Source organism: Pseudomonas sp. 29 (genome assembly GCF_002754355.1).
Lineage (GTDB): Bacteria > Pseudomonadota > Gammaproteobacteria > Pseudomonadales > Pseudomonadaceae > Aquipseudomonas > Aquipseudomonas neuropathica.
This window is the reverse complement of sequence record NZ_PEEY01000001.1, coordinates 53,502-111,172: the sequence shown is the minus strand read 5'-3', so window position 1 is coordinate 111,172 and position 57,671 is coordinate 53,502. Positions and strand designations below refer to the sequence as shown.

39 protein-coding genes and 2 riboswitches (2 of these 41 cut by a window edge) are annotated in these 57,671 nt (G+C 59.8%); of the genes, 22 read left to right on the top strand and 17 right to left on the bottom strand.

The genetic code is table 11. From position 1 onward, the window contains the following. Positions 1-807: the beginning of a nitrite/sulfite reductase gene (locus CLU80_RS00540; RefSeq protein WP_095126375.1), read on the bottom strand. It extends 852 nt beyond the left edge of the window; 807 of the gene's 1,659 nt are visible here — the first part of the coding sequence; its start codon is at positions 805-807; its stop codon lies off the left edge, out of view. Positions 808-1,332: 525 nt separating this feature from the next. Between CLU80_RS00540 and CLU80_RS00535 the strand changes: the two genes are divergently transcribed. Continuing rightward, positions 1,333-2,406 (top strand): ABC transporter substrate-binding protein, encoded by a 1,074-nt coding sequence (locus tag CLU80_RS00535; protein WP_099756455.1) that lies wholly within the window; start codon positions 1,333-1,335, stop codon positions 2,404-2,406. Positions 2,407-2,411: 5 nt separating this feature from the next. Here CLU80_RS00535 and CLU80_RS00530 read toward each other — a convergent pair whose 3' ends face one another. Next, positions 2,412-2,630 (bottom strand): DUF2970 domain-containing protein, encoded by a 219-nt coding sequence (locus CLU80_RS00530; RefSeq protein WP_016983294.1) that lies wholly within the window; start codon positions 2,628-2,630, stop codon positions 2,412-2,414. Between the two features lie 249 nt (positions 2,631-2,879). Here CLU80_RS00530 and CLU80_RS00525 point away from each other — a divergent pair, with 249 nt between their 5' ends. Both CLU80_RS00525 and CLU80_RS00520 read left to right on the top strand, forming a co-directional pair. Then, complete coding sequence (locus tag CLU80_RS00525) at positions 2,880-9,989, top strand: NEL-type E3 ubiquitin ligase domain-containing protein (RefSeq protein WP_286079686.1); 7,110 nt, start codon at positions 2,880-2,882, stop codon at positions 9,987-9,989. Positions 9,990-10,127: 138 nt separating this feature from the next. Continuing rightward, positions 10,128-17,474, top strand: coding sequence for an NEL-type E3 ubiquitin ligase domain-containing protein (locus CLU80_RS00520; RefSeq protein ID WP_099756454.1), 7,347 nt, complete (start codon positions 10,128-10,130; stop codon positions 17,472-17,474). Between the two features lie 45 nt (positions 17,475-17,519). Here the strand turns inward: CLU80_RS00520 and metH are convergent, their stop codons facing one another. After that, entirely contained in the window at positions 17,520-21,230 is a 3,711-nt protein-coding gene (gene metH, locus CLU80_RS00515) for a methionine synthase (RefSeq protein WP_099756453.1), read from the bottom strand. Between the two features lie 155 nt (positions 21,231-21,385). On the opposite strand from metH, the gene CLU80_RS00510 reads away from it, so the two are divergent. From CLU80_RS00510 to nfuA, 3 genes are all read left to right on the top strand, one after another. Then, positions 21,386-23,668 carry a fatty acid cis/trans isomerase gene (locus tag CLU80_RS00510; protein ID WP_099756452.1) on the top strand — a complete coding sequence of 761 codons (2,283 nt, stop codon included), beginning with the start codon at positions 21,386-21,388 and terminating at the stop codon, positions 23,666-23,668. Between the two features lie 184 nt (positions 23,669-23,852). After that, entirely contained in the window at positions 23,853-24,875 is a 1,023-nt protein-coding gene (locus CLU80_RS00505; protein WP_099756451.1) for an acyltransferase family protein, read from the top strand. 57 nt (positions 24,876-24,932) lie between these two features. Continuing rightward, a complete protein-coding gene (gene nfuA / locus CLU80_RS00500; protein WP_007912592.1) occupies positions 24,933-25,517 on the top strand; it encodes a Fe-S biogenesis protein NfuA in 585 nt (194 codons plus the stop codon). A gap of 144 nt (positions 25,518-25,661) precedes the next feature. Here the strand turns inward: nfuA and cobM are convergent, their stop codons facing one another. The 10 genes from cobM to CLU80_RS00450 form a co-directional block, all read right to left on the bottom strand. After that, on the bottom strand, positions 25,662-26,408 hold the full coding sequence (cobM, locus tag CLU80_RS00495; protein WP_099756450.1) for a precorrin-4 C(11)-methyltransferase: 747 nt from the start codon (positions 26,406-26,408) through the stop codon (positions 25,662-25,664). Between the two features lie 81 nt (positions 26,409-26,489). Beyond that, a complete protein-coding gene (locus CLU80_RS00490) occupies positions 26,490-26,903 on the bottom strand; it encodes a cobalamin biosynthesis protein (RefSeq protein WP_003225490.1) in 414 nt (137 codons plus the stop codon). Continuing rightward, a complete protein-coding gene (locus CLU80_RS00485) occupies positions 26,900-27,598 on the bottom strand; it encodes a CbtA family protein (RefSeq protein WP_093430887.1) in 699 nt (232 codons plus the stop codon). Before CLU80_RS00485 ends, CLU80_RS00490 begins: the two co-directional genes overlap by 4 nt. A gap of 11 nt (positions 27,599-27,609) precedes the next feature. Then, positions 27,610-27,807 carry a CbtB domain-containing protein gene (locus CLU80_RS00480; RefSeq protein WP_093430890.1) on the bottom strand — a complete coding sequence of 66 codons (198 nt, stop codon included), beginning with the start codon at positions 27,805-27,807 and terminating at the stop codon, positions 27,610-27,612. Between the two features lie 123 nt (positions 27,808-27,930). After that, positions 27,931-28,152, bottom strand: a riboswitch (cobalamin riboswitch). Between the two features lie 34 nt (positions 28,153-28,186). Next, positions 28,187-28,513, bottom strand: a complete 327-nt coding sequence (locus CLU80_RS00475; RefSeq protein ID WP_093430893.1) for a hypothetical protein — start codon at positions 28,511-28,513, stop codon at positions 28,187-28,189. Beyond that, positions 28,506-29,198 carry an AzlC family ABC transporter permease gene (locus tag CLU80_RS00470; protein WP_093430896.1) on the bottom strand — a complete coding sequence of 231 codons (693 nt, stop codon included), beginning with the start codon at positions 29,196-29,198 and terminating at the stop codon, positions 28,506-28,508. The genes CLU80_RS00475 and CLU80_RS00470 overlap by 8 nt, the downstream gene beginning before the upstream one ends. Further along, the gene (locus tag CLU80_RS00465) at positions 29,188-30,105 is read right to left on the bottom strand and encodes a sugar phosphate isomerase/epimerase family protein (protein WP_099756449.1); all 918 of its coding nucleotides are present in this window, start codon (positions 30,103-30,105) and stop codon (positions 29,188-29,190) included. The genes CLU80_RS00470 and CLU80_RS00465 overlap by 11 nt, the downstream gene beginning before the upstream one ends. Further along, positions 30,102-32,522 carry an ATP-grasp domain-containing protein gene (locus CLU80_RS00460; protein WP_099756448.1) on the bottom strand — a complete coding sequence of 807 codons (2,421 nt, stop codon included), beginning with the start codon at positions 32,520-32,522 and terminating at the stop codon, positions 30,102-30,104. The genes CLU80_RS00465 and CLU80_RS00460 overlap by 4 nt, the downstream gene beginning before the upstream one ends. Next, on the bottom strand, positions 32,522-33,799 hold the full coding sequence (locus tag CLU80_RS00455) for a hypothetical protein (protein ID WP_099756447.1): 1,278 nt from the start codon (positions 33,797-33,799) through the stop codon (positions 32,522-32,524). Before CLU80_RS00455 ends, CLU80_RS00460 begins: the two co-directional genes overlap by 1 nt. Then, complete coding sequence (locus CLU80_RS00450) at positions 33,799-34,551, bottom strand: 2OG-Fe dioxygenase family protein (protein ID WP_286079685.1); 753 nt, start codon at positions 34,549-34,551, stop codon at positions 33,799-33,801. Before CLU80_RS00450 ends, CLU80_RS00455 begins: the two co-directional genes overlap by 1 nt. A gap of 350 nt (positions 34,552-34,901) precedes the next feature. After that, positions 34,902-35,113, top strand: a riboswitch (cobalamin riboswitch). Positions 35,114-35,212: 99 nt separating this feature from the next. On the opposite strand from CLU80_RS00450, the gene cobW reads away from it, so the two are divergent. From cobW to CLU80_RS00415, 7 genes are all read left to right on the top strand, one after another. Beyond that, positions 35,213-36,286, top strand: a complete 1,074-nt coding sequence (gene cobW, locus CLU80_RS00445) for a cobalamin biosynthesis protein CobW (RefSeq protein WP_093430911.1) — start codon at positions 35,213-35,215, stop codon at positions 36,284-36,286. A gap of 3 nt (positions 36,287-36,289) precedes the next feature. Next, positions 36,290-40,138: a cobaltochelatase subunit CobN gene (cobN, locus tag CLU80_RS00440; RefSeq protein ID WP_099756445.1), complete on the top strand. Its 3,849-nt coding sequence runs from the start codon at positions 36,290-36,292 to the stop codon at positions 40,136-40,138. A gap of 337 nt (positions 40,139-40,475) precedes the next feature. After that, positions 40,476-41,477 carry a magnesium chelatase ATPase subunit I gene (locus CLU80_RS00435; protein ID WP_099756444.1) on the top strand — a complete coding sequence of 334 codons (1,002 nt, stop codon included), beginning with the start codon at positions 40,476-40,478 and terminating at the stop codon, positions 41,475-41,477. Then, positions 41,459-42,142 carry a vWA domain-containing protein gene (locus CLU80_RS00430; RefSeq protein ID WP_286079811.1) on the top strand — a complete coding sequence of 228 codons (684 nt, stop codon included), beginning with the start codon at positions 41,459-41,461 and terminating at the stop codon, positions 42,140-42,142. The genes CLU80_RS00435 and CLU80_RS00430 overlap by 19 nt, the downstream gene beginning before the upstream one ends. 175 nt (positions 42,143-42,317) lie before the next feature. Beyond that, positions 42,318-43,964, top strand: coding sequence for a phospholipase D-like domain-containing protein (locus CLU80_RS00425; protein ID WP_099756443.1), 1,647 nt, complete (start codon positions 42,318-42,320; stop codon positions 43,962-43,964). Positions 43,965-44,274: 310 nt separating this feature from the next. Continuing rightward, on the top strand, positions 44,275-45,834 hold the full coding sequence (locus tag CLU80_RS00420; protein ID WP_099756442.1) for a TerC family protein: 1,560 nt from the start codon (positions 44,275-44,277) through the stop codon (positions 45,832-45,834). Positions 45,835-46,129: 295 nt separating this feature from the next. After that, the gene (locus tag CLU80_RS00415) at positions 46,130-46,378 is read left to right on the top strand and encodes a type II toxin-antitoxin system Phd/YefM family antitoxin (RefSeq protein WP_099756441.1); all 249 of its coding nucleotides are present in this window, start codon (positions 46,130-46,132) and stop codon (positions 46,376-46,378) included. Positions 46,379-46,414: 36 nt separating this feature from the next. Here the strand turns inward: CLU80_RS00415 and CLU80_RS00410 are convergent, their stop codons facing one another. Both CLU80_RS00410 and CLU80_RS00405 read right to left on the bottom strand, forming a co-directional pair. Then, positions 46,415-46,846 (bottom strand): thioredoxin family protein, encoded by a 432-nt coding sequence (locus tag CLU80_RS00410; protein WP_099756440.1) that lies wholly within the window; start codon positions 46,844-46,846, stop codon positions 46,415-46,417. A gap of 83 nt (positions 46,847-46,929) precedes the next feature. Continuing rightward, positions 46,930-47,334, bottom strand: coding sequence for a hypothetical protein (locus CLU80_RS00405; protein WP_099756439.1), 405 nt, complete (start codon positions 47,332-47,334; stop codon positions 46,930-46,932). Between the two features lie 424 nt (positions 47,335-47,758). On the opposite strand from CLU80_RS00405, the gene CLU80_RS00400 reads away from it, so the two are divergent. The 8 genes from CLU80_RS00400 to kdgK all read left to right on the top strand — a co-directional run bounded on the left by CLU80_RS00400 (position 47,759) and on the right by kdgK (position 54,540). Further along, on the top strand, positions 47,759-48,607 hold the full coding sequence (locus tag CLU80_RS00400) for a transporter substrate-binding protein (RefSeq protein WP_099756438.1): 849 nt from the start codon (positions 47,759-47,761) through the stop codon (positions 48,605-48,607). A gap of 51 nt (positions 48,608-48,658) precedes the next feature. Next, a complete protein-coding gene (locus tag CLU80_RS00395; RefSeq protein ID WP_099756437.1) occupies positions 48,659-49,321 on the top strand; it encodes an amino acid ABC transporter permease in 663 nt (220 codons plus the stop codon). 9 nt (positions 49,322-49,330) lie between these two features. Beyond that, the gene (locus tag CLU80_RS00390) at positions 49,331-49,993 is read left to right on the top strand and encodes an amino acid ABC transporter permease (protein WP_099756436.1); all 663 of its coding nucleotides are present in this window, start codon (positions 49,331-49,333) and stop codon (positions 49,991-49,993) included. Then, positions 49,990-50,781: an amino acid ABC transporter ATP-binding protein gene (locus CLU80_RS00385; RefSeq protein WP_093430931.1), complete on the top strand. Its 792-nt coding sequence runs from the start codon at positions 49,990-49,992 to the stop codon at positions 50,779-50,781. The genes CLU80_RS00390 and CLU80_RS00385 overlap by 4 nt, the downstream gene beginning before the upstream one ends. 30 nt (positions 50,782-50,811) lie before the next feature. Continuing rightward, positions 50,812-51,201: a RidA family protein gene (locus CLU80_RS00380; RefSeq protein ID WP_007912330.1), complete on the top strand. Its 390-nt coding sequence runs from the start codon at positions 50,812-50,814 to the stop codon at positions 51,199-51,201. Positions 51,202-51,451: 250 nt separating this feature from the next. Then, the gene (locus CLU80_RS00375; protein WP_093430933.1) at positions 51,452-52,216 is read left to right on the top strand and encodes an IclR family transcriptional regulator; all 765 of its coding nucleotides are present in this window, start codon (positions 51,452-51,454) and stop codon (positions 52,214-52,216) included. 39 nt (positions 52,217-52,255) lie between these two features. Then, positions 52,256-53,470, top strand: a complete 1,215-nt coding sequence (locus CLU80_RS00370) for an amino acid deaminase (protein WP_099756435.1) — start codon at positions 52,256-52,258, stop codon at positions 53,468-53,470. Positions 53,471-53,601: 131 nt separating this feature from the next. After that, positions 53,602-54,540: a 2-dehydro-3-deoxygluconokinase gene (gene kdgK, locus CLU80_RS00365; RefSeq protein WP_099756434.1), complete on the top strand. Its 939-nt coding sequence runs from the start codon at positions 53,602-53,604 to the stop codon at positions 54,538-54,540. Between the two features lie 107 nt (positions 54,541-54,647). Here the strand turns inward: kdgK and CLU80_RS00360 are convergent, their stop codons facing one another. Both CLU80_RS00360 and CLU80_RS00355 read right to left on the bottom strand, forming a co-directional pair. After that, a complete protein-coding gene (locus tag CLU80_RS00360) occupies positions 54,648-54,923 on the bottom strand; it encodes a peptidylprolyl isomerase (protein ID WP_007912322.1) in 276 nt (91 codons plus the stop codon). Between the two features lie 51 nt (positions 54,924-54,974). Further along, positions 54,975-57,512, bottom strand: a complete 2,538-nt coding sequence (locus CLU80_RS00355) for a PAS domain-containing hybrid sensor histidine kinase/response regulator (protein ID WP_099756433.1) — start codon at positions 57,510-57,512, stop codon at positions 54,975-54,977. A gap of 113 nt (positions 57,513-57,625) precedes the next feature. Between CLU80_RS00355 and CLU80_RS00350 the strand changes: the two genes are divergently transcribed. After that, positions 57,626-57,671: the start of a PilT/PilU family type 4a pilus ATPase gene (locus CLU80_RS00350; RefSeq protein WP_099756432.1), read on the top strand. 1,064 nt of this gene lie beyond the right edge of the window; 46 of the gene's 1,110 nt are visible here — the first part of the coding sequence; the start codon lies at positions 57,626-57,628; the stop codon falls past the right edge of the window.

Here is a 57,671-nt window from a genome sequence, read left to right as displayed (position 1 = left end):
CGCATCGACTTTCTGTGCGAACACTTCCGGCGTGAGCGCTTTGACGAGAATCTTGATCCGCGCCTTGTATTTGTTGTCGCGACGGCCGTAGCGGTTGTACACGCGCAGGATCGCGTCGAGGTAGCTCAACAGGTCCTGCCACGGCAGGAATTCGTTGATGAACGCGCCGACCACCGGAGTACGACCGAGGCCGCCACCGACCAGCACACGGAAACCCAGCTCACCAGCGGCGTTGTGCACCGGCTCAAGGCCGATGTCGTGAACTTCAATGGCCGCACGGTCAGCGGTCGAACCGTTGACGGCGATCTTGAACTTACGCGGCAGGTAGGCGAATTCCGGGTGGAACGTGGTCCACTGACGAACGATCTCACACCATGGGCGCGGGTCGATCACTTCGTCGGCAGCGACACCGGCGAACTGGTCGGTGGTGACGTTGCGCAGGCAGTTGCCGCTGGTCTGGATCGCGTGCATCTGCACGGTGGCCAGTTCAGCCAGAATGTCCGGGATGTCTTCCACCGCCGGCCAGTTGAACTGCACGTTCTGCCGCGTACTGATGTGGGCGTAGCCCTTGTCGTAGTCGCGGGCAATCTTGGCCATCATGCGCGTCTGACGCGAAGTCAGCTGGCCGTAAGGCACCGCCACACGCAACATCGGCGCGAAGCGCTGGATGTACAGGCCATTTTGCAGGCGCAGGGGGCGGAATTCTTCTTCGCTCAGCTCACCTGCCAGATAGCGTCGGGTCTGATCACGGAACTGCTTGACGCGGTCCTCGATGATCCGCTGATCGTACTCGTCGTATACGTACATATAAGTCCTGTTCTCAGGCTTGGGCCATTCGGAGTAGCACTGCGTTTTCGCTTGCTGGAGTCCGATTGTGCCTCTGCAATTCTGCGCGCACGGCCGCGCACTCCCTAACGGAGCCGGGGCAATATACCCGTTTGCAGTTATGCGCAAAAGTGATGTTTGAGTATATGTAAAGAACCAAATCGCCTAACGAGAATGGCTGTCAACTAACCCACATTTGTCGTGCGGACAATCATCGTCTTAACTGTGGTCGAGTCTTTCTGCAATCACCGACAAAACCGACAAGAGGCGATGCAATGAGCAATCCGACCAAGGCAAGAAAAAGCGACAGCAGTGTCGATGCGTGGGCCATTTTGTTCCTGATCATTCTCGTAGTAGGGACAGCGGTATTCTGGGTCAGTCATCAGTAAACGACCCATCCGGGCCCGCTTCCGACAGATTGTCGGACAAAAAACGGGATCAGGCATCAATAGCCGGTGGAACGAGGGCTATAATGCGCGGCCATTTTTCCTTGGGCCTGGATGCTTCATGTTCAAGTTTGTCCACATCAGTCTTCTGTTGTTCGGCGCGCTGTTTCAGACCGGCGCGCGGGCAGAGTCTGTGCTGTTTTTGAATCCGGGCTCGACGCAGGAAGCGTTCTGGGTCAGCTATTCGCAATTCATGCAGGCGGCCGCTCATGATCTGGGCATCGATCTGCAAATTCTCTATTCCCAACGCCAACCCGAACTGACCCTGGCTCAGGCGCGCATTGCGTTGCAGGGGCCGAATCGTCCCGAGTACCTGGTGTTCGTCAACGAACAATACGTCGCCCCGCAAATTCTGCGCCTGGCCGAGAACAGCGGCGTGAAGCTGTTTATGGTCAACGCGGCGCTGACACCTGACCAGCAAGCGCTGGTCGGTGAGCGGAACGACCGCATCGGCAGCCTGGTGCCGAACGACGAGGAGGGTGGTTACCTGATGATGAAGGAACTGATCCGCCTGCACCCGCCGACGCCCGCTGCTGAGCCGATTGAAGTGTTGGCATTCTCCGGGTTGAAGGTCACCCCCTCGGCGCAATTGCGCGAGCGCGGCATGCAGCGAGCGCTGGCCGAACACCCACAGATGCGTCTGCGCCAATTGGTCTACAGCGGCTGGACCCAAGAGCGCGCCTATGAGCAGGCCAAACAGCTGTTTGCCCGCTACCCGAAGGTGTCGCTGGTGTGGTCGGCCAATGATGAAATGGCCTTCGGCGCGATGCGCGCTTACGCCGAGACCGGCAAAGTCCCCGGCAAAGATGCCTTGTTCAGTGCGGTCAATACCTCACCGGCGGCCTTGCAGGCGTTGGTTGACGGGCGTTTGAGCGCGCTGGTCGGCGGGCATTTCACCCTGGGTGGCTGGGCGTTGGTCGAGTTGCATGATGTTGAGCAAGGCGTCGATTTGAATCACTACGGCGGCCGTGACCGGCAGATTCCCTTGTTGCAATTGATCGACAAAGCGCACGCCCGGCAAATGCTGGCCATGGGCACGTCGCCGGACTACGGCGTGAATTTCCGCAAGCTCTCGGCCAAGGGGCAACCGGCGTCGTATCGCTACCCGTTCACCTTGCAGACCCTGATGCGCTGACCGCGTCAGACCCCGGCGAAATGCAGCACCAGTTTGACGATGGCAAACAGCGTCAGCGCAAACACCGCCGTGAACAGAATGCCCAGCATCACGAAATGGCTGGGTTTGCCATGGGTGAAGTCCCTTGCCCGGTTCTTGCCGCTCTGCACCCCGAACGCCGCCGCCATCACGCTGTGCAGCATCTGCCAGAAGGTCGGCGGTTTGTTGTCGACTGGATCGTCCATAAATCCCTCCGCTGAAAGTTGTGCCTCTCAAGCATAGTCAAATAGCGCTCGGCTGTTCGCAGACACGTCGTTACAACTGCTATAACCCTGTACCGCTCAACCCACCGATACAAGTGATGTGCTGTCGCTCCATTTATAGGAGCAATGTATGTCCCCCGATTTCCTTATTCCTCAAGCCACGGACAAGCCTGCACCACCGCCTGCTACCGAGAGCCTGCACGGGCCTTTTCTGGAGGCTGCGGTGCCGCCATGGCTGATCGGTGCTTCTGCCCTCAGAAGGCCGAGTTCAAACAGGCGAGGACCGTCCTGCCGCACTGGTATAGCGCGATGGCACCGGCACAACGTCGTATTTTGCATGAAACCTACAGACACAGTTTCAGCACGCAAACGCGATTGGACCAGACCATGGCGGCGTTCAAGGACATTGATGCGTTCGCCCGACCCATGCTGATGCAGGCGCTGAAAAGCCGTTTTCAGGTCGAGGTTGATGTCGACAAAACCCTGTTATGCCTCCGGCGACCCATACGCGCCGGTATCCTCGGCGAGGAAATCGGAACTTACGAATCCTTGACGCTCCCTTTGCTGCAGGCTGCGCTGCACAACTTTGAAAGTGACGAATGTCGGTACGGGGCGTTTCACCACAGCTCCGGGTTTGCAATCCAGAACCCTGCCACGGAGGTCCACATGGCTGTGCCGGTAAACGTGTCGGTCAGAAACTTTCTTGGCCTGTGCCGTGAACTGGATATCGGTGCGAAGTATCAGGCCTATCTCGATTCGTTTTTCCATCCCAAAAAACCCAAGGCCGAGGCGAGGTTGCGCCGGCGGTTCATTGCCAGCCAAAAATCAGCCATGCGCGCGGCGGCTGATCGAGCTTTGTTGACCAAGGACATTCTGCCGGAAGACCACGCGATGATCATTTCTGTCATCAGAGGTGAGCGACATCCCAGAATCGGTCGCAATCAGGTCTGGTTTCAGGACCTGAGCCTGATGAGGCACAGGTTGGTGGGGTGTGTTGCGTTCAAGATCGCCGAAAGGAATCGCCCCACCGAGGCAGTGATTCTTTACGTGCCGAATGATCCCGTACATCCGCTGAAGCGCTATACCGGCACACAAATGCAGAGCACCTTCAAGCGGCTGCTTACCGCTCGCGTTCAAGGGCAGTCGCCAGACATCGGTCCGACGCCTTACCAGCGGTTTTTGAGCCAGTTCTTGCCCTACGAAAAACGTCCTTACTATTTCAGCCAGTTCGTGAAGGTTGCCGACTCTGCGGCCGATTGGCTGACGTCGCCCTGGCGCAAAATACTGGAAGTCACACTGACCGCTGTCGAGATCTGGAAAACCTCACCCAAATACGAGAAGAGGGTGCCGGAGCCCGATCCTTATATTGCCGCCACGTTGAGGCCTCACGTGCAGGCTTTTCCCTGGGCTGCCAATTCCGACCTTTGGACCTATCTCTACGAAAAGCACCGCGAGAAGGTCTTCGCGGATGCCCGCTGCCACGCGGTTCCAACCGCCGACGCGGACGCCAGTGCACGAAACGCCAAACTGTCAGGCCTGCTGCAATTCGGACTCCTGGCGCTGAATGTGGCGTCGATGTTTGTGCCGGTGTTGGGCGAGATCATGCTCGTGGTGATGGCTGGCCAGTTGTTGTTCGAAACCATCGAGGGCGTGGTCGAATGGAGCGAGGGTGACAGGCACGCCGCCAAGGCGCACTTGGTGGATGTGGCGGAAAACCTCGCGCAGATCGGTGTAATGGCGGCTGCCGGCGCGGGTTTCAGATGGCTGACGGCGGTAAAAGCGGAGCCGCTGATGGAGCAACTGCACCCCGTGACTTTGCCCAGCGGCGAAACCCGATTGTGGAAGCCCGACTTCACTGGCTATGAACAGCACCTTACGTTGAGTGGATCAGTGCGGCCGAATGCACAGGGGCAGTACCGGATCGACGGCAAAATCTGTTTTCGCCACGGCGGAAGGTTCTACGAGCAGATACTCGACGAGTCAACCGCTCAATGGCGGCTCAAACATCCCACAGATGCCGACGCTTACCAGCCCGTCCTGAGTCATAACGGTCAGGGCGCCTGGCGGCTGGCGCTGGAACAGCCGATGAACTGGGAGCGACTGACACTGCTGCGGCGCATGGGGCACATCACCGATGACTTCAGCGATGAATCCCTGCTGATGCTGGCCGATATCAGCGCCGTCAGTGACAACGCCTTGCGCAAAATGCACATGGATCATCTGCCGCCACCTCCCGAATTGCACGACGCGATGCGTCTGTTTCGCGCCGATAGGGGAGCCAGGCAAATGATCGAGCAACTGCGCGGAGCGAGGCCCATTGATGAGGGGTATCTGTACGCACTGCCGTTGGTCACCGAAATGCCACACTGGCCGGCCGATCGGATACTGGAGTTTTTCGTCGGTGCCGAGGGCGAAGGATCGTCGACTCGGTACGGTACGCAGACAACCCTGCCCGGGTTTGATCCCAAACCGGTCATCCGTATCAGCCGTGCGCAGGTATTGAACGGAGAAATGCCTGCGCGAATTCTGGCAGCGCTGCAGGAAAACGAAGTAGGCCAGCTACTGGGCCCGGCCGACGCGCAGTTTCGTCCAGCGAGGCCAGACGCATTCAGTCGCAGGCTCGCCGATTATGCCCATACACGTCAGTCGGCCATTTTCGACAGTCTTTACAGAGGCAGCGAACCGCTCGGCATACGTGGGCGCATGCTGCAGCGTGAATGTCCCGGACTCAGCGATGCGGCCGCACAGGATGTGCTCGATCATGCAACGGCGGCGGAACTGGCCCGAATGGACGCTACCGGGCGATCCCCCTTGAAAATGCTCGAAGAGGCCCGCTGGCATGCTCGCCAAGGCCGCCAGGTTCGTGCGTTCGCCGGTTTGCACAGCGAGACCCTGGCTTCAGCAGACAGCCGAAGGCTGGCACTGTTTGCTCTGGAACAGTTGCCAGGATGGCCGCAGACATTGCGCCTGGAAATTCGCGAGGGCAGCACAACCGGCGCAGTGCTCGACAGCGTCGGTGAGCCAGCGGCACCGGTCAAACGCTATCTGGTCAAGAATGGGCCTGCTTATCAGGCCTTTGGTGATCGCGCAGAAGCGCTCAGCAGGATGTCGGGTGCAGAGGACAGTTTCTATCATTCGCTCCTGCAGGCGCTGCCCTATGACATACGCCTGGCCATTGACTTGCCGGAAGGAAGCCCTGGCAGCGAACTGCAACATAAAATTATCGGCTCGGCCCATGCTCATCGGCGTCAAGCTGCGCACGTTCTCGCGCCGCAAGCCAAAGCGTTCAAACCACCGGTGCGGGTGAGCGCAAGGCTCAAGGGCTATTATGCCAGTGGCCGTGGCCCAAGCCTTGCGCCATCGCTGGAGTCACGGGTGGCGCATCTCTATCCGGAGGCGCGGCAGGCCGAGGCGTTCCTCACCCAGCAACGCGGCAGAAGTAATGCGCAGATCTTCCGCGAACTGGAATTCCGTCGGTTGGATTGGGAAAGACTCGATACCACCCTTGAGCAATGGCAGGCCGGCCCGACCGGGAGTCGGGCTGCGCTGCACAGGGCGCAAGTTGCTCAGGCACTCAGAAATGCCTGGCGCAATGGCCCGTTGGCCGGGCAAGTGGTGGAAGCCGGGCGTCTCTCGCTGGTATGCGATACGCCGTTGCCTGCGCTCTCCACACGTTTTGCCCATATCAATGAACTGTCCGTGGCGGGGCTGGGCATAACGGATACCCATGCGGACGGTTTTCTGGTGGCCTTCCCGAATGTCACGGATTTGTCGATCGGCGAGCTGGGGCAACAGACTGATCGCCCCACGTCTGTGGCCGGCGCGCTGACGACCCTGCCGGAGGCGGTCGGCCGGATGCCCGGACTGACCCGGCTGCGTTTTTCCACCGATGCGGCGTTACTGGCGCCAGGCTTTTCTCAACGGCTCAGCTCGCTTGTCAGGCTGGAAGCGCTGCGCATCGATTATTCAGGAGTCGACTCAGCCACCCTGCATGAACTTGACCTGACGCCCTTGACCCGCCTGCGCAGCCTGCGCATTGACGCGCCCCGTGCCTTGTGGCGATGGCCCGCGTACGTCGAGCGCCTTGAGCATCTTGAGCGTCTGGATTTGACGCATACGTTGATAGAGACGCTGTCCGAATCGCTGTATCACGATCACGAGCAACTTTGGGCCGGGCTGGCGCTCGACTGGTCGAGGGTGACCCCGGCGACCTTCCGGCGCGCTTACGAATACGTCAGCCAATATTCCGGCCCACTGGGCCACCTGCTCGATCTGCATCAGATGGTCGGCGAGTTCTGCCGCGCCGAGCTCGATACGATGGCGCCAATGCCGAGTTTCACTGACCCGTTATCCGAAGCGTTCAACGCGACCTGGGTGACACCGCAGGCAAGAGTTACCGCCATCGAACAGCTTCGGGCGGAGCATGAAGCCATTTTCGCTGCGTTCTACACACCTGCCTTGCGGCATGGAACACGCTATGCTGCCCTTCGGCGGCAATGGTCCATGGGGCCCAACGCCGACGTTGTGAACGCGCTCAAGACCAACTGGTATGGCACGGTTCGCCAACGGTACGGCCTGACCGCCAACGTGGCGACATTTGAACTGCCGGTTACCCGATCAGGCCAAGCCGTATTGACGGCTGCAGACTTGATCACCGAGTTGCCGCCACTGCCGGCAGGCAGTTTCTCCCACGTGCGTACACTGCGCCTGGGGAGGCTGGACGTCCCCATTGAACAGGCTCGGCACTTTCTCCGCGCATTCAGTCATGTCGAATCACTTGAATTCAGCGGTAATACCTTCACCGAGCTGCCCTTTGCGGCGGATGAGCTGTCAGCGCTGACGCATCTGGATGCATCGGGCAACAGGATTGAGGTAACGCCTGTTGTGCAGCGGCAGATCAACGGGTTGCAGCGTCTCAGTAGGTTGAATCTGAGTAACAACCCGCTGGGCAACATCGATGTCAGCCTGTTGAGCCGATTGCGTGCCCTGGGCCTGAGATCGACGCAGTTGCGTGCCTGGCCCGCCGGTGCCGAAAACCTGCCTCGGTTGGCGTGGCTCGACCTGCGAGACAACTGGATCTCGTCACTGCCACCGTCGGTGTTGACCCATCCCGACGCGCTGATGAGAGCCAACCTGGCCGGTAACGTATTCAGTCCTGAGGGTGAAGCAAGCCTGCACGGGGCGCTGCAGCGAATCGAGCAGCAAAGGGGCCTGGGGCCGGGCACGCTGGCACGATTCGCTGCAGAACCGGTGCCGGAGCTTTTCCCTCCTGCGGAAACAGGCTGGTCGTTTATCGACCTGATGTTATCGCTTCCAGAAGCCGCGACGGTGCTTCAAGGGCAAACGGGGCCCTCGGCGCAGTTGCAACGTTTGACTCGCATCATGCCGGTCGAGCAAGCGCGACTTCACTTGCAGAATCTGCGGGCGTCGGGGGCGAGCGATGCGCAGATCGAAGCACGGATCACCGAATGGCAGCACCTTTGCGAGGCATTGGTCCGTCGAGCGAATGACTGGCTGTATACCCGCGAAGTGCGCACGGACACGTACAGGATCAATGTGCGAGACCGATCGGTCGCGGCGAGGCGCCTCTTCGAAGCCTGGCTGGACGGACTCACAGAGCATGTCGACAGAGCCCGGCTGGACCTGGATTTCCAAGGCCTGCAAACCGGTGATTTGCCGGAGCTGGCAGTTCCGATCCCTGCAGTCAGAACGCTGGATCTGAGCGGTGTGGGCATGACCACACGGGGTTCGGATGGGTTTCTCAGGGCTTTTCCCCACGTCGAAATCTTGTATATCAGTGGCAATCCCCTGGTGTCGGTGCCTGGGCCGGTCCTGCGGATGCAGCATCTTGAACGCCTGGAGATGCAGTATTGCGATCTCGCGGACGCGACGGACCTTTACCCGTTGATGGCCCGTGCGCGCCTTCGCAGGCTGGATGTCGGCTACAACGAACTTCGGGTATTCAACCCGCCCGACTTTGGCGCCGTCCAGACTCTGGACTTGCGCTATAACCACCTGACCGCATGGCCTGGCCGTGTATTCGAGGCGCCGCAGTTGCACAGCTTGGACCTGAGCGGCAACGAACTCACCCACATTCCCGGGGAATTGTTCAACGGCGAACACGAGCGTCTGATCCAGGGGACCAATCTCTCCGAGAATCGACGCTTGTCCCTTTCTGCTTTGCAGGACATGCGCCGCTATGCGCGTGAGCAGTCGGCGTTGCACGTGCTGGGAATGTCACGCCGAAACATTGAGACGATGATCGACACACACCTTTTCGGCGATCTGTTCGGTGGCGCAGAACCGGTCGGCATTCCCGAAGACGCCGCCGGCAATGTGGACTTGGACGATCCTGACGCCGCTGTGCTGCCTGTCGAAGAGGTCCTGGATCCGGTCAACGATGTGGCACCGAGATCAAGAGATCCGTGGCTCCAGCACAGCGATGTGACGCTCGCGGCTCGCAGAGCGGACATTTGGGGGCAACTGGCGCGAGAACCCGATCACCAGCGTTTTTTTCAGCTGCTGCGTTTGTTGCGCGACACGGACGACTTCCGGCTGGTACCGGCCGACCTGACGCGCAGAATGTGGGATGTCATGCAAGCAGCCACGGAGAACAGCGAATTGCGCCAGTTGCTGTTTCTCGGCGCTGAAAGCCATGGCACGTGCCCGGACGGGCGGATTCTGACATTCAGCGATCTGGAAGTGCGGGTGTCGGTGTATCGGGCACTGCACGACATCCCGGTGCATCGAATGGCGCTAAGGGGCCGGGCGTTATTGCGTCTGTCCCGGCAATTGTTTCGTCTGGACAGGATCGAGACGCTGGCTGACGCCGCAGGGCGGGGCAGGGATCGTGCCGAGGTGCGCCTGAAATATCGCATCGGTCTGACCGGTGGTTGGGGCGATGGGGTGGATCTGCCCGGGCAGCCGACATACATGCTCTATGACGTACCCCTCAGCGGTGAACTGCTGAATCAGACCCGGGCCTCGATCCTCGAGGCGGAACGAACTGACGCACTGCCACTGAGCATGATCGCCCGCGATTACTGGATCACCTATCTGGAGGAACGCCTTCCGCTGGAGATGCAGGCGATAGACTCCGCGGTTGATCAGCAACGCCAAGAGCGCTGGAGTGTGTTGGATGATCGACTTTCTCGGGGTGAAATCGATGCGCGACAGTACGATCGGGAACTGGAAGATTTGGGCAAGGCGATGGAACGGCTGCTCACCCAGAAACGGCTCGAGCTGACACGTCGGGAGATCATCGATCTGCAGAGTTTTGCCGATGAGGCCGAAGAAGGTGATCGAGTCACGCCGAAACCGGGACCATCGAGCCGCCCTTGACGGGGGCAGACTGGCGTTGAAGATTGCGCCGTGAGTGATACATATCAGGTTACTCACGGCCGGACCGGCAATAACCGGATACCGCAAATCCGCTGACGGGATATGGTCTGCTGATCGCTCCATCAACTAGGAGTGATCATGATCGCTATCCCTTCCAACCCAGAGACGACGCAAGCTGCGCCGCTCGCTCGAGCTGCCGCTGACAGCCAGCCGACAACGCTCAATACAACGCAAAGCCTGCACCGCGATTTTCTCGAAAAGTCGATCCCGCCGTGGCTGTCCAGCGCTTCGCCGCAACGGCGCGAAGCGCTCAAAACCGTTCCGACTGCGCTGCCAGCGTGGTACCTCGACGCGACGCCGGCACAACGCAAGACGCTGGCCGACAGCATGAAGGCCAGCGTTGTCGCCCAAAACGATCTTGATAGAACCATGGCGACCCTTCAGGACGTCGAGACATTTGCCAGGCCATTGCTGCTCAAAGCGCTCAAGGACCAGCATCAATTACAAATCGATGTCGACAAGACGCTCCTGTGTCTGCGGCGTCCCGTCGAACTGGGCGTTGAAAAGATCGAGCTGGCGTCCTTCGAGGTCCTCAAACTTTCGATGCTGGACGCAGCGCTGCACAACTTCGAAGCTGACGAATGCAAGCAGGGCGCTTATCACTCGACGTCAGGTTTCGTTGTAGCAACCTCCACCCCTGGTACATTCGAGTACGTGAGCATCGGCCTGACGGTGATGCAGTTCCTGACGCTTTGCCGAGAACTGGATGTCGGCAAGCAGTATCAGACCTATTTGACGACATTCTTCCACCCGGCCGATGCTGTGGCAGAGGCGGTGCTCAGCGAGCGCTTCATTGCCAGCCAGAAGGCGACGATGCGCGCCGCAGCCGATCAGGCGCTGTTGCAAAAAGACATTGAGCCGGCGGATCACGCAATGATTGTGTCGGTGATCCACGGCAACATGCACCCGTGGATGGGCGAGAAACAGGTCTGGTTCAGTGACCTGGGCGTGATGAAAAAAAGGCTGACTGGCTGCGTGGTGTTTGTCATTTGCCAGAAGTACCGCTACAGCGACGAGCTGATCCTTTACATCCCTCACGATCCGGAGCACCCGCTCAAGCGCTATACCGTCCAACAGGTGCGCGATGAGTTCAAGCGCTTGCTCACCGCCCGCGATCCCGCACAAGCGCCAGGCGCGGAACCGACCGCGTACCAGCGTTTTTTGAGCCAGTTTCTGCCGTATGACCAGCGTGCGTATTATTTCAGCCAGTTCAGACAAAAAGCGGCCGATTCACCGGGCGATGCATGGACAATATGGCGCTCGCCATGGCTGGCTGTGGCGCAGGTGTTGGCGGGCGGTTCGGTGTTTACCCGGATCCGTGAACTGCCACCCGAGCGTGAGATCAGGTGGGATCCTGTGCCTGATCCTTACATTGCGCCATCGACGTTCGGTCGCAGCGGACGGGGGATTTGGGCGCCCAATGAGGATCTCTGGCAATACCTTTACACCCAGAGCCGTGCCAAGGTATTGGCCGACGCACGAAGCCATGCCGTGCCAGCGGCAGATGTCGATGCGAAGGCCCGTGACGCCAAGCTCGCTCATCTGCTGCAGATCGGCATGCTTGGCCTGAACCTTGTCTCGATGTTCGTGCCGGTGCTGGGCGAGGTCATGATGGTGGTGATGGCCGGGCAGTTGCTGACTGAAACCCTGGAAGGCGCGATTGAATGGAGTGAGGGTGATCGTCGGGCGGCGAAGGATCACCTGATCGATGTCGCGGAGAATCTGGCGCAGATTGCGTTGATGGCGGGAGTGGGGGCCGGGGTGCAGAAAATCTCCGGCGCCAGAGCCGTGCCGATCATCGAGCGGCTGCAGTCGGTGAAATTGCCCAACGGCGAAACTCGCCTGTGGAGAGCCGACCTTAGAGCTTACGAGTCCGCTGTCACGCTGCCAGACAGCCCCGGCCCGAACTCTGCCGGCCAGCATGTGCTGGAAGGTCAAACCTTCATACGCCAGGACGGCAAGGTCTACGAGCAGTTTTACGATGAGTCGATCAGCAAATGGCGCATCAAGCACCCTACCGATGCCAGCGCCTGGCAGCCGGTGCTGGAGAGCAACGGACGCGGTGCCTGGCGGCACACGCTGGAGCGGCCGCGGGATTGGGATCGTCTGACCCTGCTGCGGCGCATCGGCCACGCAACCGAAGCCTTCACCGACGCGCAGTTGATCAAGGCTGCCGATATCGGCGGTGTCACTGACGCCACTCTGCGCAAGATGCACGTCGATTCTGCGCTACCGCCACCGGAACTGACGCAGGCCATGCGCGTGATGCAGGCGGATAGCAACGCGGCACTGGTGGTTGAACAGTTGCGCGGGACAAAACCGATCGACGAACTGTATCTCTTTGCGTTGCCGCTGATCACCGAAATGCCGCGCTGGCCGGCGAACCGGGTGCTGGAAGTATTCGACGGCGAGCAACTGTCCGGCAAGTCGGTCAGGTATGGTTCCGTGCGGCGGTTTCGCGACGTCGGCGTCAAGGCACCGATTCAGATATCGCGGGCCGATATCCTCAGCGGTGGCCTGCCAGCACACATCCTCGCGGCGCTGGACGAGTCAGAACTCACCCGGCTCCTGGGCGAGCAAGGTGCACGCGTGCGCGATGCCCGGCCGGTAGAGTTCGGCAAGCAGATCGCCGACTACGCCGACACTCGTCAGCCGGCGATCTACGACAGCCTCTACAAGGGAACCGACCCCATCGATTCCCGGGTTGCGCGTTTGCAGAAGGCCTGCCCTGGACTCAGCGAACCCGCGGCACAAACGGTGCTGGCCCATGGACGCTCCGATGATCTGGAGCGACTTGACTCAGGCCATCGAGTGCCGCTACGCCTGCTGGAGGAGGCACGCTGGTACGCGCGTCAAAGCCGACAAGTCGCGGCCTATGTCGGTCTGCGCAGTGAAAATGTCGCTTCGGCGGACAGCCGGCGCTTGGCGTTGCACACGCTGGAGCAGTTGCCGGGTTGGGCCGACAGCGTTCGCATTGAAGTTCGCGAGGGCAATGACGCCGGCATGCTGCTTGACAGCATCGGCAGTGAAACAGCCAGCGAGAAGAAATACCTGATCAAGAAAGGCGCTCAGTTTCAGGCGTTCGACGAACGTGGTCTTGCACTCAACAGCCTGCCTCGCAACGGCGACAACTTTTACTCATCGATCATGTATGCCTTGCCTGATGACGCGCGCCGCAGCCTCGGTGTGCCCGAGGTGGGGCAGTCCGCCCGGTTACAGAAAAAGATCATCGATCATGCCGATCGGCATCAGGCAGATACGCCTGCGCTGCTTGCGCCACAGGTCAAATGGATCAAGCCGCCCGTGCGTGTGAACGCTACGTTGATCGGTTACCCCGCGAGCGGACGCGGCGCCGGGTTGCAAATGAACCTGACCGCTCATGTGTGCGATGTCTATCCGCAGCTTACCTACGAACAGGCTAATGGTTTCATTCTCGAGCAGTACCGGACGGGTAAAGACGACAACGCGATTTTCCAGCTGTTGCAATCACGCCGCCATGAATGGCAGCAGTTGAATACGACGCTGGATGAATGGGCAGGCACATCCACGGCGGCGCCTTGGGAACGTTCCGCAACGGATCACAAGTTTCGCGCCGCGCAAGCGCTGAAAACCTGCTGGCGCAACGCCTTGTCCGCTGGAGTTTCAGGTGCCGATGAACTCTCGATATTCACTTATGACCCCCTGCCAGAGCTGAATGCAGACTTTGCCCATGTGCGTAAACTTTCAATTGGCGGCAATGGCATCACCGACGCCAATGCGGACGCCTTTCTGGCGCGATTTGCCAACGTGCAAAAGCTGTCGCTGGGGGAGCGTGGCAGTCTGTTTGGCGCCTACATGGCGCAAGAGCAGGCACTGACGACCTTGCCTTTGACTGTGACCCGGATGTCTGCACTGAAGAAGCTCAAGTTCAGGACGTCAGTCAGGGTGATGGCTTCTGATCTTTCGACAAAATTGAGGACGTTGACTGCCCTTGAGGAACTTCATCTTGATTTTTTCGACGGTCGGAGCCATGCCGCTGGCCTGGATCTGACGCCCCTCAAACGCCTGAAGAAACTCAGGATCGAAGCGTCGGGCCTGACGCAATGGCCGGCCTATGTGCAGCAACTGCCTGAACTGGAACGACTGGACCTGACGCAGACCGCCATCACATCCATTCCACAATCGCTCTATGTCGGACACGAAAAACTCTGGGCAGGCCTGTCGCTGGACTGGTCCAGGTTCTCTCATGAAGCGTTCAAACCCGCTTACGACTATGTGAAAAACTACATGGGGCAGTGGCGACATCTGGTTGATCTGGACTTGATGGTTCGCCGCTACTGTGCCGGAGAACTGCAGTTCCTGACGGGCGAGGCCGGCCGCCTCAATCCGTTGCCCGAGCGCATCATGACACTCTGGAATACCCCGGAAACCCGACTCAAGGCAGTGGAGATTCTGCGTGTGGAGCACACCGCAATTTTCCGCCAGTTCTACGAGCCCACCGCATCTGATGGATTGCGTAATGCAATTCCCGCCGCCCGCTGGCAAGCGCAGCCCAATGCACGGGTGGTACGTGCTCTGGAAAAGAACTGGCGTGCAGCCATACGCAGGCGCTATCGCTTGAATGACGACGTTCGTCCTTTCAATGGGACGAACTGGGCATCAAGCACCGAACTCGACGATGCCGGCGTGTTTGAACTGGTGGACACCGCATGGGTACAGGGCGAAGAGTCGGTCAGTGAACTGCCGCAATTGCCAACCGGTGCGTTTGCTCACGTACAGAGTGTGCGGCTGGATCGGTTGAATGTGCCGATCGACCAGATTCGCGATTTTCTCCGGGCATTCAGTGGCACCACGAGTCTGCAAGTCACCGCCTGCGGATTGACGGAACTGCCGATCCGGCCAGCCGATGCAACCCACCTGACGCAACTGGATTTGTCTCTCAACCTTATAGCCGTTACCCCTGAGGTTCAGAGCCAGTTCAATGCCCTGAACAAACTGGAACATCTCAATGCCCGGCTCAATCGCCTGGACACACTGGACGTTTCTCGCCTGAGCGGGCTCAAGACGCTGAACCTCAGCGTCAATGGATTCAATCAATGGCCGACTGGGGCGGAAAGCCTGCCGCATTTGCGAACGCTGGATTTACGTCATAACACCATCGGGTCGCTCCCCGAACAGGTGCTTGTCAACGACGCTGTGCTGCTGAAGACCCGCCTGCAGAACAACCGCTTCAGTACTACAGGCGAGGCGGACATGCGGGCGGCGCAGCGCCGGATTGAAATGTCCATTGGATTGCCGGAAGGCGCCTTGCAACGGTTCGACGCGCAATCGGCGTCATTGCCGGCCAATTCAAGCGGGACCCCGCCGGAAAGTGCACTGGAGCGCGCCGGTCAGTTGTTAGCACTCCCGCCTGTCTCTGCACCCGGCGACGGTTTCGACATGAATGCCCGTGTACTGGAGATATTTCCCTCGCTGACGCTTGAACAAGCGCAAGCCAGCGTTGCCCGATTGCGCGATGAAGGCCTGTCCCCGGAGCAAATGGCGGACAGGCTGACCCAGTGGCGAGCAAGTGACGAGACGCTGACGCGTGAGTTGAACGGCTGGATTTTCGGTGCGACGCAAGGGCCTGGTGAAAGCGTGTCATTGTCCACAAGGTTCTTCGACGCGACGAGGATCCGCACTTGCTGGCGGGACGGGCTCACTGCGCTTTCCGAGTCCGCCGGACAGACGCTGAGCCTTTCAGCGGGGGCCATGAGCGATCTGCCCGCGCTGTCAAACGTGTTTGCCCATGTGCGGACACTGAATCTGACAGGGATCAAGTTTTCAGTTGATAGCTTCAACCTCTTTTGCCCGGCGTTCCCTGAGTTGACCACCCTGAGACTCAACGGCAATGCCCTGGAACGGCTGCCGGAAGCTGTCGGTCGTTTGAACCGTCTGGAACGTCTGGAGTTGAGCGGTAATCGGCTGGCCGTGGCACAAACCGTGTATCAGCACGTGGGCGGGACGCAACTGCGCTGGCTCGACCTCAGCCACAATCAGCTGGAGGAGTTCAGCGCCATCGCCTTCGTCCGTCTGGAGACGCTCAATCTCAGCCAGAACGGTCTGGAATTCTGGCCTGACGGCGTGCTCGATCTGGCGCATTTGCAACGACTGGACCTGTCGGGCAACAACATCATGGTCTTTCCTGACCGACTGTTGGACGGCAACCATCAAGCGCTGGTGGACGGCACCGACCTGTCCGAAAACTCCCTGTCGCTCAATTGCCTGCAGCAACTGCGGGAATACAGTGCGGCCAACGCAGACCGTGATGTCATGGGTTATTCCCAGGCTTTTCTGCAGCGTGAAATTGCCGAACGCGAATTGGAGACCGACAGCGATTCGGATGCTGGCTCCGGTCAGGGATCGGATTCGGATTCGGGTTCCGACAGCGATGGCCCCAGTGGGGGTGGCGGTTCCCGGCGGGTTGATACGCATGCCATTGTGGAGGCAGCGGAAGTGATTGCCGATCCGGTGCAGGATGCGGCAGTGCCAGCGATGGCAATCTGGATGACGTACACACATGCAGATGCGCATGCCGCGCGGCAGGCGCTATGGCTGCAATTGGCTGATCAGGACAACCATGAGTCGTTCTTTCATTTGCTCTCGACCTTGCCCGATACCCTTGAATTCCGGTTGTCCGGCGCTGATTTGACCCATCGGGTCTGGCAAGTCATCGAGGCCGCCACGGAAAACGCCGAGCTGCGAGAGCTGTTATTTCTCAACGCCGAGACCCACGGCACCTGCGGCGATGGCCGGATCCTGTCATTCAGCGAACTGGAAACCCGCGTCTATGAATACAACGCCCTGCGCGATATTCCACGACACCGCCCGGAGCAACGCGGCAGGGCCTTGCTTGAGCTGACGCGGCGTCTGTTCCGCCTGGAAAGGGTCGACCGGCTGGCAGAAGCCGCGGCGAAGAACAAGGATCGGGCGGAAATCCGTCTGCAATACCGGATCGGCATGACCCGAGGCTGGCCGGACGGGCTGGATTTGCCGGCGCAACCGGAACACATGCTGTACGCCGCACCGATTCGCGGGCAGCAGTTGATCGACGCGCGCACGTCGGTGCTCAGGGATGAAGCATCCGAAATGTTTCTGGAAAATCTGATTTCACGCGATTACTGGATCCGCTACCTGCGCGATCGCCACAGCGAGGTGTTCGAAACGCTCGAACTCAACGCCAGGAGGCGGCAGGAGGAGGTGGAGGATACATTTGCCGACATACACAGCAGCGCTTATCTGGAAGCAGTGGATTCACTTCAGATCGAACTGGCAGAAGCTCGCATCGATGCACTGAAGGCAATGACGCGTACGGAGCTGGCTGCGCTGACGACAGTTCGCGAGGCGGAGCCGCAACCCGGCCCATCCTCACCACAACCCGGCCCTTCCTGGCGCCGTGACAGGTAATTGAGTGGACCTGAGAGCAGGGCGCTCTCAGGTCCATTGCGCAACTTAACTGTCGTAACCCAGATTCGGCGCCAGCCAGCGCTCGGTCACACTCAGCTCCTGGCCTTTGCGCGAGGTGTAGCTTTGCACCTGATCCTTGTCGACCTTGCCCACGGCGAAGTACTGCGCTTGCGGGTGGGCGAAGTACCAGCCGCTGACCGCAGCCGCCGGGAACATCGCGTAGTGTTCGGTGAGGAACACACCACTGCGACCGGCGCGCATTTCTTCGGCTTGCGGATCGAGCAAGGCGAACAGCGCCGCTTTCTCGGTGTGATCCGGGCACGCCGGGTAACCCGGAGCAGGGCGGATGCCGCTGTATTGCTCTTTGATCAGCGCGTCGTTATCGAGCTCTTCGTCCTTGGCATAACCCCAGTGCTCTTTACGCACTTGCTGGTGCAGCCACTCGGCGCAGGCCTCGGCCAAACGGTCGGCCAGGGCTTTGACCATGATCGAGTTGTAGTCGTCGCCAGCGTCTTGATAAGCCTTGGCCACTTCTTCGGCGCCGATGCCGGCGGTGGTGATGAAACCACCGACGTAGTCGGTCACTTCGCTGTCCTTCGGCGCTACGAAGTCAGCCAGCGAGAAGTTTGGTTTGCCGTCGGTCTTGATGATCTGCTGACGCAGGTGATGCAGCTTGGCCAATGGCTTGCCGTCATCGCCGTACAGTTCGATGTCGTCGTCATGTACTTGATTGGCCGGCCAGAAGCCGAACACCGCACGGGCGCTGATCAGCTTCTCGTCGATCAGCTTGGCGAGCATCTCCTGCGCGTCCTTGTACAGCGCGGTGGCGGCCTCACCGACCACTTCATCTTCGAGGATGCGCGGGAACTTGCCAGCCAGGTCCCAAGAGATAAAGAACGGCGTCCAGTCGATGTATTCGGCCAAGACCTTGAGGTCGATGTTGTCCAGTACCTTGCTGCCGGTGAAGGTCGGTTTGACCGGCTGATAATTGGCCCAGTCGAACTGTGGCTTCTTGGCGATGGCCGCTGCGTAGCTCAGGCGCTCGGTGCGGGCGCTGCGGTTCGAGGTACGTTCGCGCACATCGATGTATTCCAGACGCGTCTTTTCGACGAAACCGGCCTTCAATTCTTTCGACAGCAACTGCGTCGCCACGCCCACTGCACGGGAGGCGTCGGTCACGTAGACCACGGCATCGTTGCTGTACTTCGGCTCGATCTTCACCGCCGTGTGCGCTTTGGAAGTGGTCGCGCCACCGATCATCAGCGGCAGGTGAAAGTCCTGGCGCTGCATTTCACGGGCAACGTGAACCATTTCGTCCAGCGACGGCGTGATCAGGCCGGAGAGACCGATGATGTCGCATTTCTGTTCTTTGGCGACCTGCAGAATCTTCTCCGCCGGGACCATCACGCCAAGGTCGACGATGTCATAGCCGTTGCAACCAAGTACCACACCGACAATGTTTTTGCCGATGTCGTGCACGTCGCCTTTCACGGTTGCCATGAGGATCTTGCCTTTGGCTTCCGGCTTGTCGCCTTTTTCCAGTTCGATGAACGGGATCAAGTGCGCCACCGCCTGCTTCATCACTCGCGCGGATTTCACCACTTGCGGGAGGAACATTTTGCCGGCGCCGAACAGGTCGCCGACGATGTTCATGCCGGACATCAGCGGGCCTTCGATCACTTCGATCGGGCGGGCGAACGACTGGCGCGACTCTTCGGTGTCTTCAACGATGTGCGTGGTGATGCCTTTGACCAGCGCATGCTCCAGACGCTTGTTGACCTCCCAGCTACGCCACTCTTCGGTCTCGGCTTCCTTGACGCTGCCGTCGCCCTTGTACTTGTCGGCGATGGCGAGGAGGGCGTCGGTGCCTTCTGGCGTGCGGTTGAGAATCACATCTTCCACGGCGTCGCGCAGTTCCTGCGGGATCTGGTCGTAGATCTCCAACTGCCCGGCGTTGACGATGCCCATGGTCAGGCCCGCGCGGATCGCGTACAGCAGGAACACCGAGTGGATCGCCTCACGCACCGGGTTGTTGCCACGGAACGAGAACGACACGTTGGACACGCCGCCCGAGGTCAGCGCATACGGCAGTTCGTCGCGGATGTAGGCGCAGGCGTTGATGAAGTCCACCGCGTAGTTGTTGTGTTCTTCAATACCGGTAGCGACGGCGAAGATGTTCGGGTCGAAGATGATGTCTTCCGGCGGGAAGCCGACTTCGTTGACCAGAATGTCGTAGGAGCGTTTGCAGATTTCTTTCTTGCGCGCTTCGGTGTCGGCCTGGCCAGCTTCGTCAAACGCCATCACCACAACGGCGGCGCCATAGCGCTTGCACAGTTTGGCGTGATGGATGAACTGCTCGACGCCTTCTTTCATGCTGATCGAGTTGACGATGCCCTTGCCCTGAATGCACTTGAGACCGGCTTCGATCACTTCCCATTTCGACGAGTCGATCATGATCGGCACGCGGGAGATGTCCGGTTCACCGGCGATCAGATTGAGGAAGGTCACCATGGCCTTCTTCGAATCGAGCATGCCTTCGTCCATGTTGATGTCGATCACCTGCGCGCCGGCCTCGACCTGTTGCAGGGCGACTTCGAGGGCTTCGGTGTAGTTGTCTTCACGGATCAGCCGGGCGAACTTGGCCGAGCCGGTGATGTTGGTACGCTCGCCAACGTTCACGAACAGCGAGTTGCGATCGATGGTGAACGGTTCCAGACCTGAGAGGCGGCAAGCCTTCGGAATGTCCGGAATCTGACGCGGCGCGTAACCGGCGACGGCTTTGGCGATGGCTTCGATGTGCCCCGGGGTGGTGCCGCAGCAACCGCCGACGATGTTGAGGAAGCCGCTCTGGGCGAATTCTTCGATGACTTTGGCGGTTTCCGACGGCAGTTCGTCGTACTCGCCAAACTCGTTCGGCAGGCCGGCGTTCGGGTGCGCGGATACGTGGGTGCTGGCCTTGTTCGACAGCTCTTCCAGGTACGGACGCAGCTCACTGGCGCCGAGCGCACAGTTGAGACCAACGGAGATTGGCTTGGCGTGCGCCACCGAGTTCCAGAACGCTTCGGTGGTTTGCCCCGACAGGGTCCGGCCGGAGGCGTCAGTGATCGTGCCGGAAATCATGATCGGCAGTTCGATGTGCAGCTCTTCGAACACGCCTTGCACGGCGAAGATCGCCGCTTTGGCGTTGAGGGTGTCGAAAATGGTTTCGATCAGGATCAGATCCGCGCCGCCTTCGATCAGGCCTTTGGTGGCTTCGGTGTAGTTTTCCACCAGTTCATCAAAGGTGACGTTGCGGTAGCCGGGGTTGTTGACGTCGGGCGACAGCGAGCAGGTGCGGCTGGTCGGGCCGAGCACGCCGGCGACGAAGCGCGGCTTGGCCGGGTTCTCGGCGGTCTTGGCGTCGGCAACCTTGCGCGCCAGACGTGCGCCTTCTACGTTTAGCTCGTAGGCCAGTTCTTCCATGCCGTAGTCGGCCATGGAAATGCGCGTGGCGTTGAAGGTGTTGGTTTCGAGGATGTCGGCGCCGGCATCCAGATAGGCTTTCTCGATGCCGCCGATCACGTCCGGACGGGTGATGACCAGCAGGTCGTTGTTGCCCTTGACGTCACTCGGCCAATCGGCGAAGCGTTTGCCGCGATAGTCCTGCTCTTCGAGCTTGTAGCTCTGGATCATCGTGCCCATACCGCCATCGAGTATCAGGATGCGCTCTTTGAGAGCTTGCTTGAGAGCTTGAAGGCGGACGCTGCGATCGGACATTTGGACTACTCGGAAAGACCATTACGAAGGAGCGGGATCATAGCAAACCTGTGCGCTTTTAGAGCATGTTGGGCTTTTGCATGAATATCGCTCATGTTGGTACGAGCGTCATACTGTAGAATCGCGGCGTTTTTTTCAGGATCGGGATCAAGGGCATGTCGTACCGCGTCATCAGCATTTTTTTGCTGCTTTTAAGCTGGGGCGCCGTTGCGCAGGAACCCACGATCTCATATAGCCGTGATATCCAACCGATCTTCACCGAGAAGTGCGTGGCCTGCCATGCGTGTTACGACTCGGCCTGCCAGTTGAATCTGGGCAGCGGTGAGGGCGCGGCCCGTGGTGCGAGCAAAATGCCGGTCTACGATGGCGAGCGCACACAAGCGGCACCCACCACTCGACTGTTTTACGATGCCTTCGGTAAACGTGCCTGGCAGCAAAAAGACTTCTATTCGGTGCTCGATGCCCAAGGCAGCCAGGCTGCGCTGATGGCGCGCATGCTCGAACTTGGGCACAAGACGCCACTGACGCCGAATGCCAAGCTCCCGGAAGACATCGTCCTGGGTCTGAACCGCGAAAACCTGTGCGCGATGCCCGCCGAGTTCGAAGGCTACGCCGGCGCGCATCCGAAAGAAGGCATGCCGCTGGCGGTGACCGGGCTGACCGATCAGCAATATCAGACGCTGCAGCGCTGGCTGGCCTCGGGTGCGCCGATTGACGAACAAAGCCTGGCGCCAAGCACCAAAGAGGCGCTGCAGATCGTCCAGTGGGAAAACCTGCTCAACACTCCCGGCGCGCGGCAAAGCCTGGTCGGTCGCTGGTTGTACGAGCATTGGTACCTTGCGCATATCTATTTCAAGGACGGCGAGCCGGGCCATTATTTCCAGTGGGTACGTTCGCGCACGCCGACTGGGCAGCCAATCGACCTGATCGCCACCCGTCGCCCCAACGATGATCCGGGCACTCAGGTGTATTACCGCTTGTGGCCGGTGCAAGGGGTGATCGTGCACAAGACCCACATCACCTATCCGTTGAGCGCGGCGAAAATGGCGCGGGTCAAAAGTCTGTTCTATAGCGGTAACTGGCAGGTTAATGCCTTGCCGGGCTACGGCCCGCAGAGCCGCGCCAACCCGTTCGCCACATTTGAAGCGATCCCGGCGCAGGCGCGTTATCAGTTCATGCTCGATAACGCCGAATACTTCGTCCGCACGTTTATTCGCGGCCCGGTGTGCCGTGGTCAGATCGCCACCGACGTGATCCGTGACAACTTCTGGGCGCTGTTCCAAGCGCCGGAACATGACCTCTATATCACTGACCCGAACTATCGCGGCCAGGCCACGCCGTTGCTGGCCATGCCCGGGCAGAACGATGACGTCGGCAGCGTACTGAGCCTGTGGCGCAACTACCGTGACAAACGAAACGAATACGAAGCCTTGCGCCGTGACAGCTACGCTGATTTGCCGGCGCCCAGTTGGTCGACCCTGTGGGCCGGCAACGACAACGCGCTGTTGAGCATTTTCCGCCACTTCGACAGCGCCTCGGTGACCAAAGGCCTGATCGGCGAGGTGCCGCAGACGATGTGGCTGTTCGACTATCCGCTGCTGGAGCGCACCTATTACCAGTTGGCAGTCAACTTCGATGTGTTCGGCAACGTCTCCCATCAGGCGCAAACCCGTCTGTATTTCGATTTGATCCGCAATGGCGCCGAGCAAAACTTCCTGCGCCTGATGCCGGCCGACTCCCGAGAGGATTACCTCAACGATTGGTATCAGAACAGCGGCCAGTTCAAGATGTGGCTCGATTACGAAGCGATCGACGACGACAAGCCGACGGCACTGAAACTTGATGAGAAAGACCCGAAATACGACTTCGCCATGCAATTACTGGCGCGTTACGGTGATCTCAATGCGCACCCGGATCCAATCAACCGCTGCGATGGGGCTTACTGCTCGCGGCCGAATATTGACCCGGCCCTGCAAAATGCCGAGCAGGCGCTAAGCCGCCTGACCTCGCGTCCGGCGGCCGGCTTGAAGGTCATCGACCAACTGCCGGAAGCCACCATGCTGCGCATTGAAACCGCCAACGGCAAACGCGAGGTCTACAGCCTGTTGCGCAACCGTGCGCACAGCAACGTGGCGTTCCTGCTCGGAGAGTCGCTGCGCTATCAGCCCGGGCTGGACACGATCACCATTTTTCCGGGCGTGCTCAGCAGTTATCCGAACTTCATGTTCAACATTCCGGCCGATCAAGTGCCCGAGTTTGTTGATGCAATGGAAAATGCCAAGGACGCCAACCGTTTCGAGAAAATCGTCGAACGCTGGGGAATTCGGCGCAGTCACCCGCAATTCTGGTTCTATTTCCACGATCTGAGCCAATACCTGCACGAAACCGATCCGGTGGAAGAGGGCGTGCTGGACATGAACCGCTACGAGAATCTTTGATCGTTTCAGATTGGCCTGCTGTCCCAACTTTAAGCAACACAACCAAACCCTTGTAGGAGTGAGCCTGCTCGCGATGGCGGCGGTTCATTCAACATCTCTAGTGCCTGATTTTCCGCTATCGCGAGCAGGCTCACTCCTACAAGGGATCTGAGGTGGATTCAGGAATTGTGATCGGGAGCAGGTGATGTTGATTTCAGTGCAAGCCCTGCGTGCGCTTGCCGCGTGGACAGTGGTGTGCCACCACTTCATGCAGATTTTTTTTGACTTCAAGGCACGCGGGCCGGTCGGCCAGTTCTTTATCGACAAAGGCGCGGTGGGCGTCGACATTTTCTTTGTCATCAGCGGGTTGGTGATTTTCCTCTCGACCGAAAACAAACCGCTGCCGCCCGCGCGTTTCCTGCTGTACCGGCTGTTTCGCATCGTCCCGGCGTACTGGCTGTACACGCTGCTGATGGCGCTGCTGGTGGTGTTCGCCCAACCTTTGCTGCCGGATCAGACAGTGGACTGGGGCCATCTGCTTCTGTCGTTGCTGTTCATTCCTACCGAGAATCCTGGCGGCTACGGTATCTATCCGACGTTGAATGTCGGCTGGACACTGAATTACGAAATGCTTTTCTACGTGCTGTTTGCCTGGGCGCTGCTGTTTCGTTTGCAGGTGCGCCTGCTGGTGGTCGCGGCGCTGTTGTTTGCAGTGTGTCAGGCCTGGACCGGGTTTGGCTGGGTCAGCGCGTTTTATCGGTCGGACATCGTTTATGAGTTTCTGCTGGGGATCGGCATTGGCATGCTCTATCGGCGGGGCTGGATCGGCCCCGGTTTTTGGTTGCCGCTGACTTGCATCGTCGTGGCACTGCTGGCGATTTATTACTTGGCACCGGCGCCAAGGCTGCTGAGCTGGGGCGTGCCGAGTGCAGTGCTGGTCATGGCGTGTATCTCACTTGAGCGTTATGTCGAGCGCAGCCGAATGCTCAAACTGCTTGGCGATTGCTCGTATTCGGTTTACCTGATGCACGTGCTGGTGCTGTCGACGGGGGGATTTATCGCGCAGCGCTACGCGATCAACCCGTATTTGATGTTTGCCGTGTGCGCGCTGGCGATTGGCGTTGGCTCGTGGTTGAGCTACGAATGGGTGGAAAAGCGCAGTTACCATTGGCTCAAGGCGCGGGTTGACATGGAGCCGGACGAGAATCTTTCCCGACAAAAATACTAGGACTTTGTCCGGCGCAATGATTGGCGTAAACTGCGCCCAAGCCTGCGAGGAGTTTCCATGACCGCTATTACCATTACCGACGCCGCCCACGATTACCTGGCTGATCTGCTCTCCAAGCAGAACACCCCGGGCATCGGCATCCGCGTCTTCATCACCCAGCCTGGCACCCAGTACGCTGAAACCTGCATTGCCTACTGCAAGCCTGGCGAAGAAAAACCTGAAGACACCGCGCTGGGGCTGAAAAGCTTCACCGCGTATATCGATCACTTCAGCGAAGCGTTTCTCGATGACGCCGTTGTCGACTACGCCACCGACCGCATGGGCGGCCAGCTGACCATCAAGGCGCCGAACGCCAAAGTACCGATGGTCAACGCCGACAGCCCGGTCAACGAGCGCATCAACTACTACTTGCAAACCGAAATCAACCCGGGGCTGGCCAGCCACGGCGGTCAGGTCAGCCTGATCGATGTGGTTGAAGACGGCATCGCCGTTTTGCAGTTCGGTGGCGGTTGCCAGGGCTGCGGCCAGGCGGACGTAACCTTGAAGGAAGGCATCGAGCGCACCTTGCTCGAGCGTATTCCGGAGCTGAAAGGCGTTCGCGACGTGACCGACCACACGCAGAAAGAAAACGCCTACTACTAAGGTGTTCGCTGCGGACATGAAAAACGGCGCCCCGTGAGCGCCGTTTTTTTATGCGTGACATTCAGGAATGCATTCGCGAGCAGGCTCGCTCCCACATTTGATCGCATCCCAAATGAGGGAGCGAGCTTGCTCGCGAAGGCGGCTTCATGGGCGATAGAGATGCGCATGCCCGGCGCGATACAACGATGACTCGCTGAACACCTCACTGCCCAATACCCGACCCACCAGAATCAACGCCGTACGCCGAAACCCTTTGGCCTCAACCTTTTCGGCAATATCCGCCAGCGTCCCCACCACCCAATCCTGATCAGGCCACGTCGCCCGGTGAATCACGGCAATCGGGCAATCCGCGCCGTAATGCGGCAGCAGTTCCACCAGAATCTTCGGCAAATGTTTAACGCCCAGATGAATCGCCATGGTCGCGCCATGCTGCGCCAGACTGCCAAGCTCTTCGCCTGCCGGCATCGCGGTTTTGTCGGCGTAGCGAGTCAGAATCACGCTTTGCGACACGTCCGGCAGCGTCAATTCCGCGCCAAGCAGCGCCGCACAGGCTGCGGTGGCCGTCACGCCGGGAATGATCTCGAACGGAATATCCAGCTCGCGCAGATATCGGATCTGCTCGCCGATCGCGCCATACAGGCTCGGATCGCCTGAGTGTACTCGCGCCACATCCTGGCCCTTGGCATGCGCGGTCTTGATCAATTCGATGATCTGTTCCAGATGCAATTCGGCGCTGTTCACCACCGTTTCGGCTTGATGGCCGTCGAGTACCGCCGCCGGCACTAGCGAACCTGCGTAGATAATCACCGGGCAACTGCGAATCAGCCGCTGGCCTTTGACAGTGATCAATTCCGGGTCGCCGGGGCCGGCGCCGATGAAGTAGACGGTCATCGTTGAATCCTGAGTAAAAGAGGGCACGACTGCGTTGCAGATGAACAACGCTCATGATCAATGGCGGGGATTATCGGGATTTTACGCCGCGCCGGCCAATGCCAGCGTGGCCTGAGCGTATTTTTGCCGGGAGATCAGCAGTTTTGCCGGCGCTTGAATCAGCTGTTCAGCGAGCGCAAGCGCGGCACTTTCGGCGACGCCGTAGCAACCGGTGCGTTCGTAAGCAATCTGTGAATGGTGACTGAGCCGCTGTTGGTAGCTGGCCAGTTCGTCACTGCTGAAGTACAGCAGGGGCAGAGCCAGTTGTGCAGCAAGTTCTTGCAGGCCCGGCTCGTCGCGCTTCAAGTCGATACTGGCCAACGCTTTCACCGCCTCAAGCTCAATGCGATGCGCCTGTAACGCTTGATCGAGTAACGCGCGCAGCGTGCTGGCCGGGCAGCCGCGCTGGCAGCCCAGGCCGACCACGAAGGTCGGCGCTGCGCGGTCATCGGTCATGCGTGGTATTGACCAGCGCTTTTGCGGCGGAACAACCAGGCGCTGATCAGGCCCAGGGCCAGCCAGAACGCCACGTTGGTCAACTGCGAAGCGATTTTGAACTGAGCTTCGAGTGCTTCGGGGGCGAGCATCGAATGCACTTCCGGTTGCGGTGCGCCGATCACGTGGGGCACAGCGAGGATGGCCACACCGAGGACCTTCATCAGCCAGTGACGGCTGAACGCGATCAGCGACAGACCTACAGCCGTCGAAGCGGCCGTGCCGATCCACCACGTCTGCCGCGAAGCCAGATCGGCCGCAGCGGTGCCCGGCAGTTCTGGTGGCAGGCCCAAGGTCGGAGCAAGCACGAACGTCGCGTAACCGGCCAGGCCCCAGAGCAGGCCCTGCGAAGTTTTGGTCGGCGCGCGTAGGGTGTAGAGGCCGGCGAGCATCAGGGCGAAACCGACGGCTACGACCAGATTACCGCCAGTGGTCGAGACTACGCGCTGCCAGCCGTCTTCCGGCTCCCAGGCCTCGGCATCATGGGTGTGCGCAGCCACGCCAGCGGCATGTTCGTGAACCGCCACCGGCTCGGACTTCTCGAAGGTTTCCGCCTGCAGAATCAGCGGCGAAACCCAGAAGCTTTGCAGCAGAGTGAGGAGCAGGGCGGCCAGCAGACCAGAGAAACCTGCAGTTTGCGCGATACGCTTGATCATGTCGGCAGGTCTCAATGGCACGGGAACGCGGCGCTGTGGCGGGTATCGTGGGCGGCGTTGTGCACCGCTTCGATGTGCGAGAAACCGGCAAAGTAAACCAGACTGGCGCCGAGGATCGATGCAAAGATCGCGGCGGTCAGGCGTTGGCTCAGGGTGGTGGTGCTGGCGATTTTGTCCGTGTTGCTGCCGGTGCTGCTGATGATCGACATGGCGCTTCCCTCTGGAGTGTCAGCGGGTGAATAGAGCGCATGAAAACCCCTGCGGGTCGGGCTCGCAGAGGTTCGAACAGCGCCCGCCCACCGCGGGTTTGTTATGTGCAGCGCCGCACAAATGCGGGCTGTGTGTTGCGGGCCGGTCTCCGGGCTCACGAGGGGCTGGCGTCAGGCCGACCTGCAAGCGTCACCTTCCCATACCGTATCGGCACAGTGGTTTTGACGCTTCGCTCGCTTACCGTTGCGGGGGCAGCACCGGACTGACATGGGCTTGAGTAAAGCACATGATTCACCGGTTTCCCGTTTCACCCTGTGAAGGGCACCCGTAACAAGTTGCGTAGGAGAGCATGGGCGGGGGATTTGAGTCAATCGGCGCCTAGCGCATGATCAGCAGGACGTACACCCCCAGCGCCATCAGGAACGCATAATAGGATTTGATTCGCGTCAGGCTCAGCAGCCACGCCAACGCCACCGGCAGGATCCATGGCATGGCCGCCAGGTGCTGGCTGGCCAAAGGATAGAGTGAGACCGCCAGCAGGCTGACGAGCATCGCCACCGATGTGTATTTTCCCAGACGATCGATGAAAGCGCGGGCAGTTGCCGAAAGCCGTTCGACATCGACGGCCAGCGGCAGCAAGCGGCAGACGATCGAAACCAGCGCGCAAATCAGTACGTACAGCCAGAAAGTACCAGGTTCAATCATAGACATAGCTCGTCAGAACGGTGATGGCGAGCACCAGCAGCAAGCTGACCTCGCCCAGCCACAACAAGCTCGCGGCGGTGGCCAGGCCGGCAATCCATTGCGCATGGAAGCTGTGACGGTCGCGGGCCATCTTGCCAAGCGAAGCGCTGATGAAAATCGCGATCACCACACTGACGTGATCCATCACTGCGTTGTCGGCCACGCTGGCGAAACAGTACCCGACCACGGTGCCAAGCAGGGCGGCGGCGTACAGCAGAAAGCACACGGTGTTGGCATACGGGCGGCTGATCGGTTGCTGATCCTTGCGGATCGACATCAACGTGAAAGCCGCATTTGCCATCACCGCCAGGGCGGGGACAAACGCTTTGACCGGGCCCTGGAGGCTGGATTTCAGGCTCAGTGTGAAGACCAGAAAACGCAAGTTGATACTCAGCGCCGAGACCAGCACGCCAAAGGCGTTAAGCAGGTGCGCGGGGGTTTCCAGCAGCGTCAGTTGCAACGGCGAGGCCATTACCGTACCGCTGAAAACCACCATGGCCGGAAGATCCAGACCATGGCGGCGCCCGAGCATGCCGATCAGGGTGAAGGTCAGCAGCAGCGAGAAGACGAACGGTAGCGCATCGCGGATACCGGTCGCGATCTCGCTGCGCGACGCCGGTTTTGCCAGGTTCGACTCAACCAGCATGAGTGCTGTGCCGCGAGCCGGCCAGCAATTGCTCTACGCCGTTCTTGTAGGCCAGGGCTTTTTCCAGGTAGTACTCGGTGGAGAAGCGCGGAATGAACTCCTCCACCACGGCCACACCCCGATAGCCGTTGACCGCGAAGCGATTGAGCACATCGCTCAGGCGCAAGTTGCCTTCGCCAATCGGCAGATGTTGATGGTGGGTGTTGTTGAGGTCGGCAATGTGCAGATGCCGGGTAACCGGCGCCAGATCGGCAATGGCTTTGAACAGGCTTTCACCATACGGCAGCAGTGAGCACAGATGCGTCACGTCGATGGTCACGAAGCACCCGGTCTCCTTGTGAAAGCGCAGGTGTTCCTCGACGGTGAAGACCGGGAATTTCGGCCGCTGACCGCCCATGTTCTCCAGGCACAGGGCGATGCCATCGGTGTTGCAGCGCTTGGTCACCTGGTTGATCGCTACTATCAGGTTGTCCAGCAGTTCGCCGTTTTCCAGTTGATCTTTGTAGCCGGGATGAAAAGTGACGCTGGTGGCGCCGGCCTCGTGGGAAAACTCCACGGCGGCACTCAGGCAGTCCACCGCTTGGGCACGTTCGGTCAAATCCGGGGAGCACAGGTTGTACTGGCGACCCCACCATCCGGCGTGGACGGTCAGCGTGATGCCATTGTGTTCGGCGAAGCTGCGGATTTTCCCGGCAAGCTCAGACCGGTCTTCGGCGCTCAGCGACCAGAAGGTTTTTTCGGCGTCTTCGCCGATCTCGAACTCGACCGCTTGGAAATGTCTGGCCAGATCGGTGATCGAACCCAGGATGTCTGCAGGGTTGTCGTAGACATTGGTGGAAAAGGAGATCATCGGGAAGTGAGCGCTGATCGGGCCTTCGATGTGATATAGCGGGTCTTTACGGGTCATTGCGCTGGTCCTTGCGTAGTGAACTCTGGGTGGGTGATCGCGGCGTTGAAGTCCGCCGGGTCGTCGGCGTCGCTGCAGCCCAGCAGCGTGTAGCCGTGGCGGTCTGCGGAACGGCTGATGCTCTGGCCGAACTTGTCGGGGTTGAGGTTCACGCGTAATGCAAACGGGTGTTGCAGCAGGCGTGCCTGGAGCTGTTGCGGATCGGCGGTCGGGGCCGCCTCGATGTAGCGGATCGCCATTTTGGCGTAGGTTTTCTCGGGCGTCGGCAGTGACGTGCCGGCCATCGCGGCGATGGTGCTGGCTGCCAAATGCACCCCCGTGGTTTTCCAGACCATTTCCCAGATCTGGTCACCGCCGAAGCGGGTCTGGGTTTCGATGAATTGCAGGCGTGAACCGTCCAGCTTGATTTCCGTGTGGGCCGGGCCCCAGCGGTTGCCCATTCGCCCGAGCAGCCACAGCACCGCTTCTTCGATCTGCGCGGCGGTTTTCTCGTCGAGCCCGGCAGGAAAGTCATGCCCGGTTTCGACATAACCGGGGGCACCGCTGGTGTATTTGCGCGTGATGCCGAGAATCCGGTGCTGGCCATCCAGGCTGAGGGATTCAACGCTGTATTCGTCGCCGCTGGCGAAGGCCTCGATCAGATTGTTTCCCTCCAGCGAGAGGTGTTCGACATCCTCGGGCCTGTCTATGGCATAGACGCCCTGACTGCCCGAACCGTTGACGGGTTTGACGATGGCCGGGCCATGGCGCAGCACGAAAGCGCGAGCCTCGGCAACATGGTTGATAGCGGCAGTGGGCAACTCGTAGCGACTGCCTTTGAGCAATTGGCGAAACAGCAGTTTGTCGCGACTGACTTCCACACTGCGCAGGTTGTTGTGGACGATGCCCAGACGTTCGCCCAAGCGTGACGCGGGCAACAGGCCCAGTTCCGAAAACGAAACCACGGCATCGAATGGCGATTGCCGGTGCAGCCGTTCTACCATCGTGCTGTAGGCCGGCAGATCGGCGATGTCAGGCGTCAGCAGTAGCGTTGCGCGCTCGCGCTGATAGTCAGATAACTCGCCGGGTTGCTGGACGAGAGTAAATCGAAACTGCCGCGCAGTATCCCAATCCAGTCCCGAATCACGCCCGCCGATGAGCAGAATGTGTTTGGTGTTCGCCGCCGTGGGCTGCTCGCCGTAGACATCAATGTCGCTGACGGCGAGCAAGGATTGTCGCAGGCGGGCGGTGTCGGGTTGCCTGAACTCGATGTACAGGTAGTTCTGAAAACCGTTGCTGACCGGTCCGATGGCTTCGCCCGGAGTGACGTAGGCGTACCAACGCTGGAAACCTGGCAAGCGGCAGATCCGGTCGGCGCCGTGCAGTCCGTCATAGAGCCGGTCTGTGCGGGCGAAAGGGGTGGCGATGCCGAACGCATCCGGCGCTTCGCTGGCGCTGGGCAGAGGCTCGGCGGACAGCGCGCGGTGGTAGCAGGCATCCAGCGCCAGCCCCCAGGCTTGGCGAATCACATGAATCCGGCTGCCGCCGGGGCGTGCGCCGACTTCGAGGACTCTTGGCCCGCGGGGGGTGAGAATGAACTCGACATGGGCAAACGTGCCTTTGAGCGCTAACGCTTTCACGGCGTCATGGGCCAGGCGATGGCAACGCTCCTTCAGCGCTGCGTCGGGCTCCAGCAGCGACGGCGTGTAGCGGGCGAAATGGTGAAAGTCGCCGCGATCGATATCGACGCCGGCAATCACATCGACGATCGGAAAACTTCTGATCGTGCCATCGGCGGCAATCGTGCAGTCGATGGAATGGTTGGAGCCCTGGAGAAATTCCTCCAGCAGCAGTTGATCGGTTTCGCGGCTTTTGCCCGCCACATAGCGCTGCAGCGCCGGCCATTCATGACGGGCGTAGTCGAGCAGATCCTGCTGATCGTCGATGCAGCGTACGAACAGGCTGCTGTAAAGGTTCGCTGGCTTCAGGATGAACGGGTAGGGCAGATCGCCCGGGCGCGCCAGCAGGTCGTCGATACGAACCTGGCGAGAGAGCACGTGCAGATCCAGGTTGCGCGACTGTTGGAAGCATTGGCGTTGCAGCACCTTGTCCAGCGTGTTTTCCACGTTACGGTGCAAGTGGGCCAGCGCCGGCAGCGCCGCACACAGCCGCCCCGTGATCGCGACATAGCCTTCACGGAAATTCAGGACACTGGTGAAGCCATGCTCGTCCAGCAACTGCTGCGTCAGCTGGATCAGATCCGCGGTCAGCCCTCTGGAAAAGTCGTACAGCGCCACCGGCGAGATCTGTTTCGCATCGGCGATCTTGCTGGTTTTGCGACTATCGGCAATCAGCAAAGGGGTGATGCCCTCGGCAATCAGGCCCTCGTATTCTCCGTCACGAATATTGCCGATGATCAGGCAGGCCGCTGCACTCATTAGTCAACCTCCTGATCGAAGCTGTAGTGGACCCGGTTCAGGCGCTGGCAAATGTGAGCCAGACGAATCCGGTCCACGCCGTTGGCGCCACCGCTCAAGACATTGCGAATGATGTGCGCCAAGGCATCCAGGTCTTCGCTGCTGATGCCCAGACGAGTGATTTCCTGAAGGCCGAAGCGCAGGCAGTCGCGGCCATTGATCTGTTTATTGTTGATCCGGATCCCCAGTTCATTGAGCTGCTGCGCCGCTTGCCGGGCCCGTTCGCCTTCGAGCAACAGCAGGTGCGTGTCGGAGGGGTGCAGCGTCCAGCCCGGCAGGTCGGCGAGTGCGTCGTGCAACTGGCGAGTATTGGCGCACATGCGTTGGGCGTAGGCCTGGCCGTAGCGCTGGGTTTCCAGCAGGCTGACGAACAGTTGCAGCAGACCGGGCAGATTGGGCGAGGACACCAGCGCACCACTGAGCGTTTGCTCGATCCGCTGGGCCAGATCGGCACGCCGGCAGACGATCAGTGCCCGGTGCGGACCTGCCAGGGATTTGTGGGTGTTGCCTTGAAGAATATCCGCCCCCTCGTCAAGCGGGTTGGGAAAGACCTTCCCGGCGATGAGGCCCAGAGTGTGCGACGCATCGTAGATGATCAGTGTCCGCTCAAAGCCCCGGTGGTTCAGCAGCGCGCGCAGTGGTTTAAGGGCGATTGCCCGTGTGGTCAGACCATGGTCGAGCAGTACGGCTGCCGGTTGTACACCACACGCCTGGAGTTGCCGATCAACGTCCCCGAGATCAATTTGTCCGTCAGCCGTCAGTTTCAAAAAGACGCTGTGCCGGCCCATCTTCTGCACCAGAGGCCCGGTTGCGAAATGCCCGCCACTTTCGGGCGCCAGTGATAATACGCAGTCGCCCGGCTCGGTCAGGGCGGCCAGCACGCTCAGCGTGCAGTGCACGCCGGAGAGCACGCGGTATTCGACGAACGGCGCGTTGAACATCGCCTGCACGGCTTGGGTCGCCAAAGCCTTTAATGTTTCGACTTCGGGGAAGTGTTCGACCTGCATACCATTGAATTCGGCGGCATAGCATTGACCGTCAATGGCCTGTGCATTGAACAAGTAACGCTCGTAATGGCGATTCTGTCCTAGCGTGCGTGCAGTCTCGGACAATATGTTTTCATTGGCGGTCAGCGATAGTGTGGAAGTTCTTCGTGCGCACGCCTGTTGAAACTGTTCAATGATGAAGTTATGCGCGAGTGGGGTACTGACTGAAAGTGCATGAGTCGAATGATTCATTAGTAGTCCGCCAGGTCGAAGTCGATAATCAACATATCGCGACTGCCGCGATCCGAATTAATGCTCGATGTTTGCAGTGGGGAAACTTCATGCAGAAGTATTCGGTCATTCAAGACGACGGTTTCCAGATAGTCAGTCAAAGTTGCACTGAATACTTGGCCACCTTCTTCATCAAATATCCGGCTTTCACCACCGATGACATGCTGACGTTGAATCAGGTGTTGAAAGACAAAATCGTGCCCGTCGCGATGTCTGCCCTCAGGGGTGGCCTGGCCAGCATTGCCTTGATCGCAGAGGATACGGAACTGATGGCAGGTCACGAGCCAGTCGCGCGGGCCCAGCGCGATGTCCAGCAGTGCCAGGTCGGCGGCCAGCAGTGTCTGCAGAATCGGGGAGTCAATAAACGTCGCCTCGCAGCGGGTGTAGGTGCGCTGCACCCCGCCCAACAGCGGGTTGTCGGTCTCGGCTTGAAAAAAGTGGCAGTCTTGCAGCGCCGTCCACTGGCGTTCCCGTTGGCGATACTGGAACTTGCAGATGCGTCGTTCGCGAAGACCGTTCTCTGCGCTGAGATACGCATCGGTATGCAAATGCTCCCAGGTCGCATTGAATGCCCGGCATGCTTCGCGTCCCAGCAGCGCAACATCCAATGCTGGATAGTGGGCACTGTGCGCATAGTGGCAATTGCGCAGTAGTTCGGAAAGTTCCTTTAGTCCAGCATCACTTGAAAGCCGTAACGCGTTACCGGCACTCATGTTGTGGATACCCATGGGTGCAGGAAAGAAACAGGCAGGATCAAATACTGATAATAATCAGCCATGCAAGAAATCCTTTCTTGAGAGACTCATAGTCCTTGTGCGAACTCATCGTTCATATCTTGTATTGATTTATCAATTTGGTTTTTGTAAAGATATGTAATCAAATGCGCGCAGCCGCTCTATTTCAGGGTTTAACCCGGTGGTGGTTTTTTAATTTAACGGATAGGGCATGTAAGACATAACTTACAACTACTTCTTAAGTGAGAAGTGTTCGCGATAATTAGATGAAAAAGTTGCTGCCCTTATAACCACAATGATCCAGGCGTTGACCCGCCTGCCGTGCATGCGTAGCCTTGCGCATTCGAGGTTCTCCGGCGTGTGCCGGAGCTAAGAAGGGAACGCGGTCAATGCCGCGGCTGCCCCCGCAACTGTGAACGGTGATGTTCGCTGCCACGCCACTGCCAGCTCAACTTATGAGCCCGCGGGAAGGCGCAGCCAACGCCAGGCCCAGCGCCTGAACACCGTCAGCCAGGAGACCTGCCTCGTCACAGATTCTCACTACAACCGGGCGGGGTGATCCGGTGGCGAACTCTCCAGGCACGCACGCGCGTTGCCGGTTCTCGTCCCGTATGCCCGCCGCTTGCCAAAGGGCATACCGATGAAAACACTGGCCAAACTCCCCGTCACCATCGTCACCGGCTTCCTCGGCTCGGGCAAGACCACGCTGCTGCGGCACATGCTCGACAACGCGCAGGGCCGTCGTATCGCGGTGATCGTCAACGAGTTTGGCGAGTTGGGCATTGACGGTGAAATCCTCAAGCAATGCACCATCGGTTGCACCGAAGAAGAAGCCACCGGTCGCGTTTACGAACTGGCGAATGGCTGTCTGTGCTGCACCGTTCAGGAAGAGTTCTTCCCGGTGATGCGCGAACTGGTTGCCCGTCGCGGTGATCTCGACCATATCCTTATCGAAACTTCGGGCCTGGCCCTGCCAAAACCGCTGGTACAAGCCTTCCAGTGGCCGGAAATCCGCAGCGCCTGCACCGTTGATGCGGTGATCACCGTGGTCGACAGCCCGGCCGTCGCTGCTGGCACTTTCGCCGCGTTCCCGGATCAGGTTGATGCCCAGCGCAAACTCGATCCGAACCTCGACCACGAATCGCCACTGCACGAACTGTTCGCTGATCAACTGGCCAGCGCCGACCTGGTGATCCTCAACAAGGCCGACCAGACCAGCGCGGAAGATCTCGCTCGTGTCCGCGCTGAAGTCGCCGAAGAACTGCCGCCAGCGGTGAAAATCATCGAAGCCAGCAACGGCCGTCTGCCGCTGGACGTGCTGATCGGCCTCGGCGCCGGTTCCGAGGAGCACATCGACAGCCGCCACAGCCATCATGATCACCACCACGGTGAAGGCGATGACGACCACGATGACCACGATCACGACGCCTTCGATTCGATCTCCATCGAACTGCCACAAGCCGACGAAAGCCTGCTGCTCGACGCCCTGACGCAACTGGTGGTCAAGCACGGCATCCTGCGCGTCAAAGGTTTCGCCGCCATCCCGAACAAGCCAATGCGTCTGCTGATCCAGGGCGTGGGTACGCGTTTCGACAAGCATTTCGACCGTCAGTGGGGCGCTGATGAAGCGCGCGTCACGCGTCTGGTGTTGATCGGTCAGGAACTCGACGCCGCGCAACTCGAAGCGCAACTGCGCGCTGCGCTCAGCGTTTAAGCCATGCACCTGCTCAGGACTCAGCCCGGCGGTTTCGTCTCCGATGACAACATTGCCGACCTTGGTCAAACCCCCGCCGAGCTGGTGATCCTGTGCAGCGGCGACTCCAGTCTGGCGCTGCTCGCCGAAGCCGCGCAGCAGTTGCCGGAAGATTACCCGAGCCTGCGTCTGGCCAACCCGATGCAGGTGCAGAATCACGCTTCGGTCGATTTGTACGTCGATGAAGTGCTGCGCCACGCCAAGGTGATTCTGATCTCGCTGCACGGCGGCATCGCCTATTGGCGCTACGGCGTCGAGCGTCTGATCGAACTGTCCGAGCGCGGTGTGCAGGTGATTCTGGTGCCGGGCGATGACCGTCCTGATCCGGAACTCAGCGACCTGAGCACCGTCAACGCTGTGGATCGTGATCGCCTCTGGCAATTCCTGCGTCAGGGCGGCCTGGGCAATGCGCTGGACTTTTTCCGCTGCCTCGCCAACCGTTGGCTGGCTCGCGATTACGCCTGGGAAGAACCGCAGGCGCTGCCGCGCACGGCGATTTACCACCCGAATAAAACCAGCGCCGCACTGAGTGACTGGCAAGCCGATTGGCTGTCTGCACATCCGGTCGCGGCGGTGTTGTTTTACCGCTCGCATCTACAAGCGGCGAACACCGCGTTCATCGATGTGTTCTGCCAGCGCTTGCAAGCGGCGGGGCTGAATCCGCTGCCGATCGCGGTGGCCAGTCTGAAAGAACCCGGCTGCCTGACGGTGGTCGAGGACTGGCTGGACGAGGTTGAGGCCGGGGTGATTCTCAACACCACCGGGTTCGCTCAATCCAGCCCGGAAGCGCCGCATCTGCGACCGTTTCGCCGAAATATCCCGGTGATCCAGGCAATCTGCGCGCAGGACAATGAGCCCGGCTGGCGCGACAGCGAGCAAGGCCTGGGGCCACGGGATCTGGCCATGCACATTGCCTTGCCGGAACTCGACGGGCGCATCATCAGCCGGCCGATCAGTTTCAAGGATCTGGCCTGGCGCAGTGAGCGCAGTCAGTCCGATGTCGTCTGCTATCGCGCGCAGCCCGAGCGCATGGATTTCGTCGCTGAACTGGCGCGGCGCTGGATTGATCTGGCGCAAGTACCAAATGGCGAAAAACGCATCGCATTGATCCTCGCCAATTACCCGACTCGCGATGGACGCATTGGCAACGGTGTCGGTCTCGACACGCCGGCGGCGGCGCTGAACATCCTGCGTGCATTGCAGGCTGAGGGATATCCGCTCACCGCTGAACTGCCGAATAGCGGCACCGAGTTGATCGAGCAATTGCTCGGTGGCGTCAGCAACGATCTCGACACCATTGATCTGCGTCCGTGCCAGCAAAGCCTGGCGATGGACGCTTATCTTACGATGTTCAACGCGCTGCCCGAGGCCAATCGCAGCGCTGTGATCGAACGCTGGGGCACGCCGCAAAACGACCCGATGTGCCGCGACGGGAGGATGATGATCGCCGGTCTGCGCTTCGGCCTGACCTTCGTCGGTATTCAGCCGGCGCGCGGTTATCAGGTCGACCCGAGCGCGGTCTATCACGACCCCGATCTGGTGCCGCCGCACGCTTATCTGGCGTTCTATTTCTGGTTGCGCAACACCTACGGTGCCCACGGCGTGATTCACGTTGGCAAACACGGCAACCTCGAATGGCTGCCAGGCAAAGGCGTCGGTCTTTCGGAGAACTGCTGGCCGGATGCGTTGCTCGGTCCGCTGCCGAATATCTATCCGTTTATCGTCAACGATCCGGGGGAGGGCGCGCAGGCCAAACGGCGCACGCAAGCGGTGATTATCGATCACCTGATGCCGCCGCTGACCCGTGCCGAAACCTACGGGCCGTTGCGCAATCTGGAGCTGCTGGCCGACGAGTATTACGAAGCGCAGCTGCTTGATCCGCGCCGCGCCCGTGAACTGCAGCGCGACATTCTGCTATTGGTCCGCGAGACGCAGATCGACCGCGAACTGCAACTCGATGCCGCGCTGGACAGCGATGCGGATGCGGCGATCTGGCTGCCACGTCTCGATACCTATTTGTGTGATCTGAAGGAATCGCAGATTCGCGATGGCTTGCACATTTTTGGTGAATCGCCGAGCGGGCGTTTGCGCATTGATACGTTGTTGGCTTTGCTGCGTATACCGCGTGGCGATGGCAAAGGCGCGCAGTCGAGTTTATTGCGGGCATTGGCCAAAGCGTTCGAACTGGGTTTCGACCCGCTCGATTGCGCGCTGGCCGACCCTTGGACTGGCCCGCGCCCCGATCAATTGCAATCGATCGGCGACGAAGTCTGGCGCACCGCCGGCGATACCCGCGAACGCCTCGAACTGTTTGCCACACAGCTGATTTCCCAAGCCCTGCACGATCCATGTGGGAGCGAGCTTGCTCGCGAAGGCGTCGTGTCAGCCAACACTTCATTCACTGACACACCGCTTTCGCGAGCAAGCTCGCTCCCACAGGGTCCGGGGTGGTCTGATGTGAATGCGATTATCCAGTCGCTGCGCGAAGTCGTCGCCCCACGCCTCGATGCCTGCGGCCCCGCCGAAATGCGCGGCCTGCTCGACGCCCTCAGCGGTCGCTTCGTCCCCGCCGGCCCCAGCGGTGCACCCAGCCGTGGTCGCCTTGACGTGCTGCCCACCGGCCGCAACTTCTACTCGGTCGACGTGCGCAACCTGCCGACCACCACCGCGTGGCGCATCGGTTTCCAGTCGGCGACGTTGATTCTGGAACGGCACCTGCAAGACCACGGCGATCACCTGCGCCAGCTCGGATTGTCCGTGTGGGGCACCGCGACCATGCGCACTGGTGGCGACGACATCGCCCAGGCCATGGCACTGATGGGCGTGCGTCCGGTGTGGGCCACTGGCAGTCAGCGCGTTGATGATTTCGAGATTCTGCCGCTGAGCCTGCTTGATCGTCCGCGCGTCGATGTCACGCTGCGAGTTTCCGGTTTTTTTCGGGATGCCTTCGCCAATCTGATTCGCCTGTTCGACGCCGCCGTGCAAGCAGTGGCAGCGCTGGACGAGCCGGACGACCTCAACCCGCTGGCCGCGAAAGTGCGTGCCGAGCGCGAGGCGCTGCGGCAATCGGGCCTCGATGAGGACACCGCGCGGCGTCAGGCCGGATGGCGGATCTTCGGCGCCAAACCCGGCGCGTACGGCGCAGGCGTGCAGGGCGCCATCGACGGTCGCTTGTGGCAGAGCCGTGAAGATCTCGCTGAGGTTTATCTGAACTGGGGCGCGTACGCCTATGGTGGTGCTGATGAGGGCACCGCTGCACGCGAGCAGTTCGTTCAGCGCCTGAGTCAGGTACAAGCGGTGCTGCAGAATCAGGACAACCGCGAGCACGACCTGCTCGATTCCAATGATTACTACCAGTTCCAGGGCGGCATGCTCGCTGCCGTGGAAAGCTTGCGCGGCGAAGCGGCGGCGAGTTATCACGGCGATCACAGTCAACCGGATCTGCCGAAGATTCGCACCTTGAAAGAAGAGCTGAACCGGGTGATTCGCTCACGAGCGGTCAATCCGAAATGGATCGACGGGGTCAAGCGCCACGGCTATAAAGGCGCGTTCGAAATGGCCGCGACGGTTGATAACCTGTTTGCGTTCGATGCGACGACGCAGTTGATCGATGACCACCAGTACGCTTTGCTGGCCGATGCTTATCTGCTGGATCCGGCAACGCGGGAATTTGTTCGTGAGCATAATCCGCACGCGCTGCGGGATATGACCGAGCGGATGCTTGAGGCACAGCAGCGGGGGATGTGGCAGGAGCCTGGGGCTTATAAGGATGCGCTGGAGAATCTGCTACTGGATATTGAGGAAGATATGTAACTGGCCAAAAGCTACCCTCACCCCAGCCCTCTCCCGGAGAGAGAGGGAGCCGATTTGCGTTGCTGTCGAAGTCTGAGTTCGGCCCGACATATCAGGTCGACGGAATTCGAAAGAACACCTAGGTCAGTTCCCTCTCCCCAGGGGAGTAAGGGGGTAAGGGAGCCGATTTGTGTTGGCTTTGGAGCCTGAGTTCAACTCGATAATTCGGGTCGGCGCAACTTGCAAGAACACCGCAATCAGTTCCCTCTCCCCCTAGGAGAGGGCTAGGGTGAGGGCCACCCCGACTGACACACCACAACACTCAAGCACACCAAAGACCACGACAGAGAAAACCCAAATGACCGACACCCCGCATTTCCCGCTCTCCGCCGTGGTCGGCGCCGATGACCTCAAGCTCGCCCTGTGCCTCACCGCCATCGACCCGAAAATCGGCGGCGTGCTGATCGAAGGCCCGCGCGGCATGGCCAAATCCACCCTGGCCCGGGGCCTGGCCGATCTGCTCGCCAGCGGTCAATTTGTCACCTTGCCGTTGGGCGCCACCGAAGAACGCCTGGTCGGTACCCTCGACCTTGACGCTGCCCTCAGCGAGGGCCGCGCACAATTCTCACCAGGTGTGCTGGCCAAGGCTGACGGCGGCGTACTCTACGTCGATGAAGTCAATCTGCTGCCCGATCACCTCGTCGATCTGCTGCTCGACGTTGCCGCCAGCGGCACCAATCTGATCGAGCGTGACGGCATTTCCCATCGGCATTCGGCGAAGTTCGTGCTGATCGGCACGATGAACCCGGAAGAGGGCGAGTTGCGTCCGCAACTGCTTGACCGCTTTGGCCTGAACGTCGCCCTCAGTGGTCACACGGCACCGACCGAACGCGGACAGATCATCCGTCGGCGACTGGATTTCGACAGCGACCCGCAAGCGTTCTGCGCACAGTGGCAAGCCGAGCAGCAAGCCTTGCGTGCACGTTGCGAAAACGCTCGTCGTGCCCTGGCCGATATTCCGCTGGATGATGCCGCACTGGCGCAGATCACCGAGCGTTGTTTCGCCGCCGGGGTTGATGGTCTGCGTGCCGACCTGGTCTGGTTGCGCGCCGCACGTGCCCACGCAGCGTGGCGCGGAGCTGAGGTGATTGGCGCAGAGGATATCGACGCTGTCGCCGAGTTTGCCCTGCGCCATCGGCGCCGTGAGCAAGCGCCATCGAATCCGCCGCAACCGGCCCAGTCGCCGGCCGCGACTCAGGCATCACCGAGTGAAGGGCAGGGCCAGTGGGGCGACATGCCGGCGCCTGCGCTCGCCACCGGCGCCCGCCGCGAAGTGCCGAGCTGGCCAAAAAAGCCTTAGGCATTCGCCCCCGATCCGACGCGGGGGCGAATGCCAGACCCCGCGCCGGTCGGCTGGACAACGGACGCCAAGGCAAGCGCCATAAGGCGCGCAGCGGTACGGTAAATTGGCCGGGCACGTTGCTCAACGGGCGTCCCCGGACGCGTGAAGATTTGCTGTTTCAACTGCGCACGCGCTCACCGCATGAATTGTGGCTTGTGATTGTCGATGCCTCCGCCTCGACCCGCCGCCATCAGGCCTTGAGCGATGCCAAAGGTTTGCTCGCGCAATTGTTCGATGATGCTTACCGGCAACGGGCACGACTCGCATTGTTGACGGCCAGTGGCTCGGTGCCGAAATGGCAGGTGCAGGGATTGAAGGCGTCCAGCGGCTTGCGGATGTGGCTGGACGCTTTGGGGGCAGGCGGTGGCACGCCGTTGCTGGCGGCGCTGGAGCAGGCCGGGCAGTGGCTGACGGTGCGGCGCAAGCGCTTTCCTGCCGAGCAGCAACGCTTGCTGGTGGTGACCGATGGGCGTCTGAAACAGTGGTCGGGATTACCGGCGCTGGGGTGCCCGGGGTTGTTGATCGATATCGAGCGTGGGCCGATTCGGTTGGGCCGGGCCAAGGATCTGGCGACGGAGCTGGATGCGCAGTATCAACATATCGATGAATTGATTTCCCTCTGATACTTTCTGTGTCTGGTCGGGCCTCATCGCGAGCAGGCTCACTCCTACAGGGGAACGCATTCCAAATGTAGGAGTGAGCCTGCTCGCGATTGCATCGACCCGGTCTAGAGCCGAACACTCAAAACCCGCATCACTGCTCTATGCTGCACCCAGCCCCAATCACAAGGAGTGAGCGATGCGCGTACTGGTCAAAAACCCTCAGGACGATTTCCGTGTAAAGGCCTACGCCGGCACCAACGGCGTGCTGCTGGCCATGGACCTCGCCGAGTCCCGGCGCCAAGGCCTGCTCGGGTTTGCCATCGAAAAGCAGCAGGGCGCCAAACCCTGGTTGTTCCTGTTCAACAGCCTGACCTTCCCGAATAAGGCTCACACCTTTCCCCAGTTCCACGCCACCCCAAGCGATAAAGCCCCGCTGCAGAAATTTCGCTGGGCCGATTACGCGGTCAATCCGGGCATGACCCTTCACTATCGCGTGCATCTGGCCTACGGCACTGCGGATGCCGTGCAGTTGGGTGAGTCGCTGGAACTGACGATCACCTCCGATGACGGTCACCCGAGCAATCAAAGCGTGATATTCAACCGTGCGGTCGCCGCCAGTCAGGCATTCCAGCGCAAGTTTCCCGATCTGGACGCGCAGATCAGCGCCAACAAAAACATGCCCATCGAAGCCTGGCCCGATGCCGCGCGACAGTGGCTGGAAAACGGTTTGCTCGGGCGCTTGCTGAGGTTTATCGAGCGTGCGGTCGATGGTCAGTGGGCGCTGGACATCGCGATTTACGAGTATCAGTTGCAGGCAATCGTCGATGCGGTCAACGCGGCGTTCACGCGAGGCGTACAGGTGCGGGTGCTGTATCACGCCCGGCCCGATGATGAAGACACCACGCTCAACGAAGCGAGCCTGGGGGCACTGCCTCCCGCGAGCAAACGCGGGCGAGTGACCCACAACATCTTTCACAACAAATTCATGGTCCTGAGCCGCGTCGATGCCAGCGGCACTCATCAGCCTGAAGCGGTTTTGTGTGGCAGCACCAATTTCACCGCCAACGGGGTTTATCGTCAGGCCAACGTGGTGCATGTGCTGGACGATGCATCGATTGCCGCCAGTTATCTGCAGACGTTCGAGCAGATCTGGGCGCAGCCGGATGATATCGGCGTTACCCGTGACTGGATTACTGAACACAACCCGATGAGTCCGCAGCAACCTGTGTTCGCCGGGTTCTCGCCGCGCACCGGCGGGGCCGATCTGCAGGCGTTCGTGCAGATCATCAGCGCGGCGAAAAAGGACGTGCTGTTCGTCACCGCGTTCTCGCTGCCGGACGCGATTCTTAACGCGTTACTCGGCCAGCCCCACGACGATGTTTTGCGTTATGGCCTGCAGAACACTGCCAGCCGAATCACCGGTTTTCACGCCGACCGCAGCGCCGAATTCGCCGCCACCGCATTGCTCAATACCGGGCTGGAAGGCTGGCTGCGCGAGAACATGAAAGGCCAGAAAGGCAATCTGCTGGTGCACACCAAAGCCGTGGTCACCGACTTCACCACGGACACACCAACGATCATCAGCGGCAGCCACAACCTCAGCGTTTCGGCGAGTAATGGCAACGATGAAAACTACCTGATCATTCGCGGCGACACCGATCTGGCGGATCGTTACGGGCTGGAGCTGCTGCGGTTTTATGAGCATTACCGCTTTCGTTATTTCGCCAAGAAGCTGGCGTTGAAGCAGGTGAGTCCGTTGGCGGTGGACGACCGTTGGACGAATGACTATTACATCGAAGGGGATTTGCGGCAGTTGTCCCGCCTACGCTTCGCTGGCCGCTGACATTGCCCCTGCGGCAGCTCCTACGGGGGAATCTGGAGCGCTGTTACAAATTTAGAAATGATTTGCCGCTGTAGGAAATGTTCCCAAAGCCTGTACGCTCCAAGGCCATTTTTCATTCAGGATTTGCATGAACACCCTCTCGGAGCCTCCCAGTCGCACCTTCCCCTCGCGCCATGGCGCGGTCTTGACGCACTCGCAGCATCCCGTTTTCCGACATCCGACTATCGTTGCTAACGCGGCCCCAGAGCCTTCGCGTTGCGCTTTGCCGTGTCCGGCAGCCTGAATTCATCGAGAGAGATAGAGACGTTTTATGGAATGGTTAGCGGATCCCACGGCCTGGTTAGGCTTGTTGACTTTGATCGTGCTGGAACTGGTGCTGGGTATCGACAACCTGGTGTTCATCGCAATTCTGGCAGACAAGCTGCCACCGCATCAGCGTGACCGCGCGCGGATTATTGGCCTGTCGCTGGCGCTGATCATGCGCCTTGGCCTGTTGGCGAGTATTTCCTGGCTGGTCACCCTCACGCAGCCATTGTTCGAGGTGTTCGACAAGAGTTTCTCTGGTCGCGACCTGATCATGTTGTTCGGTGGTGTGTTCCTGCTGTTCAAAGCGACGATGGAGTTGCATGAGCGATTGGAAGGCCACGTTGGCGAACGCTCGAGCAACACCGCCTATGCGCTGTTCTGGCCGATCGTTGCGCAAATTGTGGTGCTCGACGCGGTGTTCTCGCTGGATGCGGTGATCACGGCCGTCGGCATGGTCGATGAACTGGCGGTGATGATGATCGCGGTGATCATCTCGATTGGCTTGATGATTGTCGCCAGCAAACCGCTGACGCGCTTCGTCAACGCGCACCCGACGGTGATCATGCTGTGTCTGGGCTTCCTGATGATGATTGGTTTTGCCCTGACGGCTGAAGGTCTGGGCTTCCACATTCCGAAAGGTTATCTGTACGCCGCCATTGGCTTCTCGATTCTGATCGAGGTGTTCAACCAGATCGCCCGGGCTCGGCGCAAGCGTTCGATGCAGGGTTTGCGGCCGATCCGCGAGCGCACGGCTCACGCGGTCATGCGCTTGCTGGGTGGGCGTAAACTGGCGGCGGAAGAGGTCGGCGAGGAAATTGCCGACCTGCTCGACGACGGTGACGCGCCAAGCGCGGAACTGTTCGACCGTCGCGAACGGGTGATGATCAGCGGCGTGCTGCAACTCGCCGAACGCCCGATTCGCGGGCTGATGACCGTGCGCGCCGATGTCGACACGCTTGATCTGGCCGATGATCGTGAAGCGATTCGGGCTCGCTTGATGCACTCGTCCTACTCGCGTCTGCCGTTGATTCGTAACGGTGCGGTGGATGAGCCGTTGGGCTTCGTGCACAAGAAAGAATTGCTCAAGGAGTACCTGGCCGGCGCCGAGCCGAACCTGGAACACCTGGCGCGCAAGACCATCAATTTGCTCGACAGCTATTCGATCCTCAACGCGCTGGAGCAAATGCGCGCCGCCTCGACGCACATTGCTTTTGTGGTCAACGAGTTCGGTGATTTCGTTGGTGTATTGACCATGACCGACATCCTCGAATCGATTGCCGGTGAGTTGCCCGATGCCAGCGAAATCGAAGGCCCGGATGTGGTCGAGGAGCAGGGCGGGTTTATCGTCAGTGGTGCGTTGAACCTGTCGCGAGTGCGCCAACGCACCGGGTTTGGTGCGCAGCCGACCGAGGACTATCAGACGATGGCCGGGCTGGTCATGAGCCTGCTGGATCGATTGCCGGTCATTGGTGATCGTCTGGAACTGGATGGCTGGCACATGACGGTCAAAGCGGTGGAAGAGCGGCGGGTGACGCGGGTGCTTTTGGAGCGCACGCCGGCGTAATCCTTGAGTTCTCTACTAACTGTGCCGGCCTCTTCGCGAGCAAGCTCGCTCCCACCTTGGAGTGCGTTTCAAATGTTGGAGCGAGCCTGCTCGCGAATGCTTGGGTTCAGGCACCGCAGTATTCACTGATGAAAAGTGTAGCGATCCTTCCTGTTCCCACCCAGGTGCGAGAAACGTCTGACGGACAACGCAGAAACGTCGCTGGAAATCACGTGGTATCGTCAAATGGATCGAAGTTAAGAGCTTCGAGGGTGCTATTTTAGGTGCTACTAAAAGTACTTCAGGAAGCACCTTAATGGCACACATCGTTCTTTCCCACGTAGTAGCGAGTATTTCCGAGTTGAAAAAAAATCCGATGGGCACCGTAGCTGCTGGTGGTGGACGCTCTATAGCGATTCTCAACCGAAATGAACCAGCGTTTTATTGCGTACCAGCCAAAGAATACGAGGCGATGATGACGCGCCTTGATGATCTGGAGTTGATCGCGCTTTGCAAGGAGCGAGAAAACGACCCCACCATCAAGGTCTCACTAGATGACCTATGAGCTGGAATTTTCTGAAAAGGCACGGATTCACCCTGTTCAGCAGTGATACCGCAGGCGCGCACGGGCAACGGTGCACAAGGTACGAAGTGTCTGACGCAGCCAAGGCAGATCATGCGTTTGTTTGCGGACGGCAACGGGTGCTTTGGTCTTGCCGATATGCTCGGCGAAATCCCGTGCGAGGGTTTCTTCAGTGCCGATGCCTTTGAGTTTTTTCACCAGTCTACCGTTCTTGTAAAACAGCACGGTGGGCGTGCCGGTGACCAGCGGATGGCGCGGGGACTCGCTGGTATTGAGCATGTAGATATTGGCGCGATATCGGTATGGCTCGGCCGTCTGGCGAAAAATCGGTCCGGCCCATTCGCAGGCGGGGCAGTGTTCGTTGGCGAAATACAGAATCACCGGGCGCCAGGTTTTCAGCGTTTTTCGATAGGTGGCCGGCAAGGCTGCGAAAGGGGTTGTCGAGTTCATTGCAAACTCCCTTTTCGGAATGCAGTGGTTCACGGAAAAAGCGAGCCGTCACGAGATGAAAGCTCGCTTTCAAGAGTATTGGCTCAGAGCAACTTGGATAGCGTTAAATCGCTGAAATAGGAGCCAAGTTCATCAACCGTACCGTCATTTGACTCTGCCTTCACCGTGAATTTGAGTGTCGCAAGAGGTGCTTCGAACTCTTTGAACTTGATCGTCCAGTTCTGACCTCCAGAGACGTCAAGTTCAACCGGGTTGCCTGTCGGAAGTGGTTGCACAGTGACGCGGCCAGCATAGCCAGGCAGTGTTTTCATTCTTGCCGAGATCATGAATTTACCGCCGCCCTCGCTACCCAGGAGAACGTCCTGACTAATGGAGTCAGGAGTCGCGATTATGCAGTGACCATTCACATAACTGACGTTTTCTTTATTTGTTGCGGTCCAGTGGTCGCCTTGATTGGCGAAATCCCCGTTTTTTATCAGGTTGGCCATTTCAAAAGTCCTTATTGAGATTTTGAGTTCGATTCCTGACCCGTTCGGTCCAAACCAGTAGGCCTATCAATTCACCGGTCAACAACTGTCAACTCTGACAGGTCAAGCCGCAAATCCGATGAACGGTCACCCGTGCTCAGTCCATTTTTCAAGTCCGATTCATTGCTCTATGTGTGCATCAATGGGTCGCGCACATGCCCTTGAATGTGACGTTACTTCCCAATTGGTTGCCCTCAGTAGCGACGGTCAAACTTCTACTGGCAATAGTCGCGTGTAGATACGCGGGCTAACTTGTTGAACCGATTAATGTTTCCGAGGACCTGGGTTTTATTGCCAAAGCTATGGCACACTTTCTGCTGTCTATTCCGTAGTAACAAACCGTGTTCCGGTATAGCGGAATAAACACCATCCTGGAGTGCTTGCCATGCATCGCCGTCCTTCGTTGTTCAAAGCGTGTGTTTTTGTTCTTGCGGCTTCGTCCGCTGTCATGGGCCTGGCCCAGGCAGCCGACAGCAAGCTCGACAGTGTTCTGGCCCGTGGCAAGTTGATCGTGGGTACCGGTAGCACCAATGCGCCGTGGCACTTTCAGGGCGCGGACGGCAAGTTGCAGGGGTTTGATATCGACATCGCCAGGATGGTGGCCAAAGGTCTGTTCAACGACCCGAGCAAAGTCGAGTTCGTCGTGCAGTCGTCCGATGCGCGGATTCCCAATCTGCTCACCGACAAGGTCGACATGAGTTGCCAGTTCATCACCGTCACCGCCAGCCGTGCGCAGCAGGTGGCGTTCACCCTGCCGTACTACCGCGAAGGCGTCGGCCTGCTGCTGCCGAACAACAGCAAGTACAAGGAAATCGAAGACCTGCAAGCCGCTGGCGACAGCGTCACCGTGGCCGTGCTGCAAAACGTCTACGCCGAAGAGCTGGTGCATCAAGCATTGCCAAAAGCCAAGGTCGATCAGTACGACAGCGTCGACCTGATGTACCAGGCCGTGAACTCCGGCCGCGCCGATGCCGCCGCCACTGACCAGTCTTCGGTCAAATACCTGATGGTGCAGAACCCAGGTCGCTACCGCAGCCCGACCTATGCGTGGAGCCCCCAGACTTACGCGTGTGCAGTCAAACGCGGCGATCAGGATTGGCTGAACTTCGTTAACACCGCACTGCATGAAGCGATGACCGGCGTTGAATTCCCGACTTATGCGGCGTCGTTCAAACAATGGTTCGGCGTTGACCTGCCGTCGCCTGCGATCGGTTTCCCAGTCGAATTCAAATGATCCCGTGAGAGTGGGGCGATTAAAGTCGCCCCGCTCAAGGTACTGCTGACCATGAACTATCAGTTGAACTTTGCCGCCGTGTGGCGCGATTTCGACACCTTGCTGGCGGGGCTCGGTCTGGGCCTTGAACTGGCCTTGGTGTCGATCGCCATCGGCTGCGTGATCGGCCTGCTGATGGCGTTCGCCTTGCTCTCGAAGCATCGCGCCTTGCGCGTGCTGGCCTCGGTGTACGTCGCGGTGGTGCGTAACACGCCGATTCTGGTGTTGATTCTGTTGATCTACTTTGCGCTGCCAAGCCTGGGCATTCGTCTGGACAAGATTCCGTCGTTCATCATCACGCTGTCGTTGTATGCCGGGGCGTACCTGACCGAAGTGTTCCGTGGCGGTTTGCTGAGTATCCCCAAAGGCCAGCGCGAGGCCGGACTGGCCATTGGTCTCGGCGAGTGGCAGGTCAAGGCCTACGTCACCGTGCCGGTGATGTTGCGCAACGTCTTGCCGGCGCTGTCGAACAACTTCATTTCGCTGTTCAAGGACACCTCACTGGCCGCCGCAATTGCGGTGCCGGAGCTGACCTATTACGCGCGCAAGATCAACGTCGAAAGCTACCGGGTAATCGAAACCTGGCTGGTGACCACGGCGTTGTATGTCGCGGCCTGTTACCTCATTGCCATGCTGCTGCGATACCTGGAGCAGCGTCTGGCGATCCGCCGATAGGAGGCTGCGATGTACGAATCTCCCAGTTGGTTACATGAATTGTGGCTCGCGCGTGAGCCGTTGTGGCAGGGTTTTCTGACCAGCGTGCAAGTGTCGGCGCTGGCGATTCTGCTCGGCACGATGCTCGGCGTGATCACCGGTCTGGTGCTGACCTACGGCAAATTCTGGATGCGCGCGCCGTTTCGGTTTTACGTCGACCTGATTCGTGGCACACCGGTGTTTGTGCTGGTGCTGGCCTGCTTCTACATGGCGCCGGCACTCGGTTGGCAGATCAGCGCATTTCAGGCCGGGGCCTTGGGCCTGACGCTGTTTTGCGGTTCCCACGTCGCCGAGATTGTTCGCGGTGCATTGCAAGCCTTGCCGCGCGGGCAGATGGAAGCGAGCAAGGCCATCGGCCTGACGTTCTACCAATCGCTCGTCTACGTGCTATTGCCTCAGGCGCTGCGGCAGATCCTGCCGACCTGGGTCAACTCGTCCACGGAAATCGTCAAGGCGTCGACCTTGCTCTCGGTGATCGGCGTCGCCGAATTGCTCCTCAGCACGCAACAGATCATCGCCCGGAACTTCATGACCCTGGAGTTCTACCTGTTCGCCGGTTTTCTGTTCTTCGTCATCAACTACGGCATCGAATTACTCGGCCGGCACATTGAAAAGCGGGTGGCCCTGCCATGACTCAAGCTCAAGTTTCCCCTCAGAATCAGGCGTTGCTGGATATCCGTGGCCTGCACAAACAGTACGGCGCAGTCGAAGTGCTCAAAGGTGTCGATCTGAGCATGCAGCGCGGCAACGTGGTCACGCTGATCGGCTCCAGCGGCTCGGGTAAAACCACGCTGCTGCGTTGCGTGAACATGCTCGAAGAATTCCAGGGCGGGCAGATCCTGCTCGACGGTGAATCCATCGGCTATGACGAGGTCAACGGCAAGCGTGTGCGGCATGCGGAAAAACTCATCGCCCGCCATCGTGCGATGACCGGCATGGCGTTCCAGCAATTCAACCTGTTCCCGCATCTGACCGCATTGCAGAACGTCACCCTGGGCCTGCTCAAGGTGAAGAAAATGCATAAGGATGAAGCTGTGGCGCTCGCCGAAAAATGGCTGGAGCGCGTCGGCCTGCTGGAGCGACGCAATCACTTTCCCGGTCAGTTGTCCGGCGGCCAGCAACAACGCGTGGCGATTGCACGGGCGATTGCGATGAACCCGAGCCTGATGCTCTTCGATGAGGTCACGTCGGCACTCGACCCGGAGCTGGTCGGCGAAGTGCTCAACGTGATCAAGGGCCTGGCCGAAGACGGCATGACCATGTTGCTGGTGACCCACGAGATGCGTTTCGCCTTCGAGGTCTCGGACAAGATCGTTTTCATGAATCAGGGGCGGATCGAAGAGCAGGGGCCTCCCAAGGAGCTGTTCGAGCGCCCGCAATCGCCGCGTCTGGCTGAGTTTCTGAAAAATACGCGGTTTTAATCTTACGTTTTCACATCAGGAGAAACACCCATGAGCATTACGCGTTACGGCACCGGCAGCACCGCCGCTGGCGGCCAGCCACGTCCCTTCGCTCGCGCCGTTGAAGCGGATGGCTGGCTGCATGTGTCCGGCCAGGTACCGGCGGTGGATGGCGAGATTATTGTCGGCGGTATTGTCGAGCAGACCCATCAGACCATGAAAAACCTGATCGCGATTCTCGAAGAGGCCGGGTATGGCCTCGAAGACGTGGTGCGTGCCGGCGTGTGGCTGGATGATCCGCGGGATTTCAGCAGTTTCAACAAGGTTTTTGGCGAGTACTTCAAGCCTGAGCACGCACCGGCGCGGGCCTGTGTGCAGGCGAGCATGATGGTGGATTGCAAGGTCGAGATCGATTGCATCGCCTACAAGAAGAAGGCTTGAAAATTGCTGCGTTGCTTAGGCCGCAGCCCCTCACCCTCACCCTAACCCTCTCCCAAGGGAGAGGGGACTGATCTGTATCGATGTGGATTTTGCGTATGACGCTTACATTTACATCGATACGGTCAGGCTCTTTCTCTCTGGGAGAGGGCGGGGGGTGAGGGGCGGGGGGCGGGGGGCGAGGGCAGCAATCCAACTGACACAACACCAAGGGCCAGTTACCATCCGGCGACTTTGAATGGGAACCACTGAAATGACCGAAGACACCATCAAACGCCGGGCTCGCGGTCTGGACCGGGCGTTCGATATTCTCGATTTCCTCAAGGAGATCGGCCAGCCGCTGCGCCCCAACGACATCGCCAACGGCATCGGCAGCCCGAAATCCACGGTCTACGAACTGGTTGCATCGTTGCTGGAACGACGGATTCTGGAACCGGTGGGCAAGGACGGTCATGTCTACCTGGGTCGGCAGCTGTACTTCCTCGGTCAGGCGCATTTGCGTCATTTCGACCTCAGCCGCGAGGCCGATCATGCCTTGCAGGAGATCGTCAGCCAGACCCGTGAAACCGCGCAGATGTGCCTGCTCAACGGGCGTAAATACACCGTGGCACTGATGAAGGAGGGCGAGCGGCATTTCCGCATTTCCTCCGACATCGGTGAAAACGCCCCCATCCCGTGGACCGCTTCCGGGCGCCTGCTGCTTGCGCATTTAAGCGATCAACAGATCATCGACCTGATCGACGAAAACGACTTCATCCTGCCCGACGGCGAGCGCCTGCCGCTGGAGCGTTTTCTGGCGGAAATCCGTCAGGCCGGCATCGATGGTTTCTTCTCCTTCGACAGTGTTGCCGACACCTTTACCCATTGCTTCGCCGCGCCGGTCAAAGACGCACAAGGCGTGGCCATTTGCACCTTGTGCATCGTCGCGCCACGGGCCGATGCGAAAAACAATTACAACGACTATCGCCGGGTGCTGATCGAGAGCGCCAACAGCCTCGCCCGGCGCATCAACGAATAACGGCGGCTGGCTGCAGCCGCGAATGTGAGGAGTTCGACCATGACCACTGCCATCAATACTGCTGGAGAAAAGGGCGACGCTGCCATCGGCGCGCACCTGGTACGTGACGTCAGCCTGCCGGCGCTGGTGCTGCATCGCGCAGCGCTGGAGCACAACATCCACTGGATGCAGAAATTCGTCAGCGACAGCGGCGCGGAACTGGCGCCCCACGGCAAAACCAGCATGACCCCGGCACTGTTCAAGCGTCAGCTCGACGCCGGCGCGTGGGGCATCACCCTCGCCAGCGCGACCCAGACCCGGGCGGCTTATGCCCATGGCGTGCGTCGGGTGCTGATGGCCAACCAATTGGTCGGCACGCCGAACATGGCATTGATCGCCGATTTGCTTGCCGATCCGTCGTTCGATTTCTATTGCATGGTCGATCACCCGGACAACGTCGCTGATCTCGGCGCGTACTTCGCCTCGCGCGGGGTGAGGCTCAACGTGATGATCGAGTACGGCGTGGTCGGCGGGCGTTGCGGTTGCCGCAGCGAGCAGGAAGTCATTGAGCTGGCCAAGGCGATCAGCGCGCAACCGGCGCTGGTCCTGACCGGCATCGAAGGTTACGAAGGGGTGATCCACGGCGATCACGCCGTCAGCGGCATTCGTGAATTTGCCGCGTCGCTGGTGCGCCTTGCGGTGCAGTTGCAGGACAGCGGCGCATTCGCCATCGGCAAGCCGATCATCACCGCCTCGGGTTCGGCCTGGTATGACCTGATTGCCGAGTCGTTTGAAGCGCAAAACGCCGCTGGGCGTTTCCTCAGCGTGTTGCGCCCGGGCAGCTACGTGGCCCACGACCATGGCATCTACAAAGAGGCGCAGTGCTGCGTGCTCGACCGCCGTAGTGACCTGCACGAAGGTTTACGCCCGGCGCTGGAAGTCTGGGCCCACGTGCAGTCGCTGCCCGAGCCGGGTTTTGCGGTGATCGCACTGGGCAAGCGTGATGTTGCGTTCGATGCCGGTTTGCCGGTGCCGTTGCTGCGTTACAAGGCGGGTGTGGTGCCGGCGCTGGGCGAGGATATCGGTGCGTGCAAGGTCACGGCGGTGATGGACCAGCACGCGTTCATGACGCTGGCGCCGGGCGTTGAGTTGCGCGTGGGCGACATCATTTCCTTTGGTACGTCGCACCCGTGCCTGACGTTCGACAAGTGGCGTGTGGGGTTGTTGGTGGATGAGCAGTTGTCGGTGATCGAGAGCATGGAGACTTGTTTCTAAAGCTTGAGACCGAGTCGCGGCCATTCGCGAGCAAGCTCGCTCCCACAGGGGAATGCATTCCAAGTGTGGGAGCGAGCCTGCTCGCGAAGGCGCCAGTCCAGACACCACCGATCAACCAGAGACAGCACAAGATGAACACCCTCAGCCCCTTGGGCCCGAACATTCCACGCATCGCCCTGATCGGCGAATGCATGATCGAACTGCAGCAACGCGCCGACGGTAGCCTGCAACAAAGCTTCGGCGGCGACACCCTGAACACCGCGGTGTATCTGTCCCGCGCCATGGGCGACAAGGCGCAGGTCGATTACGTCACCGCACTGGGTGACGACAGCTTCAGCGACGCCATGTGCCAGATCTGGTCCGATGAAGGCATTGGCCTGGATCTGGTGCAGCGTCTGCCGGGGCGTTTACCGGGCCTGTATTGCATCCAGACCGATGCCAGCGGTGAGCGGCGTTTTCTCTACTGGCGCAACGAAGCGGCAGTTCGCGACTGTTTCACCACCCCGGCCGCCGAGCCGATTCTGGCGGCGTTGCCGGATTACGATGTGCTGTATTTCAGCGGCATTACCCTGGCTGTGCTCGGTGCGTTGGGCCGGGAAAAACTTATCCAGACTTTGATCGAAGCGCGGCAGCGGGATGCGCGCATCGTCTTCGATAACAATTACCGGCCACGCTTGTGGGCCTCGGTCGAAGACGCGCGGGCGGCTTATCGCAACGTGTTGCCGTACGTTGATCTGGCGTTGCTGACGGTGGATGACGAACAGGCGCTGTTCGGTTTCGCCGATTGCGAAGCGGTGTTTGCTGCTTACGCGCAGTTCGGCACGCTGGAAGTGGTGCTCAAGCGTGGCGCCGAAGCCTGTTTGATTCAGTGTGATGGTGAAGCGTTCGAAGTGCCGGCGCAGAAGGTCGAGAAAGTGGTGGATACCACGGCGGCGGGGGATTCGTTCAGTGCGGCGTATCTGGCCAGTCGATTGCTGGGCGGAAGTCCGGCGGAGGCTGCCGAGGCCGGGCATCTGCTGGCCAGCAAGGTGATTCAGGTGCCGGGGGCATTGATTCCGAAACAGGCTTGAATGGCCGCTTGCTGCGCAATCGGTTCGCGAGCAGGCTCGCTCCCACAGGGGAATGCATTCCAAATGTGGGAGCGAGCCTGCTCGCGAAGAGGCCCTGGAGCCAAGCACTAATCGCGGTAAAACACCTGCACCAGGTGATACCCGAACTTGCTCTTGATCGGCCCATGCACGGTGCGCAGCGGCTTTTTGAAAATCACCGCATCAATCGCCCCGACCATCTGCCCCGGCCGCACTTCACCCAGATCACCGCCGCGCTTGCCGGACGGGCAGGTCGAGAATTTCTTCGCCAGCACATCGAACGCTTCACCCTTGGCGATGCGTTGTTTGAGCTGTTCGGCCTCTTCGGCGGTTTTCACCAGAATGTGGCGGGCTTGGGCTTTCATCGTGCGATACCTGATAACGGGGTGACGGCGGGGCGCGGATTATGCCTCAAGTCACAGGGTTTGGCTGATCATCGTGCGGATCTTGCTGGCCAGCAGCTCAATGGCAAAGGGTTTGGCAACCATGTCCATGCCATCCTCAAGAAATCCCTGACGCTCGGCGGCTTTCTGCGCATAACCGGTCATGAACAACACTTTGAGGCCCGGCCGATGCTGGCGGGCGATCTCCGCCAGTTGCCTGCCGTTCATGCCCGGCAGGCCGACGTCGGTGACCAGCAGATCGACGCGTAGATCGGACTCCAGCAGGGGCAGGGCGGTCTTGGCATCTTCCGCTTCGTGGGCCTGATAACCCAACTCCCGGAGCAGATCGAGCACCAGCATGCGCACCGCCGGGTCGTCCTCAACCACCATCACGGTTTCACCGGTCGCCGTCGCCGACGGTTGTTCAACGGCGACGATGGCCGGCCGTTCCGGTTCGACGCCATACAAGCGCGGCAGGTACAAGCGCACGCAAGTACCCTGGCCCGGCAGGCTGTCGAGGCTGACATGACCACCCGACTGCTGGGCAAACCCATAAATCATCGACAGCCCCAGCCCGGTGCCCTGGCCGATGGGCTTGGTGGTGAAGAATGGATCGAAGGCCTTGGAACGCACCGAGGGCGTCATGCCGGTGCCGTTGTCGCTGACCGCCAGCATCAGGTAATCGCCGGCCTTGACCGGTTCGAGCGTGGTGATGTCGCTGCCGTCGAGGTAGACGTTGGCCGTTTCGATCACCAGTTCACCGCCCTCGGGCATCGCATCACGGGCATTGATGACCAGGTTGAGCAGGGCGTTTTCCAGTTGGCTGACGTCGGTGCTGACCGGCCACACGTTCTCGGCCAGACGCAGGGTCAGTTCGATCGGATCGCCCTTGGTACGGCGGATCAGGTCTTCCAGCGAATGCACCAGTTCATTGGCGTCGAGGGTTTTGCGATCCAGCGACTGGCGCCGCGAGAACGCCAGCAATCGATGGGTCAGCGCTGCCGCACGGTTGGCCGATGACACGGCGGCTTCGGTAAAACGGCCAATTTCGTCAGCCCGGCCGTTGGCGATGTAGCGCTGCATCAAATCGAGGCTGCCGATAATGCCGGTGAGCATGTTGTTGAAGTCGTGGGCGATACCGCCGGTGAGCTGGCCGACAGCCTCCATCTTCTGCGCGTGGCGCAAGGCATCTTCGGCGCGCTCGCGTTCGAACATCTCGTTCTGCAAACGCTGGTTGGCCTGGGCCAACTGTTCGGTGCGGGCGCTGACCCGTTCTTCCAGGGTTTCGTTGAGATTGCGCAAGGCTTCTTCGGTTTTCTTGCGCTCGGTCTCATCGATCACAAAGATATAGAAACCACTGATCGCGCCGTCGGCGGCGTAACGCGGCAGGTAATTCATCAGCGCGTGGCGATTGCTGCCATCGCGGTGCGGGGTATACAGGCTGAATGAGCACGGTCTGCCGGCCAGCGCCTCGGCAATGTAGGGCAGGCGCAGGAAATACGCTTCTTCACCGATAACTTCGCGAATCGTGCGCCCGTAGAGTTCCTGTGGCGTGAGGCCGTACCAATCCAGATAGGCCGCGTTGTTGAGGCGAAAGCGCTCTTCACAGTCGACATAACTGATCAGGATCGGCATGGCGTTGATGATCAGTTGCAGTTCGGTCTGGCTCTGGCGCAACGCCTGTTCCGTGTGTTTGCGCTCGGTCAGGTCCAGCGCCGCGCCGAGAAAACGCATGGGCCGGCCATGATGATCCTTGTAGCAGCGCCCGCGGGCGAATACCCAGCGCACCTCGCCATCGCCTTGCTGCAAGCGATACTCCTCAGCGTATTCGGTGCCGTGGGTGATGCAGTGCTTGATGCTGCGCGCAATCATGGCGCGGTCTTCCGGGTGCACGCCTTGCAAGTAATCGCTGATCGGCAACCGACCGGCGAGGCTGGGGTCGACGCCATGCAATTGGGCGAAATGCGCATCGGCGATAAAGCGGTCTTCGCCGATGTCCCAATCCCAGGTGCCGACAGCATCGGTCGCAGCCAGGGCCAGTTGCAGGCGCTCCTCGGTTTCCCGTTGGGCTTTGAGGCTTTCTTCCGAGCGTCGCTGCAGTTCCAGAGCGATGCGGCGGCGTTCGTTGGTTTCGATCGCGGTGACGAGGATTCCGGCGACTTGCGCGGTCTCATCACGAATCGGGCTATAGGTCAGATCCAGCCAGAAGTCGGATTCTCTGCCGTCTCGTTGCAGGGTGAAGCGTCTTTCGCTGTAGGTGCGAACCTGGCCCTGTAGGACGGCGCTGTAAATAGGGTCGGTAAAGTCGCGAAGTTCCGGCCAGATCTGGTGCGCAGGCTGTCCGAAAGCGTGCGGATGCTTGTGGCCGGCAAGCAGGGCGAAACCGTTGTTGTAGATCTGCGTGAGCTGCGGCCCCCACAACAACAGCATCGGCATCGGCGAGTGAATCACGATGTCCACCGCGGTGCGCAGGCTCTGCGGCCAGTTGCCGGCAGCGCCCAGGGGGCTGCGGCTCCAGTCGGTACGGGCGATCAGTGCCTGTGCGTCGTCGGTGTTCGGTACAGCATTCATTACATCAATCCTGAGCGTGGTTCGTTGAGGCGACGTCTATCATTGTTGCAGTTGATCTGCGCCAGGCGCAGGCCGTTGTCTGTTCATTGAATGCTTCGCGGGTGCTTTTTGCCATGGAAATCGATGCACTGTTGTCAATTTTGTCCAATAAAAACGGTT

Coding starts and splice junctions, on each gene's coding strand:
- CLU80_RS00535 (WP_099756455.1), top strand. CDS start 1,333: ATGTTCAAGTTTGTCCACATCAGTCTTCTGTTGTTCGGCGCGCTGTTT.
- CLU80_RS00530 (WP_016983294.1), bottom strand. CDS start 2,630: ATGGACGATCCAGTCGACAACAAACCGCCGACCTTCTGGCAGATGCTG.
- CLU80_RS00525 (WP_286079686.1), top strand. CDS start 2,880: ATGGCTGATCGGTGCTTCTGCCCTCAGAAGGCCGAGTTCAAACAGGCG.
- CLU80_RS00520 (WP_099756454.1), top strand. CDS start 10,128: ATGATCGCTATCCCTTCCAACCCAGAGACGACGCAAGCTGCGCCGCTC.
- metH (WP_099756453.1), bottom strand. CDS start 21,230: ATGTCCGATCGCAGCGTCCGCCTTCAAGCTCTCAAGCAAGCTCTCAAA.
- CLU80_RS00510 (WP_099756452.1), top strand. CDS start 21,386: ATGTCGTACCGCGTCATCAGCATTTTTTTGCTGCTTTTAAGCTGGGGC.
- CLU80_RS00505 (WP_099756451.1), top strand. CDS start 23,853: ATGTTGATTTCAGTGCAAGCCCTGCGTGCGCTTGCCGCGTGGACAGTG.
- nfuA (WP_007912592.1), top strand. CDS start 24,933: ATGACCGCTATTACCATTACCGACGCCGCCCACGATTACCTGGCTGAT.
- cobM (WP_099756450.1), bottom strand. CDS start 26,408: ATGACCGTCTACTTCATCGGCGCCGGCCCCGGCGACCCGGAATTGATC.
- CLU80_RS00490 (WP_003225490.1), bottom strand. CDS start 26,903: ATGACCGATGACCGCGCAGCGCCGACCTTCGTGGTCGGCCTGGGCTGC.
- CLU80_RS00485 (WP_093430887.1), bottom strand. CDS start 27,598: ATGATCAAGCGTATCGCGCAAACTGCAGGTTTCTCTGGTCTGCTGGCC.
- CLU80_RS00480 (WP_093430890.1), bottom strand. CDS start 27,807: ATGTCGATCATCAGCAGCACCGGCAGCAACACGGACAAAATCGCCAGC.
- CLU80_RS00475 (WP_093430893.1), bottom strand. CDS start 28,513: ATGATTGAACCTGGTACTTTCTGGCTGTACGTACTGATTTGCGCGCTG.
- CLU80_RS00470 (WP_093430896.1), bottom strand. CDS start 29,198: ATGCTGGTTGAGTCGAACCTGGCAAAACCGGCGTCGCGCAGCGAGATC.
- CLU80_RS00465 (WP_099756449.1), bottom strand. CDS start 30,105: ATGACCCGTAAAGACCCGCTATATCACATCGAAGGCCCGATCAGCGCT.
- CLU80_RS00460 (WP_099756448.1), bottom strand. CDS start 32,522: ATGAGTGCAGCGGCCTGCCTGATCATCGGCAATATTCGTGACGGAGAA.
- CLU80_RS00455 (WP_099756447.1), bottom strand. CDS start 33,799: ATGAATCATTCGACTCATGCACTTTCAGTCAGTACCCCACTCGCGCAT.
- CLU80_RS00450 (WP_286079685.1), bottom strand. CDS start 34,551: ATGAGTGCCGGTAACGCGTTACGGCTTTCAAGTGATGCTGGACTAAAG.
- cobW (WP_093430911.1), top strand. CDS start 35,213: ATGAAAACACTGGCCAAACTCCCCGTCACCATCGTCACCGGCTTCCTC.
- cobN (WP_099756445.1), top strand. CDS start 36,290: ATGCACCTGCTCAGGACTCAGCCCGGCGGTTTCGTCTCCGATGACAAC.
- CLU80_RS00435 (WP_099756444.1), top strand. CDS start 40,476: ATGACCGACACCCCGCATTTCCCGCTCTCCGCCGTGGTCGGCGCCGAT.
- CLU80_RS00425 (WP_099756443.1), top strand. CDS start 42,318: ATGCGCGTACTGGTCAAAAACCCTCAGGACGATTTCCGTGTAAAGGCC.
- CLU80_RS00420 (WP_099756442.1), top strand. CDS start 44,275: ATGGAATGGTTAGCGGATCCCACGGCCTGGTTAGGCTTGTTGACTTTG.
- CLU80_RS00415 (WP_099756441.1), top strand. CDS start 46,130: ATGGCACACATCGTTCTTTCCCACGTAGTAGCGAGTATTTCCGAGTTG.
- CLU80_RS00410 (WP_099756440.1), bottom strand. CDS start 46,846: ATGAACTCGACAACCCCTTTCGCAGCCTTGCCGGCCACCTATCGAAAA.
- CLU80_RS00405 (WP_099756439.1), bottom strand. CDS start 47,334: ATGGCCAACCTGATAAAAAACGGGGATTTCGCCAATCAAGGCGACCAC.
- CLU80_RS00400 (WP_099756438.1), top strand. CDS start 47,759: ATGCATCGCCGTCCTTCGTTGTTCAAAGCGTGTGTTTTTGTTCTTGCG.
- CLU80_RS00395 (WP_099756437.1), top strand. CDS start 48,659: ATGAACTATCAGTTGAACTTTGCCGCCGTGTGGCGCGATTTCGACACC.
- CLU80_RS00390 (WP_099756436.1), top strand. CDS start 49,331: ATGTACGAATCTCCCAGTTGGTTACATGAATTGTGGCTCGCGCGTGAG.
- CLU80_RS00385 (WP_093430931.1), top strand. CDS start 49,990: ATGACTCAAGCTCAAGTTTCCCCTCAGAATCAGGCGTTGCTGGATATC.
- CLU80_RS00380 (WP_007912330.1), top strand. CDS start 50,812: ATGAGCATTACGCGTTACGGCACCGGCAGCACCGCCGCTGGCGGCCAG.
- CLU80_RS00375 (WP_093430933.1), top strand. CDS start 51,452: ATGACCGAAGACACCATCAAACGCCGGGCTCGCGGTCTGGACCGGGCG.
- CLU80_RS00370 (WP_099756435.1), top strand. CDS start 52,256: ATGACCACTGCCATCAATACTGCTGGAGAAAAGGGCGACGCTGCCATC.
- kdgK (WP_099756434.1), top strand. CDS start 53,602: ATGAACACCCTCAGCCCCTTGGGCCCGAACATTCCACGCATCGCCCTG.
- CLU80_RS00360 (WP_007912322.1), bottom strand. CDS start 54,923: ATGAAAGCCCAAGCCCGCCACATTCTGGTGAAAACCGCCGAAGAGGCC.
- CLU80_RS00355 (WP_099756433.1), bottom strand. CDS start 57,512: ATGAATGCTGTACCGAACACCGACGACGCACAGGCACTGATCGCCCGT.